Consider the following 53,757-nt stretch of genomic DNA (forward strand, 5'->3'; position numbering starts at 1 on the left):
TCGCTCGTTCGTGTGGGTTCCAGTGTACCGCGTGCATCAGGTTGATGCACCATGTACCGTTGGCGGAAACACGGGACACCCCCCAACCACCCGGGCGGGGCGCGCGATTTGATGAGTGGTCAACGCCGGTATTTCACACCCCCACTCAGGCGAGGAATTACGATTGGGACGCTGCGAACCTCAGCCACAGAACAGTACCCCGGATATCGGAAAGGCTGAATTCCGGCGTTCGGAGGTACCGGAGCCGAACGGCCCCCCGGGCCGGGCGGCGGAACCGTCCACCAACATCGGCCACGCTTCCCTGCTTTTGAACGTCACGGCCGGCACCACCCGAGACTCAGAGCCGCTGCTGCTGTCCCGTGCCCGCACCGGACCACCGTGCCGCACGCGAAGCGAGCTCAGCCACGGAGGCCGGCCTCCCTCGAACCGGTGGTTGTCGGCGGCGACACGCCCGTTGCTGCCAGCTGCTTGTGCCGTGCGGTGCGCGGCGTGGCGGTCGGGGTGCAGGGGTCAGCCGGTGTCTAGTGACACATAAGAGCGTTCCGCGCCGAAACCGCCGCTGACCTGCGGTGATGCGAAACCGTTTGTTCTAGATCTCCAGAACAAACGGGTCCCGGGTGTTCTGGAGATCTAGAACAAAGTCACCCCGAACCTGACGGGTCGTTAGGTCACCGTGAGGCACCGTTTGTTCTGCCCCTCCAGAACAAGCCGGTTTACCTAGTGCTACCGTGCTCCCCGAAACGTTGATCATCTCTGGAGGACTGTGCTGATGGAACAGCTGCCGATCGTCCGCCCCGGCGAGCGCGTGGTCGCGCGGTCGGACGGCAAGGGCGGCTTGATCCTGGGCGTGGAGAAGATCAAGGGCCGGGAGTTCGCCGCGAGCGCGGAGTGCAGCGGCTACGTGCTGGACGCCCGGCTGCTGATGGACGTACTCGGCAGCCTGAAGATGCCCGGCTCCTGGTTCCAGGTCTGGTGCAAGCTCGTGGCGCTGCAGAACGCCAACCGCGCCGATGACCAGACCCGTGCCGCCGCCCGCGGCTTCGTGAAGACCAACCAGCGCGACCTCCAGGCCCGGTGCAACCTGTCGGCGGCCTCGGTGAACGAGGCGTCGCAGTTCTTCGCGCACATCGGCTGGATGCGCACCGCCAAGCGCGGGGTCCTCCAGCTGAACCCGTGGCTGACGGTGGCCGGCACCTCCGGCGAGCAGGAGAAGTGGCAGAAGCTCTGGAACGACGCCAAGGGCCCGGCCTGCATCATCCCGCACGCCGACTACCCCACCGAGTGGCGCCAGGCGCGGGAGGCGGAGAAGAAGGCCGCTGAGGCCGCCCGCCGCAGGGAGAAGGTCGTCACGCTCCGACAGCGGCGGCCCGTGCGCAAGGCGAGCGCATGACCTCGCGCGGCATATCCTCGTTACAGCGTCGACCTGATCGAAAGTGGTGAGGCTCCGTGAGCAGCTCTTACGTCCCCAGCCCTCCCACAGAGGCACCCCTCACGATCTCCCGTGACGTCCTGCGCCTCCTGGCCCTGGTCGACATCACCACCGCCGGCCGCCGCGTCCTGGACCAGCTGCTCTACCTCAGCGACCCGGAGACCGGCACCGCCGCGATCAGCCAGAACGAGATGTGCTCCGAGCTGGGCGCCAGCAAGCCGACCGTGAACCGCGGCTTCAAGGAGCTCCGCGAGTGCGGACTCGCCTGGAGCCTGGAAGACGGCCTCTACCAGCTCCACCCGCTGCTCACCGGCGGCGCAGTCTCCTCCCCCGTCATGCCGGTCCCGGAGATCCGAGCCGCCGAACCCGAACGCTTCACCGAGCAGCGACGGGCCCGGTTCGCCGCCCAGACAGCCAACCTGGCCGCCACCGGCTAAACACCCCACCGAGGGCCCTCACAGGTCCTCCAGCGGCCTCCTGGCCCCGCGAAGACGCCAAGGCGCTGCACCCCGGTGCAGCGCCTTCTTCATGCCCGCTCGCGATCAAGCCGGTAGCACTGGCTAAACCGGGTTGTTCTGGAGCAGCAGAACAAACAGCGGGCGAGCCATGCAGCAGCTGCCGTCGAACCGAGCAGCCGGTAGCACCAGGTGAACCGGCTTGTTCTGCTGCTCCAGAACAAGCCGCGGCCCGGTGCAGCGGATAGCAGCAGCGCCCGCTGCTACCTCGAGGCTGGCCTTGCTGCACGAGCAGCACCCGTGTCCCGCCTGGAAAGTGCGAGACAACGCTGCACGCCGGGCCCGCCTTGCAGCAGCCGAGCAGCACGACCAGGAGCACGAGCAGCACCAGGAGCACCAGGAGCAGCGGGAGCAGCGGGAGCAGCGGGCCGGTGCTGCAATTCGCTGGTCAGACCTCGATGTACGCGACGACGACCACGGTGCGAAGTGCTGTGACCCAGTACAGGAGGCGTACGCGCTCGACTTCGTCGGTGTACTGCCGCAGCTGTGGGCCAGCGGAGTCGCCGGGCAGGGCCTCGCCGATGTCGGGGTCGACGGAGACGACGACCAGGGCGCGGTCCAGGGCGTGAATCTCCGCCTCGCTGGTGATGTTCTCCAGCTGCTTGGCCGCGGAGTCGGAGAAGGCGATCCGGGCGCGGCGCGGGCCGTGCTGCGGGGCCATCAGGCGACGGCCGGGCGCTGCGAGGCGAGCCGGGCGAGGTGAGCCTCGCGCAGCTCCTCCCACGGCGTGCAGTCCTCCACCGACGGCAGGCCGTTGGTGGCGATGTCCTCCAGGACGGCGGCGAGCTGGTCGGCGTTCTCGCGGGTCTTGGCCGCGTACGCGCGCAACCCGTCGGCGGCCGCGGGCTCCAGCTGCTGCCGGGCGTGGTCGGCGGGGGCCGGCTGTTCGCTCATCGAGGGCTCCAGGGGACAGAACTGGCGTCTGCTCCAACGGTATCGGCCGCTCCAGGCCCTGGGGACCACTCCGGACGAACCGGCTCGTACGAGGGCGCGGACCCAGGACCCAGAGACCCCGGTCCCGGGGCGCCGCAGAGTGCCGGCACCGGCCCGCTGCCCGATGACACAGACCAACTGAACAGTGACACAGCGAGCGTGTCCACCTGGGAAAACAGGGGGTCGATGACACAGATGACACAGATCGGCCGGACTGTTCAGGCGGGCGAGGGAACCCAACCCGGATGCGGACCGTAGCCGCTCCGGGAAGGGCGTCACGCTGATCGACGCGTGGCCCGAATCCGGGGGTCGGGCCCGTGATTCCGGGCCGAACCGCCAACGTGACACCCCAACGTGACAACCGGATCGGGGCGCGTGACACGGGTGAGCGTGACAGCGTGACAGTCACCCTCGGTGATCACGGGCGAGATCGGAGAGCGCCGGAGCGGGCCGTGCGAATGCTGCGCTACGACCGGACGCGAGCGAGGAACACGGCGAGGTCACCAACAGCTTCGGGTTCGGCGGTGGCAAGCCGGCCCGCGAACGCCAGCTGGTCGACGTCGGAGCCGGGGACCAGGCGGGCGAGTTCGGCGAGCAGCGCGGCGTGCGCGAGGACCGGCGCGGTGAGAAGGCCGGCGGCTTCCTCGCGGGCGGCCGGATCGCGGTAGTGCCCGAGATGCGCGGCCAGGGCGTGCGCGAGCCAGGCGTCGACGTCGGCCTGGACGTACCCGCCCGCGCGCCGGGTGAGTTCGTCGCGGACGGCTTCGTCCCCGTCGCGGGGCTCGGTCTGCTCCAGCGTGCCGAGCTCGCGCAGCGCCTGGAGCTCATCGGCGCGGGCCGCGACCCGGGCGGCCTCGCGGTGCTCGGCTTCCCGGGCGGCGGCGGCCGCAGCGTCGGCGGCGAGCTCGGCCCGGACGACATCGTCGGCGTCCGGGTCGTAGACGGTGCCCGGCGCCGCAGCGGCGAGCAGCTGCGCGATGCGCTCCCACTCCGCGAGCTCCGCCGGGCCGCGGACGTCGTCGGCCAGGTCCTCGTGCCGCGCGTCCTGCCGGGCGTCGAACCGGGCGTCCTCGAGGGCCGCCGCGACGGCGCCGGCGTCCATCCCCTTCGCCCGTCGCCGTACGACGCGGCGGCCGATGCGGGCGGGGTCGACCGGCTCACGCGGCGCAGCGATGCGCGGGGCGAGCGGACGGCGCGCAGTGCGCCGGGGCGGCCAGGGCGTGGTCATCATCGGCCTCGTATTCGTGGTGCGGATTCGGAGCTGGCCGCCGCCAGAGCGCTTCTGCGACGGCCCGCCGAACATGGTTTATAGCAGGCCCTGAATTTGTCCGTGTCAGAACTGGAAACTTATGGACTGGACGTGCGTGAAATCTGCGCGCAGGCCATCGGCTCGGGTGCCCCATTCCGTGAAATACGACTCGGTGATGGCCTCCGCGACGATCGGATGCAGATCCTCCTCCGTCGCTCCGGCCTCCTGGAGCTCCAGGATCTGCTTCACGTAGGTGGGTGAGATCGGGGTGGTGATGGTGCGGATGCGGCCGTCGTCCGAGCTGCCCGAGCACGTGAATCCGAAGTATGCCGTCACCTCCACCATCATCCCGCTGGAGGTGGAAGCCTGCTCCCGTGCACGTGCCCTGACCTGCGGTTGCCACTGGGATTCCGTCTCCTCTACCAGGGCGGCCTGGAGGCGCTTTTGCGGGGTCGTCAGCTTCCCGGCGCGGTAGCGCTGCACGGTGCGGGTCGAGACGCCCAGGCGTTCGGCGAGGGCCTTCGTGGACCGCTTGGCCTGCGTGTAGAGGAATTCCATCTGAGCCTTTGCGGATTTCGGCGCGGGCCGGGTGAAGACCTTCCGCTCCGCCCGTGCGAGGGCCTCCAGGACCTTGCCGCGGCGCGCGGCCGGCTGCTGCTGCTCGTGCTCGTTCATACCTCCTAGGGATCACGGATCACCTGTGGACAGATTCCGCGGCCGTGCGCCCCACTGTTGCCGGAGGGGTTGACGGCGCAGGTCAGCGGGTCTTGGGTGGAGGGCCACGTCCAGAGCAAGGGGGCTGGCCATGGCGTTGCTGGAGTTCTCCGACCGGCTGCCGAAGTGTTCACGCTGCCGGGGCAACCTGATCATGAGCGGGGTTGCGCCGCAGGACGACGAACACGGGCGGCCGATCCACCTGGAGCTGTGCCCGGTGTGCGACACCGGCGACGTGGACCGCCCGGCGGCCGGCCTTCTTGTCCAGTGGTTCGCCGACGGCGGCGGTCATGACGAGAGTCGTATAAAGGAGGGATCGCACCTGCTGATGGAGTGGACGAAAGAGTGCATGGCCGTCCACGGCTGGTACTTGCAGGACGCACCGCCCGACCAGCCCTGAGCAGGGCGCATAGTGCCGCCGCGTCGTACGGGCCGGACGGCCGCCGGGTCGAACTACTGTTGGGGCCGTGGCGACAACGTACGACTTCCCCTGCGACCTCATCGCAGCACAGCAGGAACTCAACCAGGTGCGGGCCGACCTCACCGCCCTGTACGAGCAGCTGCCGTACTCCGTCGAACCGATGGAGGCCTGGCAGCGTCCCAGGCTGGTCGGAGCAGGAGCAGCAGGAGGTCGCCGTGCTGCGGGAGAAGGAACGCGACCTCACCGGGGCGATCCTCACACACGCCTTCTGGAGCGAGGTCGACGGGCCCGAACGGCCTGATGCCCGCTCCCAGCTCAAGCACGCCCGCGCACGCACAGCCGGCGAGGGCCAGGAAGCGGCGTAGCCGTGGCGGACACGCCCGAGCCGAAGCCGCCGCCGATCACGGTGGTCCTCCCCGACGACCAGGAAATCGCCGGCCTCCTCCTCTGCCGTCAACAAACTCCGGAGGGATGGCTGTACCAGGTCTCGGTCCCGGCCTGGACGAACACCGACGGCCGGGTGGAACCCGCCTGGTACACGGTGTGGGTGCAGGCTCCCGCCCATGTGAGGCCGATCGACGGCGTCTCGTACGACGACGTTCCCACCGAGCGCCTGGAAAAGCCGTCGACGGTGCGCGAAGTCCTGGGACCGCGCCGGCCTTCCGGATGGGTCTTGCAGAAACTGGACGGCGGCCGCGGTTCCGGCCGGGGCGTTATCCATGCCGTCGACTGCGAGGAAGCGCCCGCCGGAGCGCCGGTGCTCAGCTTGGAAAGGGCACTGGACGCTGCGGAGCATCCCGGTACCCGGCTGTGTTCTTTGTGCGGTGCCGCAGCAGAGCTGGATCCCGTACTCAAAGGGTTCGACCACGCCGACGACGACTAATCCCGCTCCTCTGCCAAGAACCCAAGGCGACACAAAGACCGGAGTCTCTCCGCACGACTCGGAGAATCAAAGGCAGGGCCCGCAGCGAAGTCGAACAGCTCCGCTGTCTTCGTAGAAGAGACGGAGAGACCTTCTGACGAGACGTCGGATGCTCCGCTCATGCTGACACCATCAGCTCCGGCGAAGAGATCCACCGACTCCGTAAAGAGATCGACGATGTTTCGCCTCCCAACCTTGCCACGGACGGGTGTTTCAGTGGTTCAACACCTCCGTTCCGGCGCCTCAAAGAGGGCTCTGCAACGCGCTCTTGAGCGTTCCCAAGGCTTGTCGGCTCCGCTTCCGCGTTAGGCGGGCATCAGCTTTCCCAATCGGCTGCCATACCTCTCGGACGGCATCGCCGCAGGTGGGAGACCTGAAAACCTTCGGTGACTTGACAAGCGGGAGCGCCTAGCACATGTGCGGCGACTTCGCTGAGGTGGCTTCCCCGAGCGGAGTTGGCCTTCGGTGCTGTGCAGAGGCAGGGGGAAGGTCAGGCCGTGATGTGCGTAGGCTTCTGAGCCGACGGCAGCGGCAGTGCCTCCTGGGTTCTGCAGCCGCTCCAACGGTGCAGTCGTCAACGCGTAGTTCGACCGCTTCAACCGGAAGGAGACAAAGCAGTGGCCCCCTGCTCCAACAAGGGGCCACTCGCGTAGTCCGACAGCTCCACCCCGTACCAGAACGCATTCCAAGATGGGAGAAGAACCATCAGGTCCGAGCCCGAGCCTACGGGGCGCCGCGTGCTGCCGTCGAGTCAAGGCAGTCCCGGCACGCCCGCAGGCATAGCCGCACAACCCCGTCACCACACCTCCCGTACGAACAGGGAGAGGCGGGCTTCGTGAACAACGACCAGATCAGCGTGCGCATGGTGGTGCTATTGCTGGTGGGCGCGTTAACCGTCGCCGTCGCTCTCTACCATCCGGCGCTCGGAGCAGCGATCGGTGTCGGCGTTGTTGTTGTCGCCCTGCTCAACGAGCTGATGAGTAGATAGCCGACAGCCATCCCACCCCGCGCATACGCGAGCGAGCCCCAGACCAGGTCAGGTCCGGGGCTCGCGGGCTGTTCGGGGGTGCGGCCTGCTACAGCTCGAACTCGAGGTCCAGCACGTCGTTGATCTGCACCTCCTGGAGAGAGCCGGCGCGGCGGCCGCCGTCCTGGAAGTACACCTCCTTGAGCGCTTCGGCGGTGAGCTCGCGCAGCCGGTCGTCGCTGGCTCCCTGCTGCTGGGCGTCGAAGAGCCGCGCGGCGTACTGCGGGGGCAGGGCGACGGTCAGGTGTCGGATGCGGTCCTCATCCGTCGTCTCGATCGGTGCCCCGGCGTACCCGAGACGGGCGTGGACGTCGATGACGATGCCGCCGGTCGTCGCCGCCTTCTCGCGGGCCTTGGCCCGGATCTGCGGCTGCCAGCGCTTCTTCACCTCGCGCTCCAGGCGCGCGGCAAGGTCGGCGCGCGGCTTCTTGGCCTTGCCCGCCACGTACCGCTCCACCTGCCGCTGGGACATGCCGAGCAGGTCGGCGACCGCCTTCGTGCCCTTGAGCTGCTTGACCAGGTACCGCATCTGCGGGCCCGCGGCCTTGGGCGCCGGGCGGGTGAACGCCTTCTGCACCGCCTGGTCCAGGCCGTCCCCGAACTCCTTGGCCATTGCCTGCCTACTCCCCTACTCGCCGTTGTCGGCGTCGGTGACGGTGCCGTCCTTGATGTACCGGGCGAGGTTGAGCTCCGGGGCGTTGAACCGCTCGCGGACCTCTTCGCCCCACAGGACGTCCTGGGTGCCCTCGTGCTTGACCAGGCCGGGGTTGACCCCCAGCTTGAAGCCGCCGGGCAGCGGCTTGCCCTCCCGGTAGGGCAGGAAGTCCAGCGGCGAGGGCCCGTTGGCGGCGTAGACGACGCAGTCGGACAGGATCGCGATGGGGTACTGGCCGGTGAACGCCGCGTGCTTGACGATCTTGCGGTGCAGGTTGATCCGGGTGCGGGAGATGACCGCCGCGCGGATGTCCGGCCGCCAGGTCGGGCGGGACAGGGCGCGCCACGGCTCGCCGGGCCGCCAGCCCTCCCCGCGCGGGCGCTCGCGGAGCTTGCCCAGGCCGCCCTTCACCGTGGCCTTGATCGCGGAGACGACGATGGCCAGCTCCGGGTCGCGGCTCTTGTAGCCGTCCATCGCGGCGAGGAAGTCCTCGGGGGAGAGGTCGGCGTCGACGCCGAGGTCGGCCATCGTGGCGAGGTAGGCGTCGCGCAGCCGGTTGTACCAGCCGTCCAGGTAGCGGCCGTTCTCCCGGCGCACCCACGCCTCCAGCGGGCGCACCTCGTAGCCGAGCTCCACCGCGTACGCCACGGTGGGCGTCGCGTACCAGGCCGGCCCTTCGGGGCGCTCGCCCTTCGGCGTGAACGGGGAGGGCAGCAGCGAGCCGTCCAGCTCCACCCACTCCTTGCCGACCTTCACCTTCGACAGGTCGACGTGGCTCAGGTCCACCAGCCAGCTGCCGGGCAGCTTCGGGTCGAACACCGGGTTCGTGACGTGCGTCGGCGCTCCGAGGCCGACGTTCAGGCCGTTCGCTCCGGCGGCGAAGGCCATGTTGACGTCGATGCCGACCAGGTGGCGCAGGGTGCACTCGGCATCGGTCATCGGCCGCGCCCAGTCGTACGCCTCCTCAAACAGCTTCTCCGCCGGGCCGCGCACGTGGAACCGCGGCAGGTCCTTGAGCAGCGGGTGCCCGTCCGGAGCCTCACACGGGGCGCAGTCCACCGGGTCCTTGCCCAGGGAGCCGGGGTTGTGCTCGGAGTGCCGCTTACCCGTCGCGTCCGGCTCGGAGGCCCGGGTCGCCGGGTGCAGCGCGGTCATCAGCTCCAGGCCGGTCACGGCGGTCGATCCGCGCGGCGTCATCACCCTCGAGGCGTACACGCCCAGGAGCCGCGCGAGTTCGGCCGGCGCCAGCTGCCCGGCCGCGCCCCAGTGCCGGGTGTCCAGCGCGTTCCACGACGGGATGCACAGCTGCACGCAGGCCCGCTCCGAGCCCTGCGCGGGCCGGTAGATCCGCGCCCACGGGCCGAACCCGCGCTTGGTCAGCTGCCACTGCGCGCGGGTCAGCTGCTTGATGACCTTGTGGCCCTCCGGGATGCGCCCGGCGATCCGCTCCTCCTCCGTGAGTGTGGCCGGGAGGCCGTAGCGCTCCAGCGCGGCCTCGGTGAGCACGAGCAGCGGGTCGGCGTCCTTGCCGGGGCCGGACAGCTTCGGCGCCCCCAGCTTCGCCTCCTTGAGCGTCCAGTCCACCAGGGACGGCAGGGACTTGGCGGGCACGTCCAGGACCAGGCCACCGGTGCAGTACGCCAGCACCTTGCCGTCGTCGTCGACGTCGATGACCGCCAGCGGGCCGTTCTCGAACCGCAGGTCGGTGCCGCCCGCCGGGGTACCGGCCGGGGCCGCCTTCCGTGCGCCGGGACGGCGCGACGTCGACGTGGTCCTGGTCGTGGTCGCCGGGCGGGGCGCGGTGTTAGCGGGGTAGAGGGACGCGACCACTTCGTCGATCGCAGCGTCCGGAACCTCCGGCATTTCGCTTGTCGGGGCGGGGGTCTGGGTGTTCTCGGTTGCAGTCATGGCCGCAGCGTCGGGGGCCGGGCCTGTGGACAGAGTCTGGGCTTCCGCCGGGGCGGGCGCGCCGGTGAACGTGGCGGGCACCGGGGCGGGGTAGAGCTCTGCGAGCTGCTTGAGCAGTCGCGCGTACGCCTCGCGCTCGGGGCCGCGCGGCTCGGTCGGCTTCTTCGTCGACTCCCAGGCGGACACCGTGGCCCGGCGCACCTTCAGCGCGCCGGCGACTTCGTCCAGCGTCAGGCCGTGCGCGGTGCGCAGCCGCTTGCGCTCCTCCGCCGGCGGGAGCGGAGAGCGGGACGCGACCAGCGCGTCGACCGCGTCGAACATCTCGGACATGGAACACCTCCTGACCTACACTCTACCCCATGAACCGTAAGGTTCGCGTACATCTACCGTACAAACAGCGTATGGACCCACTTTTGAGTGAGGCGACGTTTCATGCTGACGTCCTCAGTTGAGCCCGCTGAGGTGTCACCGCCGCCACGGTCCCGGCCTCCCTCGCCGCCCGCTCCGCGCGGGCCCGGCGCACGGCCGCGGCGTGGGAGGCGTCGGCCTGGCGGCGGCGCTCGGAGCGGGCCTGCTCGATCGGGGCCGGCGCATCGACCGGGACGGCGTCGGGCTCGGGGAACGCACGGCGCGACAGCTCCCGCATCGCGGCGGTCTGCCGCTCCACCGCCTCCGCGATGTGAGGGTCCACCCGCGACGGCGGCGCCGCCTCCTGGTGCGCGGCGAGCGCGCGGCGGTAGCCGTCCGAGGCGGTCTCCCGGGTGCGGGGCGGCCCGGCGGGCGCGGCCGCGGGCTCCGGATCGGCGTCGGCCGGCTCGGGCAGCGGCACCGTGCCGGGCGCCAGGATCCGCAGGGTGCGGACGACCGTGCGGCCCGCCGACTGGTTGGCGGCCGCGATGATGCGGGTCTGCTCCAGCCGGGCCTTCGTCGCCCAGGCCGCCGATTCCGGGCACACCGTGAGCTGCCCGGAGTCGGGGTCGTACGACACGGCGGCGACGTGCCCGGCGAGCTCGGGGGCGATGGCCGCCCACCGCTCGCGCAGCGTCGCGCCGGCGGCCGGGAGCTCCCACGCGCGCTCGGTGACCAGCGCGCCGATCGCGGCCCCGAGTCCCATCGGCTCGCGCCCGTCGCGGCGCACCGTACGGACGATCCGCGGCTTCGCCCTCGCCTTCTGGCCGCCGCCGTTGGCGCGCGCCGCCTCCATCGCGGCCCGCAGCGCGACCCGGGCCAGGTCGACTCCGGACACCTCGCTGCCGCTCATGCCTGCCCCCACGGGGTGTAGCCGAGGTCCAGGTGACCGAGGCCCGAAAGGCGCTGCACGGTCGCGACGAACGACCTGGTGAACAGGCGCTGCGCGGAGTGCTCGCCATACCGGCCGATGTGGTCGTGGACGATCTGGTGGTCGTGCGCGGCACGGGTGCGCCAGTCGAGCACCTGCTCGCGGGTCAGGTCCTCGAGGACCAGCTCCTGGTCGTCGTCGACGTCCGCGACCTCCGGAGCCGGAGCGACGGCGGCCGGACGGGGCGCGGGCAGCACGACCGGGGCCACCGGCGAGGCCGGGACCTGGTCCTCGGTCTGCGCGGCCGCGGCTTCGGCACGGGCCTGAGCTGCGGCGGCCTGCCGGGCGCGGACCTGGTCCCACTCATGCACCTGTGCCCACGCCCTGGCCGTCACGTCCTGGTGCAACTGCTTGGCGGTGGCCGCCCGGCGCTCCGCCTCCGAGGCGCCGGGCATCGCGGCGTCGACGGCGGCCGCGACCGCACGGCGCTGGTCCCGGCGGTCAGCCTGCTTCTCCGCGCAACGGGGGCAGTCCTGCCCGGAGTCGAGCAGCACCCGGTCGTCGCACCGTACGTCCCCGCACTGCTGACGCTGCGGCAGACCGACGCCGATCAGCCAGCCCACCGGGTCCTTGATCGGCCCGCCCAGCCGCATCTGATCGGCCAGCCGCCGGGCGAGCCGGTCGGCGAGGACCTGCGGCGCGTCCGCACGGCCGACGAACCCGACCACCCTGCCCAGCTCACTGCGGGCGGCGGCCTCCACCAGGCGGCGGGCGGCCGGACACTCCAGCCGGGCCCACACCAGATCGACCGGGGCCAGGACGGCCCGCAGATCCTCCGGCGGCAGCGGCACCCTCCCCCGCTGCTGCCTGCCCTGACCCTCGCCGTCCAGGACCCGCACCGGAGCACCGGCCACCGGCCCGCGGCCGCCGTTCTCGCCTTCGCCGACCGGGGACTTCTCCCGCTGTTCCCCGCGAAGCGGGCCGTCCTCGCGCACGCACGCGCGGTCCGGCAGATCACCGGACCCACCACGGCCTTCGCCGGAAAAGCCACCAGAGAGAGAGGGGGAAGAGACGGGAGTAACCAGGTGAGGGTGGTCAGTGTGAAGGGCTGCCGCAACGTCGGGCTCTGCAACTCCCGTCACATCCGTCACCGGCAGGCCGTTGACCTGGGGTTCCGTCTCCGTCTCCGGCGCCCCACCACGCCCTGCCGCAACGTCGGGGTCTGAAAACTCGGGCTCCAGGGCCTCCGCACGGTCCTCCTGGGCGTCGTCGGCGACCGTACGGCCGTGCGCGGCGGCGACCGCCGGCACCATCAGCCGCGACCGGTTCGCCAAGCCCGAGCCCGTCTTCAGACGCACCCGCAGCACCAGCTCCCGGTCCTCCAGGCGCTCCAGCACCCGCTCCCCCGCCGACGCCGTGCATCCCAGCAGCCGGGCCACCGTCGCCGCGGCCCGGCCGCGCTTGGTGTCCACGGTCCCGCCGCACTGCCGCACCCGCCCGGTCTCCCGCGCCTCCAGCACCAGCAGCAGCAGCGCCAGCCGGTCCGTCGCAGCCCCCCGACCGGTACGCGTACCGATCAGCCCGGGCGGGGTCACCCGGCCGTCCCGGTGCTTCCAGCCCGGCGCCATCACGGCCTCCAGCAGCCGCTGCAGCGTCGCGTACTCCTTCTTAGCGAGGTTCAGCGGGTGCCCGACGACGTCCTGCGCCGCCCACAGCGGCAGCACCTTGCACTTGAGGCCGTCGTCCTGGCCGTAGTCGCCCTCCGCCGTCTCCACGGAGACCACGCCCGAGCGGCGCAGCCCCGGCACCACGTTGGAGGCCGTGTACGACGCGGACATCCCAATCCACCGGCCCAGCTCGGAGGTGCGGATCTCCACCACACCGCTCTCCGAGGGCGTCCGCGACGCCAGCACCAGCACCGCCAAGCGCACCGCGTCCGGCGCACCGTCCAGGCCGTCCAGGTCCAGCAACGTGCGCACCGCGCCACCCAGACGGGCGCGAGCGTCCCGCCCGAGTGACAGCGGATGACCCGCCGCTCGGTCCGGGACCGGCCCGGCTGCTGCCGGGACCGACCGCAGCCGACGCCGCGAGCGTCCGACCGGGGCCTCGCCGACGGAGTTGTCGAAGAAGTCCTTGAACGGGTGGTCCAGGGCGGCGGCCGACGCCGCGGCCGCGCTCATCGGGCCACCCCGAAAGCGCAACTCTTGTAGCTTCCTACCGGAAATTCAACTTCCGGTACAAAGCGGAGGTACCGGTACGAAGGAGACGCCGATCCCGTCACACGGGAAGCGGGGATGGATCGAACCACACCGAATCGGACATGGTCGAGCTGACAGGAGACACATGTCTCGTGCACTATGGCGGGACACCAACCTTCATATGGACGCCCCGACCGCGACCAGGCCCCCGCCAAGGGACCCGACCGCGACCGAGCGCTCGTACGGACGGAGCCCCGAGCACCGAACGGCCTGCCAAAGCCGCCGGAACCCGGGGTGACGCTGGTGGCTCAACAGAGGCCCCCTGCCAAAGGGGCTCCTGGAGAGCCGAGGTGGCCCGCTGCCAAGCGGACCGGGTGTTGCTGGACCCGCTTGCCAAAGCGGGGTTTTGCGAGAGATGAACCAGCTCGATGAGCTGGAGCCCAGAACCGGCGCCAACCGGGATCTGAGCGCCGACCTGGACGCTATGTCTGGTCGGAAGACGGGCCGCGCGAGGCCAGTGGATGACAGTCCACCTATCGGCGCGCGCGGCCGGTGGCGCTTACGTCGTCACCCCGACCCCCTTGATTCCGAGGCTGGCGTCGGCATGCCTGAATTCGGGTCGGTGGCCTCCGGGAAGCGTTCGGCCAGCCGCTTGAGCAGGTGCACGTAGGTGGCCCGGTGTGGCCGCCGGGGACTGGCCTCCCCGAGCTCCCAGCGGGCTACGGCGAGACGCTTCACGCCCACGGCGTCGGCGACCTCCTGCTGAGTGAGCCCCGCGGCGAGTCGCAGCTGCTGCCGTACGCGCGGCGGCGGCAGAACGTCGTCCAGCAGAGCGTCGACCCGCTGCAGGGGATCCGCGTCGGACATGACCCAACCTCTCGTGATCAACCAATCCCTGAAAGATACACCAAAGGATTGATCTTGGCTGTCGCGTACCCATACGCCGATAGGGTCGTGTGCATGCTGGCCCTCTTCGACCTGGACGGCACGCTGGTCGACCGGCAGACGGCGCTCATCGACACGGTGACCGCCCTCTGTCGTGCGCACGCCTTCGGCCAGGGTGTCGAACGGTGGCTGCTCGCCGAGCTGGCCGACCGGGCGTACCCGAGCAACTTCACCCGGCTGCACACCACCTTCGACCTGGACGAGGACCCCAAACGGCTCTGGCAGGAGTACGTCGCCCGTATGGCGGCCGCGGTCGCCATACGGCCCGAGGTCCTCGAGGAGCTGGCCCGACTCCGCGCGGCCGCGTGGACGATCGGCATCGTCACCAACGGCGCTTCCGACATTCAGCGCGCCAAACTCACCGCCACCGGCCTCATCGACCTCGTCGACGGCGTAGCAGTCTCCGGTGACCTGGAGATCCGCAAACCCGACCCGCGACTGTTCGAGCTCGCGGCGGTCCGCTGTGGGTCCACCCTGGCCCAGGGTGGCTGGATGATCGGAGACAACCCCGCCGGGGACATCGGCGGCGGCCACCAGGCCGGCCTGCACACCATCTGGCTGCGAGGCCGCCCCTGGCCTGACGGCCTCGCCCCAGCACACCACACCGTCGACGACGTCACCGAAGCCATCGCCATCCTGCTCAACGAGACTCCGGAGTAGCACCGTGGACCAGCCCACCGTCGGCATCCTCCACCCCGGCAGCATGGGCGCCGCCGTCGCCGCCTGCGCCGCGACGAATGCGGCCACGGTGCTGTGGTGCGCGGAAGGACGCAGCCCGGCCTCTACTGCGCGAGCTGAGAAGTCTGGCCTGGCATCGGTGGCCACGCTGCCGGAACTGCTGGACCTCAGTGACATCGTCATCAGCCTCTGCCCGCCGGCCGCCGCCGAAGACCTCGGCCGCGACGTCGCCCGGGCAGGGTTCGCGGGCGTGTACGTGGAGGCCAACGCCATCAACCCCGAGCGCGCGGGCCGGATCGCCGGGCTGCTCGCACCCGAGGCCACCGTCGTCGACGCCGGCGTCGTCGGCTCCCCGCCCGTACACGGCAAGACACCGACGCTGTACCTGTCCGGCCCGCCAGCCGCGACCGCCCAGCTCGAAGACCTCTTCGCAGGCACCGCCGTCCGGACCAAGGTCCTGGGCGCCGAGGTCGGGCAGGCCTCCGCGCTCAAACTCGCGTACGCGGCGTACCAGAAGGCCAGCCGCGTCCTGGTGGCGCTCGCGACCGGATTGGCCCGCGAGCACGGCGTCGACCAGGAACTCATCGGCATCGCCTCGCGGCGCACCACCTCGTACCTCGCCGAGCCCGAGTACATCGCCAAAACCGCGGCACGCGCCTGGCGCTGGGGTCCGGAACTGGAGGAAGCCGCCGACATGCTCGCAGCCGCCGGCCTCCCACCGGAGATGCTGCGCGCGGCCGCGACCACGCTGGCACGGTGGGACGACGCCAAGGACGCCAGCGAGCTCACGCTCACCGACGCCCTGGACCGACTCGCCCAGCCGTGACCCGCGCTCATGCCGAAGCCGCCTCCGCCCGCTGCACCAGCAACTGGTCAATGCGCCGGGCCGACTCCTGAGGCGACGCCGTCATCGTGTCCACCGTGAGGTCCCAGGTCATGGCCGCGTGCACGTCCATGTCCTCACGAGTCGCATCCCACGCGGCCAGGCGCGCCGCAGTGTCCGCGTCACCCCGGCCCTCGGACCGCCGTGCGGTTTCCTCCCGAGAGCACCACAGCAAGACCACAGCCCAGTCGGCCGGGTAGCCGTCGACCAGAGCCTGAATGCCATCGACCTGCCCGAGGTGCACCACCGGCACCCCGGCCTCGAACGCGGCGTCCAGGCCCGGCCGGTCGATGACGTACGTGTTGCCGTACCGGGCGTTGGCGTAGACGACGTCGCCTGCGGCCTCCAACGCGTGCAGCTGCTCGTCAGTGCCCATCCGGTAGCCGGAGCGCTTGCCCGAGCCGACCTTGAGCCGCGCGAACTGGGCATACCGCGAGTCCAGTTCGGTCAGCGCTCTGGTGACGGTGTCCTTGCCTGCCGCCGGCGGGCCGTACAGCACCACTCCGTGCTTGCCGCTCACGAATACATCGCCCCCATCGCCTGCCGGGCTTGGTCCGCGAGCGAGACCGCGGCCCCGAGACGGTTGTCGACGACCAAGTGCGGCACCGCCGGCCGCAGGTCCAGGTCGATCGTCGCCATGTACTCATCCCACCGCTGCAGCTTCCAGGCGTCCCGTGCCGCGCCCCGGAAGCCGATGTACTCGCGCATCGACTCCTCGTCACAGCGGACCCAGACCGGATAGACGTCGACGCCCATGGACGCCGCACGGTTGGCCAGGCGCTGCATCCACGCCTGGTCTGTCATCTCCGCGATGAACGGCGCTGTGAGCACCGTGCTGATCCCGCACTTGATGTTGGCCAGCGCGGACTGCATCAGGCAGTCGTATTCCACCGGCCGGACCTGTGACTGGTAGAGGTCGGTGTGCCGGTCGTTCGCGTCGCCGCCCAGCGCGACCAGGAGGCGTTCCACGAGTGGGCGGGTGAGCGGGTCCTTGTCGAGCAGCGGCCAGCCGGTGAGCTGAACGAAAAAGCGGGCAAGCTCGGTTTTCCCGCTGCCAGCGAACCCGCCGACGAGGATCAAGACGGGACGGTGTGGGTCCCCACCGGTGTGCCTCCGCTTCCACGCGTCGATGATGCGCTGCTGCAGCGCGAAGTGGTCGGCATCGTCACTGCCGGGCGCGATGCGGTGGATCGCCCGCTCGACAGCGAGGACATGCGCGCCGTTGAGGCGGTCATCCATCGGCGTCAGCGTGAAGGAGGTCTCCTCCCCCGGCAACGCGGCCCGGAAGCCGAGATCGGGTTCGGTCGCGCGGTAGAGAAGACAGTAGGCGCGCCGGTAGTGCGGGCCCGGGTAGACCTCCCCCTGCTCGTGCTGCCACAAGGTCTGGGGATTCGCGGCCGGGATGCCCTTGAGCTTGGCCTGCTCGGCAACCTCACGGAGGCGCTCGCCAGCCTTCTCGAGAGTCAGCCCGTGAGCCTCACGCTGCTCACGCAGCCGGTCCGGCCGCCACCCTGCCCGGTGCTTCCCCACCCTTTTCCCCTCCGTCGTCGTCATGGCCGCGAGCCTAGAGCGCAGCCCCAAAAACCCATGTGTACGCGGATGTTGAAAACCCGTGAACGCCGGTGTGCACGTGCTTCGACAACCCTTTGTGATGTTGCACGGCAGATGCAGGCGGTGTGATAGCCCCCACACAGCGAAGGACTTGGGGCAGATCAGTGGCTATTCACCGAAGCTCAGGAGCGGCCTCCGTGCCACACGCCGGGGCGGAGAATGTCCTCCCATACCTCCAGCGGGCCTTCGTCGTCGGAGTAGAGGGTTCGCACAACGAGAACCGGGACAGGAACGTTCGGTGGCACGTCGATGCCGAACTCGTTGAGTTCGTTGTTGGATGCCAGCCGCGCCGTGCTTTGCTCTGGTCCGGCGATGATCGTCTTGCCGGTGCGGTCGGTGTACAGGTCGTGCCGGAACTTGGGCATCGGTCCTTCGTCAAGCAGTTCCGGCAGGGGCTCCAGAGCCCGCATGTGGATCATGTTCAGAGCCAAGGCCGTCGGCTTGCCGTCCTGCAAGAACGTTCGACTCCTCAGCACGATCTCGTCGTACAGGTCGATCCCGAGGAGGTTCGCAATCTCGGGATCTGCGCACGAGCGAACTACGGAGCGAGAGTTCACATAGGTCTCCCGGGGGGCCAGTGGCCTGCCGGTGCGGCGAAGGCGCTCCAAACGTGCGGCGCCCGTGAGGATCGATGGAGGGACATCGCTGCGGCTCAGCACAGTGGTGCCGCTTCCCTGTGTCGTGCGAATCAGCCCTTCAGCCTCCAGGGCTTGGTAGGCGCGATGGACCGTCGCTGTGGCTCCCTTGCCCTCAGTGACGAGGGCCTGGACCGACGGGAGTCGATCACCAGGGCCGTAGTCGCCGTTCTCGATTTTTTTCGCGATCTCATCCGCGATCTGTCGCCACTTTGGCGGCTTCGGGGCCGGGGCTGGCATGGCGACTCCTCTCGGCTCGACTTGTGGCAAACAGTCAAGCACATTCTAGAAGACCTTGACATCTCTTCTAGAAGACTTCATCGTGGTGTCTGCGAACGGCGCTAAGTGCCTTCCGCACCAGTACGACTGCACAACAGCAGGGGCCACCGCTTCTTCGGAAGTGGGGCAATGGGGTTGAGCCCGCGCTCCCCCGGTCGAGGCGCCTGTACCGCATATCGAGCACCACAGACCCACCTTGAACAGCGTGTATTGCTGCGCTGTCTGTCCGTCAGGACCAACCGGCCACAACGCCGGCCTGGCGTGGCAGAGAGAGCAGCACTCGCCCCATCTGCCAGAAGGAGATCGAGATGGCGAACCGGAAGCGTCCCGGCCGGACCCGCACCAAGCGCAACAACCGCCGCGAGCCGCTGCTGCTCAGCAGTATGTCCCCTGAGGATTTCAACGTCCGACCCGGCGAGACCAAGTCGATCGCCTGCCCGGACTGCCTGGCCTGGCGCCGGATCATGGGGAAGACAGACCTCAAAATCCGTGAGCACTGTGTTTCCGACAAGGTCCCCGAGGGCGCAAAGCACGCTATCTGTCCCGGAAGCAACCAGGTTGTGGTCATCGACATCGACGTCCGGCGGTGGCAGGCCCGGCAGGACCGCCTGCTGCGGGATGCGATGCCGCAGGACAATCGGCGCGCAGCCCGCCAGTTCTACAAGCCGATCCCGGCCCCGGCCGCCCCGGTCTCCCGGATCGAAGCGGAGCTCACGCTGGAGACGGCCCGCCAGTCCTATCTCGCCCACCGCAAGGGGTGCACGAGGTGTGTGGGCGGACAGCACTGCACGGACGGCGGCATCTTGGCCCGCCGCTTCGTCCGCGCGCTTCAAGAAGAGCCCGCCCGCCGCGCTTCCCAACAGCACTACGAGCGCGAAGAACAGCGCCGGGCACGCAACGAGGCCGCCCGCTGGCCGACCGTCCGCAGCGCCCAGTGGGCCAAGCACGGCGGCGCAGAGGTGGAGACCGCGAACAACCAGTGCCGCGAGCGCACGGCTGGATCGGTCTCCGAGTACCGCGGCCCCAGCGTTCCGCTGGAGCCGCTCCGGGTCAGCGCCTGACCCACCATGCACGAACGACCACGGCCCCGGGGGGGGGGGGGGGGGCGGGCCGGGGGGGGGGGGGGGGGGGGGGGGGGGGGGGGGGGGGGGCGGCCCCGGCGGGGGGGGGGGGGGGGGGGGGGGGGGGGGGGGGGGGGGCGGGGGGCGCGCGCCCCCCCCCCCCCCCCCCCCCCCCCCCCCCCCCCCCCCCCCCCCCCCCACCCCCCCCCCCGGGGCCCCCCCCGGGGCCGTGGCTGCTCGTACGGCAGCCGACTCCCCAACTGGGGAGTGATCGCGACAGCCCCAGGGATTGAGCCCCTGGGGCTGTCCAGGACCTGGTTGGAGGACCTGATGCCCACCAGCATGACATCCGAGCAGGCCCGGCGGTCTCGCCGGGAAACGCTCCAGGCCATGGTCGACACCGTCGCCGTGTGCACCGGCATCGACCCCGACGTCTTCTTCCGCTCTGACGGTGAGCAGCAGACCACCTGGCAGGCCCGCCGTGCGAACGCGATCCGCGTGTGTACGGTATGCCCGGCACGGGCGGCGTGCGAGGAGCTCGCCCTCCGGGACGGGGACGGCCGGGCCGACGCCGACGACATGGTCCGCGGCGGACTGACCGGTCCCGACCTCGCCGTCGCCCGCGCCCGCCAGGCCGACCGCCTGGCAGCGGTGATCGAGGCCGATCGCGACATCGAGGGCAAGCGCCTGGACACCCTGACCGCCTTACTGAGGCGGACCGCCCTCAAGAACCCCGACAAGGCCGGCGGCCACCGCACCTCGGTCTGCGCGCAGGCCGCGCAGACCGAGGAGATACGACTTCTGGCGGCCCAGGTACGCGAGATCCGTACCGCCCGCCGGGCCCGTGCCGGATGGGGGGCCGCAGCGTGATCCGCAACCGCGCCCTGCCCCGCACCGTCGACGAGGAGATCGGCCCCCGTCAGCCCGGCGCGATCTACCAGAACGCGTCCGGTGCCTTCGAGGTGATCGCCCTCGTCCGCGACCCCGAGAAGGCCCGTGAACTGCTAAAGCGCGGCTGTGCGCAGTGGGCGCTGATCGTGAAGGACGTGCTCCGCCCGGGAGCGGAGCCGTTCGTCATCGGCTCGGTGTGGACGACGTCCGACTACCTGGTCCGCGAGGGCAGGACGACGTACACCCCGGCCGCCTGACGCTCCGCCACGGTCCCTCTCCCGCTTTGCCGGCGCCCGGCGGGTGGGAGGCGGGCCGTGGCTGGCCGTCCGGCCAGTCATAAGGCGACAGCCCCGGAAGGTGAGAGCTCCGGGGCTGTCCGGTCAAACGGATTCGGAGATCCCTATGACCACAACGATCATGACACGAGCCGTGGCCCGTACGACAGTGGCCGCGTCCAACCCGGAGTACTGGTGCGGCCCGTGCGGCGGCTTCCACGCCGGGCCCTGCCCGGCCGTCGCGCACCGCCGGCTCGGTGACCTCCTGGCGCGCATGGTGCGCGAGTCCGACGCCCGCATTCCCGCAGAACGCCGGGCCCGCCGCACACTTCAGGAGATGCTGCCCGGCTACGACCGGCAGCCGGTCCTGGTCCTGCACCGGCCGGTCATGGCCGACGACGCCTGCCCGCTGTGCGGCCGCTGGAACTGTGACCCCAGCACCTGCCCGCCCGCGTCCGCGGCCCCCGCGCCCGCCACGGCGAGCACCGGGATGCAGTGCGACGTGTGCGGTGGAGTGTTTGGCGCCGCACCGCCGCCTGCCGGCATGCAGACCGCTGCCCCGGCACCCACCGCCTGGACGTGCAGTGCCTGCCAGAACAACGGCTACTGAATGCCGTACCTGATACAGGCGGCCCGGGCAGCACAGCACCGTGCAGCCCGGGCCGCAGCAACGCTCGGCACCACGCACCCTCGTACCCGCCTGCTGCTCGCAGCGGCCGCAGCGGCTGCCGTCGCAGCGTGGGAGATGGGACACCGGGTCGCCGAACTGCACACGCCCCGCCCCCGGCAGCACAAGCGCCGGCTCTGAACAGATGCCGCTCCGCTCCGGCCAATCGGCCGTCACAGACACACAACAGCCCCAGGGCCGCCGCCCCGGGGCTGTCTCCTGCACTCGACTTTCTGAGAGGCCCGAATGAAGCGAGTATCCATCCCCCTGGTACGCACCCACGCCTACGCGCCCGTCTCCACCGACGCGCCCGAGCGGCTCCGCCCGGCCTGCGCCGACGAGGACCCCGAGCTGTTCTTCCCCATCGGCAACACCGGTCCCGCGCTGCTCCAGATCGAGGAGGCCAAGGCCGTCTGCCGCCGCGGCTGCCCGCTGCTGGAGAGCTGCCTCGAGGGCGCGCTGGAGCGCAACGAGCTGGGCGTGTGGGGCGGCACCGACGAGGACGACCGCCGCCGCATGAAGCGCCGCGCCGCCCGTAAGCGCGCCGGCGCCTGACCGCTGGACGGGATCGGCGGGCAACTTCTGGCCCGCCCCGCAGCACTGGCACCGACCGGCCGCCCGCACGACGGACGGCCGGTCTTCGCACGTCTCCAGCCCGGGAAAGCCTCGGGCTCCCTTTCTCCACGGGAGAGCTCATGGACCGCACCACCCCGACCGTCACCGGCACCCGGCGGCTGCCGGACTCGCTGTGCACCCACACGCCAACCTGTCCGGCAGCCGACAGCCCGGACCGCGAGGCCGCGCACACGATCGCGAGTCACCCGGAGCAGGGCTGGAGCCTGCTGTGCAACGGCGTCTTGCTCTTCGAGGACACCGGCGAGCTGCTCCCCGACGGCAAGGTCATCACCCCGCATCGACCCCTCGTGGCCGCGGCCTGACTGACGGCTGCCTGATCCGCCCACACCGACCGTCCACCACCGTGGCGGCCGGGACGGGCGGTGAAGGGGAGCCGGACAGCCCGGACCACAGCCCAGGGAGGCCCCATGGCCACGACGATGACCCCGCTCCAGCCCGGCACGGAAGCCGCCGCCCAGGCCGCCGCTTTCGCGATCTTCGGCAGCGACATCCCGCCGATCGGGCCGGAGGACTACAGCGGCAGCTGGCGCACCACCCTCCACGTCATCGCGGAGGAGTGGGTGGGCGAGGGCCGCTTCGAGCAGCACGCCGCCCGCACCGCGACCGCGCTCAACGAGCTGTTCGCCACGCAGGAGCGGTACGGCGTCGGCTCGCCCGAGGCGCTCGCCGGCGGCAGCGCGCTCCAGCCGCTGATCGACCGGTGCCGCCACTTCGGCATCACCACCGCCGACCTCATCCGGCACGGCGCTCAGTTCCCCGAGAGCTGACTTCGCGCCCGCCTGCGGGAGCCGCACCCAGTTTCGAGCCCGCCCTGTGACGCTTCGCGAGACCGGCCGCCCGCCACCCGGGCCGCCGGCCTTTTCGGGCGCGCGGAGCGGGTAGAGCCGGTGCCAGTTTCGTGATCAACCAACCGCACCGACCGCCGCTTCGGGAACGCGCCGCCGCGTTTCGGGAGCAGCCCCCGCCGTTTCGCGCACGCCCTGAACGCCCCCTCGGAGGCCCCACATGACGCTCACCGACTGGCCGCGCACCGCGGCTGAACCCGACCCCGACACGGCTTCACCGGCCGCCGTTTCGGGAACACCTCAGCCGGTTTCGCGGACGCCCGGCACCGTTTCGGACGCGCCGGAGTTCGTTTCGGAGACGGAAAGCGGAACCGGAACGGACCGCTCCCCGGCGAAGCTGACCGGCACCCAGAAGTGGACGGCCGGAGCGATCGTCATCGCCGCGCTCGCCCTCGCGGGCATCGGCCTGTACCTGTCCTTCGAGCACGTCGCGGAGTTCGCGTTCAAGGAGCTCCGCTTCGGCTCGCTGGGCAAGGGCCAGCTGTTCGCGGTCGGCGTCGACGTCGGCATCATGGTGATGATCGCGGTCGACCTGCTGATGGCCTGGCTCAAGCGCCCCATCAGCTGGATCCGTTACCCGGTCTGGCTGCTGACGGCCGCGACCGTCGTCCTCAACGCCGCGTCCGGCGCCCCGGAGGGCGCCTGGAAGCTGCTGGACTACGTGGCCGCCGGCGCCCACGGCGTCGTGCCGGTCCTGTTCATCACGGTCGTCGAACTCGGGCGCACCGCGATCGACCGGGTTGTCCGGCCTGAGCAGGAGGAACGGGACTCGATCCCGTGGCTGCGTTGGATCCTCGCCCCCGTCGCGACGGCCCGGATCTTCCGCCGGATGCGGCTGTGGGGCGTCACCTCCTACCCGGAGATGATCCGCCGCGACCAGCAGCTCATCGCGTACGAGCAGTGGCTCAAGCGCAAGTACAAGGGCGACATCTCCAAGGCGTCCGAGGATGAGCTGCTGCCGATGAAGATGGCGCCGTACGGCTACACCGTCGACCAGGCCCTGGCGATGCCCGATGAGCAGGAACAGGCAGCTCAGGAGCGTGCGGAGGAAGCCGAGCGTCGCCGCCTGGACGCGGAGACGCGCAGCGAGGTCGCCAAGGCGGAGTCCGAAGCCGAGCGGCTGCGCGCCAAGGGCAAGGTGGAGCTGGTCCAGGCGGAGGTCGACGGCCAGACCGGTCAGGCCCGCGCCCACGCCCGAGCCCAGGTCAGCGCCGCAGAGCGGGCCGCTGAGCTGGAGCAGGAGGCGCTGGACAACGCGGTGGTCGCCGAAGCCCGAGCCCGTGAGGCGGAGGCGGAGCGCAAGGCGGCCGACGAGCACGAGGCCAAGGCCGCCGCAGACCTCCGGGCGGCGGAGCTGGAGCGGCAGGCAGCCGAGAAGCGGAAGGAAGCTGCGGAGGCCGACCGGGTCGCCGCAGCGGAGGCACAGGCGATCGAGACCCGGACCATCGCCGAAGCCCGCAAGGCCGCTGCCGAAGCGGACCGGCGTGCTGCCGAAACGGAGAGGGCCGCTGCCGAAACGCGGCGGGCCGCTGCCGAAGCCGACCGCAAGAAGGCTGAGGAGCACCGCCTCCAGGAGGTTGCTCTCGCCGACGCCGCGCGCGCCAAGCAGGAAGCCGCCGAAGCCGAGAGGGCCGCTGCCGAAACGCGGCGGGCCGCTGCCGAAATCGAGCAGCGCGCGGTCGAAGCCGAGGACGTCGCGAAGCTCAAGCCGCGCGAGCGGGCGGTCCGCCGGGTCGCCCGGATGATCCTCGTGGTCGGCGGCGACGCCGACCGGCTGCCGCTGGCCGACATCCAGCACGAGCTGGCGGTCACCTCGCCCGGCACGGCTTCGGAGTACCGCCAGGAGGCAGCCGAGCTGCTCGCCAGCGGCTACCGCCCCTGATCCACCGTCCGGCACACACCAGTGAGGGCCAGCCCATCGCAACTGGGCTGGCCCTCGCTGCGACTGCCGGAAGCAGTCACAGCCCCCACAAGTACACCAGGAGGGAATCCCCGCCGTGAACAGTGAAAACGACCCGAACTACTCCCCTCTGCGCGACGTCGCGCAGAGCCCGGAGGCAACTGCCCGGTACCTGGCCGACGTTCAGCGGGTCCTGCTGGACATCGGCAAGAACCTGGAGACCCTCGCGCACGAGACCCGCGTGCACCTGCGCGACACGCACGTGGAGGGCGACCGCTGGTACCACGCCCGGCTGCGCGCGATGCCCGTCGAAAAGGCCCTCGGACAGGTTCTCAAGAACCTGAACAACCTCACCGAGGGCCTGGAAAAGAGCGCCTATAAGCGCCGCGCCCACGACGAGGCTGTGGTGAATACGGCCAAGGGAAGGAAGGAAAAGGAGCTGGAAAGGCAGCGGAAGAAGAACCCGTTGAGCCTCCAGGCCGCACCCAATCCGCCCCAGCAGGGTGCGCAGGGCCAGAATTCCGGGTATGGTGGTCCCACGTCGATTTACGACCTCGGTAAGAGGGAGTCGGCGTGACGCGCCCCCTCAGCAGCATCGAACGCTCCATTCAAGGGCGGAACAGCTGGCTGCAGGACGAAGAGCGCAAGGCGATCGAAAGTCGCGGGGAAGTCGGCCGGATGGAATTCTGGCTCCGCGTTACTCGGTCCGAAATCAGCAGGGAAATCAAGGCCGGACGCGGCGATGTCGTCGCCGCTTTCACGCTGGTCTGCCGCCTCTTCAAGCTCGTCTTGGAGAAGCGGCAGGCGGGCGACCCGCGGCTGTTCGACCACCTCATGCAGTACGCGGACACCGTCCTGAAGCAGCACGGCCCGCGTAACTGAGCGTCACCCACGAAGGCCCCGCCGGGCTCCGGCGGGGCCTCGCGCGCGTAAAGCGTGCACACGTGCACGTGCACACGCGTGCACACGAGACCCCACTGTCTGTCAAGTCCCCCTGGAGGGAGGTGCACCGTGTCCGACGAGTCCGACGATGCTGGCGGTGGAACCCTGGTCCACGGCCCGTGGAGCGGTGATTCCACCTACACGCTGCCGCCGATCCCGGATTTCATCGACACCATTCCGCCGCCGGAAGACATTCCGGCGGCTCCCCCGGAGAGCCCGGAGGAGACCACGATGGAACTGCCGCCGATTCCGGCTGCTCCGGACCCGGCGGCAGCGCTGCGCTCCGACGGAATTACGGCACCGGAAACCGGAGAAGATGACGGCGAATACGAGGAAGGTGAATACGCCCAGCCTCGTTCGCTCGCTGACCGTCTCGGTGACTGGCTCGAATTCCGGTTGGAAAGGGCGCGGGTCAATCATGAAAGTGAAGCGCCTTTCCGTGAGGCTGAAATAGCGCGGAAGGCTGCGCTGCTGGAGGGTCGCACCGCTCAGGAAGTCGCGATGATGGAGCAGAACGGAAAGCTCCATGCGGCGATGATGAAAGCGAAGGGCGACAAAGCGGCGGCGCGGTCAAAGGCCGACGCCGACCGCATGAAGTCGCCGGGCTCCGGCCTGGGGACGGACAAGGGCCGCTCGAAGGCTGGCGGTGGCGGCGGGTCCTCGCGTGGCGGGGGTGGTCCGTCCCGCAACAGCTCGGGTCCCGGCTCCAAGGGGCCCGGGTCGCGTGGCTCCAACTCCGGCGGCAGCGCCGGGCGTTCGGGGTCCGGATCAGCCGGTGGCAGCGCAGGCGGCAAGGGCGGCACGAGGGGCTCGCAGGCGGGCTCTGGCGGCCGTACAGGCGGTTCCGGGCGTAACGGGCCGTCCGGGGGCTCGAAAGGCTCCCAGACGGGCGCTGGCGGCTCCGGCCGTGGCGGCTCGAAGGGCGACGGCAGCGGCCAAGGCCCGGCGTCCAACGCCCGCGCGGAGCGGGCCCGCGGCCGCCAGGAGCGCGCCGGGGCCCGGCAGGCCGCGCGGCAGGAGCGGCGCAGCGCCGGGCACGCCGCCGGCATTGCCGACCGGTCCAAGGACCGCGACCAGGCCCGCGCCAACCGGCAGCAGAACTGGGAGGCCCGCCGCGCGAAGCGGCAGGAGCGGGGCGAGGCACGGAAGGCGAAGCGGGAAGCCGCGGCGTCGGCCGACTCGGGCCGCACCACCTTGGGCCAGGCCGTCGCGGAGGAAGCCCATCGCCGCTTCGACAAACGCCGTGCCGACGCGAAGGCCGCCGCGGACGCAAAGGACGCCAAGGACGGCAAGGCCGGCGCGGAGAAGGTGAGCCTGACCAAGGACAAGGACTCCAAGGCCAAGGGCACCGACGGCAAGGGCGAGAAGGACGCCAAGGACGGCCCTGGCGGGGCCTCCAGCGGCACAAAGGACGCCCCGGCGTCCGATGAGCCGGGCAAGGACTCCAAGGCCGGTGACGGACCGTCTGACGACTCGAAGAAGCGGCGCCGGTTCCGGCGTCGGCGCACCGGCAGCGGAACCGGCAGGGCCGGTCGGCGGGGCCGCACCAGGCGTGCAGGTCGTGCCGGGCGGCGCCGCGGCTGGGCATGGGACGGGGTGAAGGATCCCGACCCGACGGTGGAGTGGGCCGACGGCCGCCCGAAACGTCCCGACCCGCAGCCGGAGAGCAGCGAGGACATCCCGGACGCGGTGATCGTCGACGACGAAGCCGACCCGTTCGGCTGGTATGCCGCCCGCCGTCCCGGCCTGCCCCGCGCGCCCAGGCAACCGCGCGTCAGGCGGGGGGTCATCAAGCGCCCCGGCACCAGCCGGCCGGACCCGGCCGACGCACCCGGCGAGAGCGATCAGCCCGTGGTCGGCCGACCGGCAACCAGCAGCTGGCCCACCAGCACCGAAGGGAGCAGCGTGAGCAGCGCGGAGGTCAGCAGGCCGTCCGGGCAGGGCGGTCTGGCAGCCCAGCACCGCACGGACATCACGTTCGACGAGTTTTTGATGGAGATGGCGAACATCGCCATCCAGGCCGCCTCCGACCAGGAGAAGGCCGAAGCCCTCGCGGACGCGCTCGACAAGGTCGCCGACGCCCTGCGGGACATGTCCGCCGACCTGATCGGCGACCACAACATCGTCACCGAGGTCACCGAACTGATCTCGGACCTGGCCGACGCAGCCGCCCGGATGAGGCAGCAGGCCGAACGGTGCGCGTCCGAGTGCGGTCTCGCCATGGAGGCCGCCAAGCTCGCGGCCGCGATGGTCGCCCGCATCTACGGCCAGGACATGGCCGCCAAGGAAGACGCGGGCCTGAAGTACGCGTCGGCCGCCGCCCACCACGACTAGGAAGAGGGAGGAAATCCGCTGATGAGCAGCGATCTCGCACCCAGCGGCGCCAGCCCGGTGCCCGTCCCGGCCGACGACGACAACCGGTACAAGGCCGTCCAGGCCAAGCTCAAGACGCTCGCCGGCGCGCTGGACGACGCCGGCCTCGAGCTGGAGGCGCTGGTGCGCAGCGTCAAGGCCAACGCCCAGCGCGCCCAGGACGTGGCCCGCGACATCGGCACCGCGGGACTCGACGCGAAGTTCGTGGAGCTGACCGGCAACGTCTCGGTCGCCCTCGGGGGCGCGGCCGTGCAGGTCAAGAAGCTGAGCGACACCGCCCAGGAGACCGCCGACCTCACCCACCAGACCCGGCGTACCCACTCCAAGCTCTACGGGGCGCTGGACGACATCCGCTCCAACCGGCGCGAGAAGACCCCCAAGCCGGGCTTCTTCAACCGCTGACCCCACTCCCCCACCCCACCCCGCCACGGGCGGCTCCGCGACACACCGCGGGGCCGCCCGTCCCGTTTCCCGAAGGAGCTTCGGTGACCACGCCGCGCAGTGTCACGCTCGAACGCCTCGCCTACACCCTCGCCGCGCCCGTGCTGGCCGTGGCTCCCAACGTCTACCCCGACAGCCCCGTCAACCAGGTCGTGCAGCTCGCCGGCGCGGCCGGGATCGGCGCATGGTTCCTCGCCTACAAGAGCGATGAGCCCGGCGCCGGACGCAAGATCCTGCGCTGGTCCCCGCTGGTCCTGGCCGCCGCCGTCGACGTCGCCGCCGGGCACACAGGCGGCTTCGGCCCGTACTGGCTGGACGGGCTGCTCGCCGCAGGATGGGCGGCGGCCGGCTACGTGGTGATGCCGTTTTCCCGGCACACCCGCCGCCGTCACCGTCCCGCCGTCGCGGCCCCGGCCCCGCAGCTGGCGCCGGCGGAAGCGCCCGAGCCGTCCCCGGTCGTCCCGGACGACGGAGCCGACCTGCTCACCCGCGACGCCCGGGTGCTGTGGGAGCAGGCCGGGATGCCTGGCCGCACGCACATCGTCAAGGCCACCCGGCACACCGGCATGCAGCACGACATGACGATCCTGCTGCGCGCAACGGAGACCGGACGGCCGATCACCGGCCTCACGGAGGCCGCGGTCGCCGCGCCGTTCGGTGTGCACTCCAGCGACGTGGTCCTGGCGGAGGTCGCCGTCCAGCCCGGCCGCCAGGGCGGCCCCGGCTGGATGGAGGCCCGCATCACCCCCGACGCCAACCAGCGCCGCCGCAAGGCCCCCACCGACCAGGAGCGCTGGATGGACAAGGTCGGCTCGCCCAAGGGCGGCGCCCCCGGCTCCGAGCTGGTCCACAAGACCCGCGACGACGAACGCGGGGTCACGTTCTACCGGGCCAAGATGTCCGACTCCACCGAGACCCCGCGCATCGACCTGCCCAAGGTCTGCCGCGGACTGAAGATTCCCGAGGACGACTCCTGCGTGTTCGTCCTCGTTGACGGCAGCGAGTTCCTGATCAGCGTGTTCGATGAGCCGCCGCTGTCGCAGATCTTCCGGGCGACCCGCGAGCTGCTCACCCCGGACGACAAGGGCATGTACGTGTGCGGGTACACCATCACCGGCCAGCCGGTGAAGACGATGGTGTATCAGCACGACAAGAACGCCCCGGCCCACGGCCTGACCCTCGGGGTATCCCGGTCGGGCAAGACGCAGTTCTTCGCGATCCACATGGCCGCCCAGTCCCTGGACGGGGAGGTCGTGTGGCTGGGCACCGTCCGCAAGGACGAGAAGACCAGCGTGCTCGGTCGGTACATCGACCGGCAGGGCTCGAACGCGCTGTGGATGGCCCGCTCGCTGCGGGCGGCGAAGGCGCTGTGCGAGATCAGGGCGGAGATGCCGTGGCCGCACGACGGCCAGCCGCACGACTACAAGCCGGGCGACCCGCGCTGCCCGTACAGGCAGCTCAACGTCTATGGCGATGAGTTCATGACCGCGGCGCAGGACGCGGACTTCGGCGAGTTCATCCAGAAGGACGGCGAGGACCTCACGGTCACCGGTCTGAAGTACGGGATCGGCTTCAACCCGGCCGGGCAGTCGCCGTTCGCGCACAACGGGTTCTCCACCGAGATGAAGGACAACCTGCGGCAGAACTCGAGGCCGGTCATCTTCAACATGGGTTCGCCCGGCGCCACCCGCAAGGCGGCGGAGGGCACCATGGAGAACGCCTACGACGTGCCGACCATCCCGGCCCGCTATTCCCGCACCGAGGGTTCCGCGATCGAGCGGGCCATGCGCGGCGAGGCCGACCCGGAGAACGGCGTCAGCACGGGCGGCGTCGCGGTCATCGTCCTCGACAATGGCCGCGCCGTCCTGATGCGGTCGCTGTACGCGGACTTCGACACCGACCTGTCCGAGCTGTTCCCCGACGAGGTCAACCGGCTCACCGACCACGAGATCAGCGAGCTGGAGAAGCGCGGCCTGTGGTTCGACTGGAACGAGCCCGTGCGGCCCGGCGAGTTCTGGCCCGAGCCCGACGAGGACGACGACGGCGACGGCCGCTCCCGTCGCCGCGGCGGCGGGGGAGGCGGCAAGGGCGGCGGCGGCAAGCGCAGTTCCACCAGCCGCTCCGAGCAGGTCACCTCACCCCGCCAGGCGCTGGAGGCCATCAAGAGCCTCAACAACGCCTGACTGCTCCCCACCCCATCCATCCCGGGGCCGGCCTGCCCGAGCGCGGCCGGCCCCACCTCGACCCTCGCGAAGGAGGAGCCCCCGCCGTGGCCCTTTCCGTCTCCGCCGCCGTGCTGCTGGCCATCATCGTGTTCGTCCTGCTCAAGGGCGGCTACGTCCGCGTCGGCTCCATGTTGGCCTGCACGCTGTTCGGCTTCACCCTCGCCGCGACCGGCCTGGCCCCGGTCATCAACAGCGGCCTGGTCTCGCTCGCCGGGCTGATCTCCAGCTTCTGACTACGCCTCGGTCCACGGCGGGTCGGGCGTGTAGTTGAGACCGTCGCAGAAGCGGCAGTCCCACTCCGAGGGGATCTCCCACTTGTCGACCCAGAAGCCGACCTGCTTGCCGACGAAGTAGTTGTCCCCGCCGCACCATCCGCACTCGAAGACGAACTCCACCCGATTCCCTCCACCGCGCCTGTCGGATCGAGGATGCCCGGGGCGCCGGTGCGGTGACTACCCACCCGTCAGCCTCAACTCACCTGCTGCACAACGCCGAATGGCGCCGCCGGACACGACTCCGGCGACGCCCTTCGCCGTTGCGCGCGGCCACTCCCCCACGCGCCCTCCCAGCCGTCACGGCCAGGAGGGCGCGCCCCTTCCCGCGTGATCGGAGAACCCCGATGGACCCCCTGAACACCACCCAGTCCGGCATGCCCGAGTCCGAGGCCGCGGCCGAAGCCCGCCGTCTGCTCGATGAGTGGGCGGGCAAGCCCGTACGCCACCACCCCACCATGTTCCGCGACGACACCGAGACGCCGGCCTTCGGCACCACCCCGCCCGTGCAGCAGGAGGACAGGCGGATCGTCCCGGCCTGGGCGGCCGGGATCGCGGTGGCCTCCATCGGCGTCGGCGCCGGGATCACCGGCATCGGCTGCGGTGCCTGGCTCGTGCTCCAGGGCCTGTCCTCGGTCACGTTGAACGGCGTCCTCATGGTCACCCTGCCGTTCGCTGGCCTGGCCATGGCCGCCACCGCCATCGGCGGCGCGATCAGCAAGGCCCGCGCGGCCGTCACCAAGAACGTCTTCGAGGGTCCGGTCACCCACCACACCGAGATCCACAACAACAGCACCACGCGCGGGGCGTTCTTCGCCCGCACCCGCAACGAGATCCGCTGACCCGCCCACCACCGCCCTCCGGCAGAAGGAGCAGCCACGCCATGCCCCACAACGACAAGCCGATCAACGGCCAGGACAGCCCGTCCTTCCTCGACCTGCTCAACGAGTTGCCGCCCGTGCCGCCGGCCCCCGAACTGGAGGGCAAGCCCGGCACCAGGCGGCTCGCGCGGCTGCGCGCCGCGTGGAAGAAGTCGTGGGAGGAGGGCGGCTTCCTCTACCAGCGGTGGGAAGAGGTCTTCCAGGCCCGGCACGCCAGCTGGCACGAGGTCGCCAACTGGATCAAGGCCGCCGCGCTGTTCGGCGGGCTCAGCCTCATCGTGCTGATGCTGGACGCCGCCGGCGACATCGCCTCCGCCACGCTCAAGGGCCTGTCCGCCGTCCCGGCCAGCAGCGGCGGCGACGGTGGCGGCCTGTGGGGCACGGTCGACCACCCCGTCCGGGTCTTCCTCGCCGACCAGGCCGCGCACCTGTCCGTCGCCCCGGCCGCCCTGTACGCGTTCTGGCAGCTGACCGGACTGGTCGGCCTGGTCGGCGGGTTCTTCGGCAACGCCGGCGCCCGCATCGCCTGGCTGCTGTTCGGGATCGGAAGCCTGGCCATGATCTGGTCCGCCGCCCCGGCCGGGGGCCGCGCCGCCGCCACCGGGCTCGCCGCCCTCATGTGGGCCCTGGCCAGCATGTTCGCCCTGCGCGGCCTCACGCTTCGGCCCGTCGTCCACAACCACCCGCCGCATTACCAGTTCAACCCCGCACTGCACCTGCACGCCACGATCCCCGCCCCGACCCCGGCGGGCGACGACCTCGGTCCCGACAACGTCCACCCGCTCCAGCGCTGACCAGCACCGCCCCCGTCCCGCACCACACCGAGCACCGAAGGGAACCTGATGAAGCCGCAGCTGGAGGAGACCGAGTTCTGGGTCGGCACCTTCCACGGGAGCCACGACGGCACCAAGGCCAAGGTCACCGCGACCCGCGACGACACCCGCCCCGAGCCGTACGCCTGGACGTGCACGTGCGGCGCGTCCCGCTCCTTCCCCACCGAGCACGGCGTGTGGCCCACCGCCTGGCGGCACACCCACCCGACCCGCTTCGACCGGCTGCGGTCGTGGGCCGCCCGCCGCTTCCGCACCGCCCGCTGACCTGACGCCCTGCCTGGCCCTCGCCCGCCCCGCACCCGGGGCCGGGCGAGGACCGGACAGGCCGCCCGGCCGCACGCACCACCCCGCCTACGAGAGAAGGAGACCCAGTCTTGGCGAAAGCCCCGACCGTCATAGGAGTGCTCACCGAGCCCCCGGCTCCGACCTGGTGGAAGGTCAACCGCCACAAGGTCTTCGGCGTCACTGGACTGCTGATCGGCTACCTGGTCGGCACCCACTTGCACGGTGCCCCTCAGCAGCAGCCGGACCAGCAACCCCGGCCGGGCCACACCACGCCCGCGCCGACTGCGCCCGGTGAGCACCCCACGCACACGGCCCACGGCCTCGCCGCATAACCCAGCCGCACCACCCGCTGCGCCCCGCCGACCCCAGCACGACGTCGGCGGGGCGCAGCCTGTCCACCGACGACTGGAGGAACTGCTCGTGCTCATCCCCCGCCCGCGCCGCCGGATCGGCTGGCCCCGCCCGCAGCGTCCCGGCCCCCGCTACCCGCACCGCCCCGACCGGCTGCCCGGCGCCTGGAGCAGGTGATGCCGCGCCCGAGGAAGAAGCGCCGCCGCGAGGTGACCCGGGTGCCGCGCAGCGACGCGGCGCTGCCCGAGTACGACCGCAGCACAGTGCCCGAAGGCTTGGTCACCCGCAGGCAGTTACGGGAGATGGGGCTGAGCCCCGGCGGCAACGAGGGCCCGGTCGCGATCCTGCGGTGCAGGCTGTGCGCGACCCGCCCGCAGTGGTCCTGCCGTCACCCCACCCGCGGCTACCTGCTCCGCGTCGACCTGGCCAAGCCCAAACGGACGCCGACGCTCGCTCAGGAGTGGGCCCTCGATCAGGCGATGGCAGCTCGGCAGACCTGTGGCCAGTGCGGGAGGCGGTTCTACATCTGCCTCTCGAAGAAACTCGGCTGCTGCCTGGAGTGCTTCGACGGCACGCCCGTCGACCCCAGCAGCCTCATGACCCTCCCGGCCCCGGCCGTTCACCGGCTGGCCGCGTGAGCCAGCCCCGTCCCGACCGTCCAGGCCGGGACGGGGCCCGCACAACCGGGCGGCCGCAGCACCGGCAAAGGCCGGCCGCCCGCTCCTTCACCCCTTCGAGCTCAGGAGAGATCCAGCATGCAGCATCGTCCCGCCGTCTTCGCCGCCCTTCTCGGACTGACCCGCGCCGGGAGCGCGATCGGCGATTTTTGGGTGCAGTCGGATTTCTGCGCCCGCGTGAAGGGCGCCTCCGACGACCACCCGGTCACCTACGTCGACCCGGCCACCGAGGAGAAGACCACCCACGGCACGGCCGACGGCCGTAAGGCGTGCTTGACGCACTGCCTGACCTACACGGCCACGCAGGCCATCGTCGCCGGGGCCGGCGCCCGCGCGCTCGGCATCCGGGTCCACCCGGCCGCCGCCGCGGCCGCGCTCGCCATCTCCTTCGGCACCCACTACGCCGCGGACCGACGCGTCCCGGGCAAGGGCCTGCTGGAGAAGATCGCGACCAACACCGGCAAGGGCGGCTTCTACAAGCTCGCCGACTTCGGCATGAACGGCGCCTTCCACCTCGACTCCGCCTGGCACCACGGCTGGGAGACCGTCGCGGCCGTGGTCGCCACCACCAAGGCGACCACCCGATGACCAGCCGCACGCGCCTGGACCGGGTGCGCGCCTCCGTGGGCATCGCCCAGCTCGCCCTCCAGCAGATCGAGGACGACCTGAACGCCGACGACGTCGACGCCCGCGAGCTCGCCGCGATCCTGCGCGAGCTCCAGGAGGACGTCGACGTCCCCGGCGGCCTCTTCCCGATGCTCGCGCAGCTGGTCACCGCCGCCGCGCGCCGGGCGGAACAGATCGAGCCCGACCGCGACGGCGACGCCTCCTGCCCCCTGCACGAGGCCGCCGCCCTGCTCACCGACAACGCCGGGCAGCGCCTGAACTGGGCTGCCCGCTCCCTCGACCCGCAAGGAGATGCCGCATGACTTCGGTGGTGTACCCGGACCTGCCCGAGAACGGGCTGATCGTGCTGATCGGTGCCTCCGGCGCGGGCAAGTCGACGCTGGCCCGCACCTGGCCGGCCTCACAGGTCCTCTCACTCGATGGTCTGCGGGGCGTGGTCAGTGACGACCCGGGTCGGCAGGACGCCACGGCCGATGCCGCCGACGTCCTCAAGCTGATCCTGCAGCGCCGGATGGCCCGGAAGCTCAACACGGTGATCGACGCGACCAACGTCGAACAGTCCGTGCGGGTGGAGCTGGTGATGGCTGCCAAGCGGCACGGCATGCCGACCGTCGCGGTCGTCGTCGCCACGCCGCTGCCGGTCTGCCTGGAGCGGCAGGGCCCGCGGCCGGACAACCGGCGCGTGCCCGAGGACGTCGTCCGCTCCCAGCACCAGGCCATGGTGCACTCGCATCAGCGGCTGGCCGCCGAAGGCTTCAACACGATCGTGTTCGCCGACGCCCTGTACCGCCTGGAGCCGTTCCTGAAGCGGCTCTCCCAAGCCCGGGAGGCCGACCTCGGGCGCGACGGCAGCGACGGCCTGGGCGATCTGCTGCTGGTCCGCCGCTTCTTCGGCCCGGAGATCCTGCCGCTGTGGCGGTGGAGGCCGGGCTCGGACCTGGTGACCGGCCGCGACCGCGTCGCAGAGATCCGCCTCGGGCAGCAGTACCTCACCCTGGCGTTCCGCGACGACGTCGACGGAGAGGGCGACTTCGGCTTCGACGTCCTGCTGCCCTGCCCCTTCGACGCGGACTGCACCGGCCAGGCGTGGGCGCCGGTCTACTCGGTCACCGACCTGTACAAGGCGCTGACCGGCGCCATGGACAGCGACCCGGACATCGTCTGCACCGTCCACGGCGACGGCGTCGACGACCAGGACGACGACCCCGAGGGCCGCGCGGACCTCGAGGCGCAGTACGCGGACGCGGTCGCGTGAGCCGCGCCGCCGACGGCCCGCACCCGCACCCGCTCACCCCGGCCCAACTCCCGGCCGGGGATGAGTGGTGGCACGGCTGCCGGGACTGCCACCTGCCGATCCAGGGCGGGGCCGCCGGCCTCGCCGCGCACCGCCGCACCGTCCACACCCAAGCCGGTGATCCCCGGCGGCCCATCACGATTCAGCTCGACTACTGACCAGGAGGCACCCGTGAGCACCCAGACCAAGGCCGACACCTTCGCCGCGCTCCGCGACTGCTTCGCCGCCGACCTCGCCGCCCTCATCGGCGACCAGTCGCCGCGCGGCAACACCCCGAACGCCTTCATCGACCTGGTCGAAGAAGTCCGCGACGTCCTCGGAGCGTCCAGCCTCGGCAACTGGCAGGACGCCAGCGAGGACCTGGACTCCGCCGTCACCTACCTCACCGACGCCCTGACCAGCCCCGGCGGTGACCAGCCCTCGCTTCTGGCCTGGGCGCGCACCCACCTGCGCGACGCCATCGCGACGGCCGGCTGAACCGCGAGTTGAGCGCACTCTGTGCCGCCCCGGCCCCGCACCTCGAGGCCGGGGCGGTCGCAGTGGCCCCTCAACCCCGGACAGTCAGGAAGGAGATGGACGTCATGCGCCTGCGGATCTACGAGGTCGACGTCCCGATACACGACACCACCGACCCGGCCCGGCGCGGCGTGCACGTCTTCACCGGCGTCGCCGACTCCCCCGCCGCGGCCCTGCGCCGCGCGCACGAGGTGTACGACGCCGCGCTCGCCGCGCACACGGCCGGACTCGAGATCCCCGGCAAACAGCCGGACAGCTGGGGAGCGCGCGGGCTTCGGCCCGGCTGGCAGATGGAGTGGCCCGCCGCGACGGCCGGCCTCTGGAACAACCCCGTCAGCTGGACCAGCCGCAGCGACTTCGCGCTGTAGCTCCGCCCCGGGACAGCCGCTCTGCTTGGCGGCTTCGTCGGCTGCCCCGGGCCCATCCATCCCGTACGAGACGAGACGGAGAACCCAAGTATGTCGCCCCTCCTGCGCGTTCAGGGCCGGTTCGGCCAGCGCACCCTCTTACTGACGACCGCCGCCGTGCCGTTGACCGGCTGGGCGGTCCACGCGACGGTGCTGCTCAAGCAGCTCGCCCGCAAGGACAAGGACCCGCTGACCGGCCTGCTGCGCCGCGACGCCTACACCGTCCGCGCCCGCCGGCTCCTGTCCCGCCGCGACGACCTGGCCGTGGTCATGGTCGACGCCGACCACTTCAAGGCCGTGAACGACACGATGGGGCACCCGGCCGGGGACGCCGTCCTCGCAGCGTTCGGCGCCCGGCTCACCGCGTGGGCGGGGCCGCGCGCGTCCGTCGGCCGCCTCGGAGGCGATGAGTTCGCCGCCATCGTCCAGGTGCCCGCCGCGCGCCTGGAGCAGCGCCTCGCGCAGCTGGTCCGGATGCTGCACACCCCCGTCGTCCTCGAGGACGGCCGCACCGTCGACGTCGCCGCCTCGGTCGGCGCCGCGAGCACCGGTGCCCTCGGCACCCGCGACCTGACTGTGTTGCAGCGGGCTGCCGACGCCGCCCTGTACGACGGCAAGCACTCGGGCCGCGCCGCCGTCGCCTCGCTCGCGCACACCACGGTGCCGTCCATCAACGGCCGCCGCGCCGGGCGCCCCGGCACCGCGGTATGGGGGCGAGCCGCATGAGCGTGATCACTCTCCCCGAAGGCGACTGGATCCGCGGCATCACCATTCGCCAGCCGTGGGCCACGTGCATCCTCGCGGGCAAGAACCCGGAGAACAGGCCGGTGCACTGGCCGTGGGAGGGCTGGGTCCTCATCCACGCCGGGAAGACGAAGCCGGAGCCCGCCGTGCTGCGCGACCCGCTGGTCGCCACCGCGATCCGCGGCCGCGAACTGCACCTGGGTGCGGTCATCGGCGTCGCCCGCCTCACCGGCTGCCACCCAGACCAGGGGCCGGAGCGGTGCACGAGTCCCTGGGCGGAGCGCGGCGCGCACCACCTGGTCCTCGACGACGTCCAGGAGCTCGCCCTGCCCGTGCCCGCCACGGGCGCGCTCCCGGCCTGGAAGCCGAAGCCGGACCTGGTGGCGCAGGTGTTCCAGCAGCTGCCCGACTTCCGGCCGTGACCCGCACGGGACGCAAGAAGGAGAAGGCGCCGTTCGAGCCGGGCCTGATCCCGGCTCCCGGCGAGCTTCTCGTCTGGCGCGACGGCCAGCACTTCGACCACTGGCAGAACCTTCCCTGCACGCTGTGCGGCCAGCCCACGCCCATGCGCTCCCACTCCGGCGAGCCCGTGCACAAGGCATGCGCTGAGGACTGGATCACCGCCAACCCCGTTGAGGCCCGCCTCGGGCGGTTCGCCTCCGACCTCGCGCCGAAGCCCAAGTCCAAGGGCCAAGGCGACCACGCCTGACCTCCACCTGGAGGACCTCCATGAGCAGCACCGAACGCGACGTCGACCACGCCCTCGCCTACCCCGAGCCGCCGGCCTCCCCGCTCTGGCACCGCCACGGCGCAAAGGCCCGCCCGCTCACCCCCGAACAGCAGCGGCGCAACCGCGAGCTGCTGGACATCGCACAGCGCACCACCCGACCCCGCTCCCCTCGCCCCACCGAGACCCTGGCGGAGGCCAGCTGATGGACACCAAGCACTGCGCCGTCGACGGCTGGGTCGACGCGATCCCTGTCCCCGGCCCGCGCGGCACCGTCACCTTCGACCTGGTCGTCCGGCCCGCCGACATCGACGCGCTCGACGACGACGCCCCCGACACGATCGTCACCTGCACCAGCCGCGACCCACGGATCACCCACGAGCTGCTGAACGGCATACAGCCCGGCGACCTGCTCCGCGCGACCGGCACCCTGGTCCAGCCGCCGGCGCCCGGCGAGCCTGCCCGGCTCACCGTCGACGCTCTGGAGGTCCTGGACACCGCGCTGGTCCCGGTCCTGCGGGAGATGGTGCTCGACAGGTACGGCGACTACGTCGTCATCTTCGACGCCGACCGCGACCAGGTCCCCGTCTTCACCGCGTACGGGGCGTGGGTCGGCCTGGCGGACAACCCCGACGCCATCGCCACCCTCATCGACATCCACGAGCGCGTGAACGGCGGCGATGCCTGATGGCCGCCACGACGCAGGCTCGGACCGTCCTGGAGCGGTTCCCCGCCGGAGGTCCCCGCGGCTCCTGGCCGGCCGAAGAGTACGCGGCCGCCCAGCGCGCCCAGGGCACCAACGCTCAGGTCGTGATGGACCTGCCCAGCGACCAGTTCCTCGTGGTCACCGACACCACCACCCAGTAGCCCCGCCCCGGAGCGCCGCGCCTCGCCCCTCCCGGCCGGGCGCGGCGCTCCCTGTGTTCCCGCACTTCATCACCGAGCAGGAGGCTCCCTTGCGCACGATCCGGCTGATCTCGTTCGGCTACCTGCACCTGCCCACCGGCCCGGACGGCTTGCCCGTCCCGCCCGCCGCCGACCGCATCGAAGACGTCCGCGACCGGCTCCGCGACCCGGCCGCCGCCCGCGACATCCTCGACCTCGACGGCCTCAACCCCCGCGTCCAGGACGTCGTCCTCAACACGCCCGGCGCCCGCGAGCTGCTCGCCAACCTCGCCGACTACGCGACCCTGCCCGCCGGCCCCCGCCGCATCGCCATCGGATGCGCAGGCGGGAGGCACAGGGCATCCGGCCTCACCGAACTCCTTGCCCGAGAGGTCCGCGCCCGCGGCCTCCAGGTCGACGTCGAACACCTCCACGTCCATCTGCCGCGCGTCCTCAAGACGACGGTCGACACCGGCACGGGAGCGAGCGCGTGACCACCACCGGCCTGTACGAGATCGAGACCAGCGAGGGCGACGACGGCACCCCGCACCCCGCCGAACAGGTCTGGACGCCCTGCGCCGACGGCACGGCCGACCACGGGTTCATCGCCCACCAGAGCCTGTTCGTCGCCGGGATCGACGGCGGGGCCGACGATGACCTCTACCCGGTCGGCTTCCTGGTCCTCGGACACCAGCAGTGGGCCGACATCATCGAGGCCGCCGCTGCATACATGGCCCGGACCCACGGCTGGCGGAACCTGCATCTGTACCCGGGCGACGACCCCTCGGTCCTCATCCCCCGCATCCCGCGAGCCGTCCACACCCACGGCGTCTTCTTACGACACCCGCACCAGGACCACGGATGCGGATGCGAGTGGGACGACACCTGGCGCATGGTCTGGGCACCCGCCACCGAACCCGGCACCATCCCGATCACCGCACTTCGGCACCCGGCCGCGCCGGTGACCGCCGCCGGCATCCCTGACCCCGACGCAGGCGCGCCCGCGACCTGGGCCACCTGACACTCGCTCCACCTCGAAGCCCCGTTCCCCGGCCGTGCGCCGGGGAGCGGGGCTTTTTGCGTTTCCGGGCCTGGACGCGTCAACTCCGCACCCTCCAGCACCCGATGGATCACGCACCCAGACCTGGACTCCCCAATAGGGGAGTGATGCCCGCAAGCCAGTCCTGGCAAGGGTTCCGGGTGTGCCAAGATGCCACTGCCGCGCACGGTGCGGTCCACACATGAGCAACGAGGAAGGGCACCCCGTGCTGAATCCCAGCGGAGCAACACAGGCGATCGAACCGCCCGAAGGCGCCACCGCCGTCGGCACCGGCAAAGGCGGCGTCGGCAAGTCGACCGTCGCCGCGCACCTCGCCGGCGAATCCGCCGCCGCTGGACACCGCACCCTCCTCATCTGCGTGACGGGCCAGGACGACGACGACCTCGGCATCAAGCGCTACGGCCGCGGAGTGCAACCGCAAGGCGTCACCGCCCTGGACGGCGAGGGCCTGTACCGGGCCATCCACGACCGCGTTCCGCTCCAGCCGATCCGCGAGGTCCGGCCCAACCTGGACGTGCTCCCCGGCGGGCCCCGGGTCGCGGACATCGCGAACGTCCTGATGCTGCGCCTCATGCAGGAAGGGCCGGGCGTCGTGCTGAGCCTCGCCCGCTCCCTCGCCCCGATCGCCCCGCTGTACGACCGGATCATCTTCGACAGCGCACCCGAGCAGGACGCCCTGGAGCAGCTGGTGCTCGCCGCCGCCCGCACGCTGATCGTGCCCACCCGCTCCGACGAGTCCTCCATCAAGGGCATGGAGCGCATCAGCAAGAACTTCAAGGTCGTCAAGCAGCAGGTGAACCCCTACCTCCAGATGGCCGGGGCCTTCCTCTACGGCTCGAACCCCTCCGCCACGCTGATGCACAGCTCGGTGCGCGAGGACATCCGCGCGACCTTGGGTGAGGGCACACCGATCCTGGAGACGATCGTCGGCTACCGGGAGGTCCCGGCCCGCAACGCCCGCAAGAAGGGGCTGCTGTTCGGCGAGTACGCCGAACAGCTTCCGAACACCGCGAGCGCGTACGACGTGAAGGTCGGCCGCGCGAAGGCGGAGGACGTCGTCCCCGACACGATCATCCCGCTCTCCAAAGAGATGCGATCGTTGACCACCGAGATCTTCGAGCACCACAGGAGGGTTGCCTGATGGCTGGCCTGTTCGACGTCGACACCCAAGCCCCGCAGCAGCAGGCGGGAGGTCTCTTCGGTGGCGGCCTGCCCGCCGCCGCCGGAACCAGCGTCGTGGTCCAGCCGCTCCCCGGCACCACCCTTGCCTCCATCCCGGCGCCCTACCAGCCCCACGGCACAGACGAGCTCTCCGACCAGGAGCGCCAGGACCTCGAGGTCTGCAAGGCCGGCGTCGACAACCTGCACCAGGCGTTCTGGATCGCGGGCAAGGCGCTCGAGACGATGAGCACGGCCGAACTGCACCGCGAAGAGAACCCCAACTTCGCGGAGTGGATCTGGGAGAACTGGGAGATCTCCGAGTCCCAGCTCTACCGGCTCATCGACGAATGGCGCGTCGGCGAGGCGCTCGCCAACCTTGGGCACAAGCCGCTGGAGTACCACGTTCGGAAGATGACCGAGCTGCGCCGTCAGACCAGCGACAAGGTGGCGATCACGGTCTACGACACCATCGTCCGGTGCCGGCCGCGCGTCACGGGCGAACTGGTGGAGAAGGTGGTCACCGACCTCGGTTTCCTCCCGAAGGACGTGGATGCCGCCGACGTCGGTCGCCGGGTCCGCGAACTCCTGGCCACGCCGGAGGGGGAGACCGGCACTGAGTCGAAGGGCGATGACGTCCCCGACATCAGCTCGCTCGGAAAGGACTCCCCAACTGGGGAGCCCGGCCGGAAGCCCAGTAATAGCAAGGCCGACCCCCTCGCCGAGAAGGACATCGCGCGCCTGCAGAACACCCTCGCGTCCCTCCAGGAAGCGGCGAAGAAGATCAACAAGGCGGCGGCCCGACGGGCCGTCGAAGCACAGCCCGACGTCGCTGCTCCACTCATCCAGGAGATCGGCTCGCTGCTCCAGCAGATCGACAGGGCTGTAGCCATCAGGCTCCCGAAGGCGGAGTGACCCGAAGCCGACCCGCTTCACCGGACACGCCAGCGGCCCACCACCTCCCCGGTGGTGGGCCGCTGGCGTACGCGTGGTCAGTCCTGGAACTCCCGGCTTCGCACCCCGTAGAACGACGGATTGGCCGGCCGCACGGCGGACTGCTCCAGCGTGTCGGCGAGCTTCACGAAGCCCTCGCTGCGCCGGACCACGGCGAGGAACTTGCCCAGCGCCTCCTTGTCCTCCCAGAGCTCCTGCGCGGTGCTGATGATCAGCGACTTCAGGTGCTCCGACTCGCCCACGATCTCGTCTGCTGCCACGGCGTCCCCTCCTGGTCATCGGAGCGATCAGCCAACCAACCGGCGTCGACTACCCGCAAGACCGCCTCGGTTGGAGTTGGATTTCGGGGCGGGTGATGCTCGGTGGTCGGCGCGCAGCATTCGCACGGCCGGGGTCAGCTGCCGTAGCGGGCGTGCATCAGGTCGGCCCACTGCTGTGCGCGGGTCATGTCGCCGGCGCAGCTGATGCAGTGGGGCACCGTGTCGGTCCGGGTGGGGTACGGCGTGTTCGAGCGGACTTCGACGGTCGTGCGCAGCGTGAGCGGGCGGCGGCACAGCGGGCAGAGGTCTCCGTGGAGCAGTTCCGTATTCATGTGGCGGACTGTGCACAGGGCGACGGCTTACCGTCTCGGGCTGACCGGACGGCCCGCCTGACGGGCATGGCGGTAAAGATCTGGTGATGGCCTCCCGCCCGGCGGGAAGCACCCCGGATCACGCTTCTGTGCAGGTCATGGGCGGTGTTCCATGGCCCGATGCTCAGCGCGAAGAAGATCGGCCCGGGTGGGTGGCGGTACTACTTCCGCAGCGTGATGGTCGGCGACGGCCACCGCCCTGCGGGTAGAGCGCTGCGTGCCGCCCAAGACGAAGCCGGTGTCCCACCAGGTGTCTGGAAGGGGCGGGGACTTGCCGCGGTCGGCCTTGCGGCCGGGGACGTGGTGAGCGAGCGGCAGGCCGAACTGCTCCTGGGGGAAGGCCGGCACCCGGACGCCGACCGGATCGAGCGCGAGCTCCTGGCGCAGGGCATGAGCCCGGCGAAGGCCCGGCGAGCGACCGTGCTGGGCAGGCCTATCGAGCACAACCAGTCACCCAAGACCGAGAACGCCAAGGAACGGTCGCCCTGGCTGGCCATGGACCTGGTGTTCCGGGCGCCGTCGACCGCGCAGATCGCGTGGGCGCTCATGGATGACGAGCACCGCCTGGTGCTGGAGCTGTGCCAGGACATCGCCCGGGACAAGGCGCTGGCGTCGTTGGAGGACTCGGTCGCGGAGATCCGCTGGGGGAGCGGCGGCAAGCACCGCAAGCCGGTGAAGGACGGGCTGATCGTCGCGGTGTTCCGGCACTACGAGTCGAGAGCCGGAAAGCCCCTGCTCCATGACCATGCCCTGGTGTCGATCCGTGCCCGGAGGCCGGACGGGACGTGGGGGAACCTGTCGGCGGACTCGATGCTGGAGAACATCGTCACGGCCGGCACTCTCTACACCCTGTACTTCATGGAGGAGGTGTCCGCCCGGCTGGGGTGGGCGTGGGAGCCGCGCGAGGTAACGCCCGGCAGAAGGCCGGTCATGGAAGTCGCCGGGATCGACCAGCGGCTCATCGGCTGGCAATCCACCCGTCGCCAGCAGATCGCGGACGCGGCGCCCGTTCTGGTGGCCGACTACAAGGCAGAGCACGGACACCCGCCGGGGGAGCGGGCCGCGTACGCGCTGGATGGACAGGCAGCCGACCGGACGCGCCCGCCGAAACCCACGGCGGCCGGGTCGCTGACCGAGCTGCGCGACGGGTGGAGGGAGTCGGCGATCCGGGCGTTCGGCGTCGACGTCGTCTCCCGGCTCGCCGTGCGGGCGCGGGCGGCGGCCGCGGCGGTGTGGGCGCGGGTGCGGCCGGTGGTCGACGTCGTCCTGGCGGCCGTCGACACCGTCGCCGTGGTGTACGTGATGCGCGGAGCATTCAAGCGCCGGCACCTGCTCGCCGAAGCCCGCCGCCACCTCGCCTACGTCCTGCGCGGCCGACCTCACGAGCCGGGCTTGGACGACCAGATCGTGCAGGCGGTCGTCGACGACTACACCCGCCCCGTCGGGCGCGGCCGGATGATGACCGCCGACCTGCGCGCCCTGTACCCCCGCGACACCGAGGACCAAGCCGTGCTGCGCCCGCTGACCCGCAAGCGGTCCGCGCCCCCGTTCGAGCGGGCCCGCCTCGCCGCCGGCGCCCTGGCCGCCCGGGTCCGTGCCGCGCGGCGAGCGGAGCGCCTGGGCTCCCGCCCACGCTCGTACGCCGTCGCGGTGCCCGCCTCGAGGTCGTCGCATCTGCGGCCGTTCCACACCGGCCGGAAGGCCGGCCTGCTCGTGGAGCCGGAGCCCGGCGTCGACGTCGACACGGTGGAGCAGACCCGCCAGACCCTCGAAGCCGCCGCCGCGCAGGTGGCCGCCACGATCCAGGACAGCCGGCGGGCGCGCGAGGCCGCGCACGGCCTGCGTCCGCAGTCCGCCCCGGCGGCGGTCCCACCGCCGCACACCCAGCAGCCCGGCGTCCAGCACCCGCCGGGCCGGAGTCCAGGAGGAGTCGCGTGAGCACCCCGGAAGACCAGCCCAGCCCCGAAGAGGCCCTCGCCCGCGCCCGCGATGCCCGCGCGGAGATGGCCGCTGCGCTCGACGAGGACCAGGAGCCCGAGGCCGATGAGCCCGTGGGGTGGCAGCCGGTCTGGAAGCGGCCCCGGACACCGAAGTCGAAGGCGGCCAAGAAGAGGGAGCTGCACAAGCAGCGCCGGCGGCTCCAGGACGCCGCCAAGCGCCGCCTCGCCGCCGGGAACTCGCGCAGGCCCCGCTCCCGGCAGAGCCGGATCGGCAACGCGGCCGCGCGCCGGGATGCCCGAGCCCTGTCCCGGGTGCGGCACTCCAACGCCTGGCTGTGGTGACGATGCCGGGCATTGGCCACCGAGTGGAGCCCACGATGTTCAGCATCCAATGGCGATGCACGACATCGGGTGGAGTCCACTCAGTGGAGCCCACCCGATGGCCTCCACTGAGTGGACTCCACTCCGGCGCGCCGGATGACGATGGACTCCACCGTGGTGCGCATCGCGATGGTGCGCCACCGCACCCCGGTGCGCCGCGCCCGGCGATGCCCGGCACTCTCGCGCGCGCCCGGTGCGCCGCACCCGATGCTCAGCACCGCACCAGTGCGCCCGCCGACCGACCCCTTGTCCGGGTGCGGCCGGGCGCGCGACCCCCTTGTCCGGCTCCGCTACACCCCCTTGTCCAGCTCTGCTACCGCGACGTTTCCCCTAATCCAGTGCGTAAGCAGTCGGCCAGGAGCCATGCAACGGCCCGGGCGGCTGCTCGCGCAGGACAGCAAATGCCTGGGGTCCCCCCTGGCCGTCAAGGCCTCCTGAAAGAGCGGCATCGCTGTCTGTTGCGGGGTTCGCGGTGATGACGCGGGCGCCGGGCTGATGCCTCCGTTTCCCCGGGCCTTTGAGGCCTCTGTCAAGAGCGGCGCAGCCCGGCGCCTCCGTGGTCACCGCGAAACTCGCGGGGCCTGGTCGGACGTTGATCGTCACGGCGCGAGCCCGCTCCAGGGTCGACCTCTTGTTCATCCGCGAGCCCGTGAGCTCTGCAAAAGATCGAGCCCCTGGGGTGCGCTGGTGTCGCGAACGGCTACTGAGATGGCGGACCAACGAGTCCTTGGATTAGGGCGCCGCGTGACCCGCATGTGCTCGTGACCTGCATAAATGGACGATTTCGGGAGGATAGGTTGACCGTGTTCTGCGGCATCGACTGGGCAGAGCGTCACCACGACGTCGCCCTCGTCGACGAAGCCGGCACTCTGCTCGCCAAAGCCCGTATCGCCGACGACGCGGCCGGCTACCACAAGCTCCTGGACCTCTTGGCCGAGCACGGCGACAGCCCAGACGATCCGATACCGGTGGCCATCGAGACCAGCCACGGCCTCCTGGTCGCGAGCCTGCGCACCGGCAGCCGTCGGGTCTTCGCGATCAACCCGCTCGCCGCCGCCCGCTACCGCGACCGTCACGGCGTCAGCCGAAAGAAGTCCGACCCGGGCGACGCCTTGGTCTTGGCGAACATCCTGCGCACCGACATGCACGCCCACCGGCCCCTGCCGGCCGACTCCGAACTCGCCCAGGCCATCACGGTCCTGGCCCGGGCACAGCAGGACGCCGTCTGGACACGGCAGCAGGTCGCCAACCAGGTCCGCTCGCTGCTGCGCGAGTACTACCCTGCTGCTCTGCTGGCCTTCCAGGGCAAGCAAGGCGGTCTGACCAGGGCTGACGCCCGCGTCATCCTCACTCTGGCACCGACCCCGGCCAAGGCCGCGAAGCTCACCCTCGCCCAGCTGCGGGCTGCCCTCAAACGCAGTGGCCGCCTCCGCGGCTGCGACGCGGAAGCCGAGCGGCTGCGGGACGTCTTCCGCGCCGAGTACGCCCACCAGCTCTCCGGTGTCGAGAACGCCTTCGGCCACCAGCTCCTGGCCCTGCTCAAGCTGCTGGACGCCACCTGCCAGGCCGCAGACGATCTCGCGGAGGCAGCCACAGCCGCCTTTCACCAGCACGCCGACAGTGAGATCTTGCTCAGCTTCCCCGGCCTGGGGCCCATGCTCGGGGCCCGCGTGCTCGCCGAGCTGGGCGATGACCGGGCACGGTTCGCCGACGCCAGGGCGCTGAAGTCGTACGCCGGATCCGCCCCCATCACCCGGGCCTCCGGCAAGAAGCGTTTCGTCGGACGCCGGTTCGTCAAGAACAATCGCCTCATCAACGCTGGCTTCCTCTGGGCCTTCGCCGCCCTCACCGCCTCACCGGGAGCGAACGCGCACTACCGGCGCCGACGCGAGCATGGTGACTGGCATGCCGCCGCGCAAAGGCACTTGCTGAACCGCTTCCTCGGTCAGCTCCACCACTGCCTCAAGACCCGCCAGCATTTTGACGAACAGCACGCCTTCGCACCGCTCCTGTCACCCCCAACCGAGCACGCGGCTTGACTTCATAGCCCCCTGAGATGTCTTGACATCGCCGGTTTCGGCTGGCGATCAGGTCGCGGTCAAGGGGGTGTGTGATAGGGGAGCCCGCCCGGCCGTGGCGCGCCCGCCCGGTGCAGTGCGCCGACGCCGATGGAGCGCACCACGATGGCGCGGTGCGGCGCGGTGATGCGGTGGACCGCACCACGATGGCGCGGTGCGGCGCGGTGATGCGGTGGACCGCACCACGGTGGTGCGGTGATGCGGTGCGGTGGTGCGCCTGCGATGCGCCACCGCACCGCACCACCGCCCTCCCCGGTGCGCCTACGCGATGGGCGGGCGCACCGGGTTCGAGCTGGCGGGTGCGGGGTGCGCATCGAGGGCCTGGCCGAAGCCGACAGCTTCCATCTGGCGCAGGACATCGGCGACGGATTCACCGTGCTCTTCCTCGGTGAGGACCTGCCGGACGAAGGCGATGACCGCGCGGGCGACGCCTTCCACCGCGTCCGGACCGGCCTGCGCCCAGCTGCGCAGGGTGGCCACGAGGACCCGGCCGACGGCCTCCAGGGCGAAGGAGTCGTCGCACGGATCCGGGTCGATGCCGCACAGGGCGGTGACCGGAACGACGATGCGCTCCGCGGCATCCGCGAGCAGTTCGGGCATCCGCGGATCGGAGCTTGCGAACCCGGCAGCTGCTTCGGTGTCGCCGGCCTCCACGGCCCGCAGGTAGCGGAAGGCGCTGAGCACCGCGTCCGGCGTCATCGGGGCGAGCGGCGCGGTGGGGTTCTGGAACATGGACGGCTCCTCACGTACGGGTCGCCCCGCCGATCGCGGCGACCTCGAAGCCACCCTCGAACCGCGGCCCTGTGGACAGAGTCCGGCCCCTGACGAGGGAGAACTCTCCCCCCTCCGGTTTGATCACGATGCGGTCACGGCGGAGGGGTTTCCCAGACCGGCGTCACACGGAGCCCGAATTACACACCTGTACGAGGTGAATGGCGGGATAGGCCCGCCCCACCTCCAGGAGCACCCTGTGGCGAGCACCGCAGACGAGCCCGAGCAGCCCCTTGACTGGACTGGAGAGGCCCCCTCCGTGGACCCCTCCATCACCCCCTCCGCGCCCCGTCGCCAACGACCGGGAGTTTCCGCAGGTCAGGCCTGGCGGACAGGGGGACGTCGCAGGTCCGACAACCCTCATGTACCGAGGAAGCCAAAGCACAGGAGGACTTCGACCGAGCCTCGACGCCGGGAGCTCCTGCAAGCACTGGGGATCTTCCAGAGGGCTACGCCCGATCAGTTGTGGAAGCTGACCCGCCCGGACAACCGGCACGACAAGCTCACGCGGGACAACCTCCTGGATCTGGAGGACCACCAGCTGGTGAGGATCGAGTCGGTGCAGGAGGACCAGCGGCAGGTGTGGGTGCTGACCAAGCGAGGCCACGGCGAGGCGAAGCAGCTGCTGGAGCCGAAGGGCATACGGGTCTCGGTGCTGCGCAAGCAGGAGTACGACCCGGACACCGGGGAGCTGCTCGGCACCGGCTACGACGACCACGCCGCGGCGGTCACTTCGACGGCCGCCGAACTCCACCGCGCCGGGATCGGCCACCGGCTCGGCTTCCAGACCGAGATCGGGCACCGGCTCGGCAACAGCTACGTGCAGCGGGCCGACCTGGTGGTGCGGGCGCCGGAGGCCGGGGTGCCGGTGCTGCTGCTGGAGATCGACCGCCGTACCGAGGACGCACACGACCTGATCGCCAAGCTGCGCCAGTACTGGGAGTGGGGCCGGCTGCTGCCACGGGACGCGGACAAGCACACCGTGGACTTGGTCCGCTCCCGGCCGGACGCGATCGAGCACGTCGACCACGAGAAGCGGCTGTGGCGCCGGGTCTACCCGCCGACTGGCCGGGAGGGCCTGGTGCCGGTGGCATTCGTGTTCGCGGACACCACCGAGGCGAAGGTCGCCAACACGGTCGCCGTGCTGGAGGAGGCCGGTCGCCGCTACTGGGCGCCGCGCCGGTACCAGACCCTCCACCGGGGGATCACGGCGAAGGACTACGGCCAGGCGGTGCCCGTCGTCGTCACCACCCTGGAGCAGCTTCAGGAGCACGGCGCGGACGCAGCGGTGTGGCGGCGGCTGGGACGCAAGGGCGAGCAGACGCTGACGGCCGCGCTGGACAACCCCGACGGCGACGCCCTCTTCCGCGACCAGGAGGCCCGCGCCGACGCGGAGGAGGAACAGCGCCGTGCCGCTGAGCGGGAGGCGCAGCGCCCCGTGTGCAAGCGGTGCGGGCAGAAGTTCACCGACCAGCGATGGGAGGAGACCACCGCGCACCGGACGGCCTGGAACGCCGGGGACGTGTCCGTGTGCGGCCCGTGCCACGCCGACGACGTCGCCCGCGAGGAAGCCACCGCCGAAGCCGCCCGCCTCCAGGCTGCTGCACCGCCGGAGCCGGAGGGCGACCCCGAGCCGGACCGTGGCCGCGGCTGGTTCCGTCGGCGTGCCTGACCGCGTGCCCGCTGTGCGGTTGGCAGCCGCCAGGCCGCACAGCGGGACCGACCCCGAAGTCACCGCATCACCGGGCGGGACGGACGGGCCTATACGACGGTGACAGCCCACCGGAGGCCCTAAACAGGCCGCATGAGACGCAGCCGAGAAGAGACCGCACCGCAGGATCTGCCGGGCGACCTGTGGCACGCCCTGGCCCAGCTCCACCACACCCATCCCGACCCCGTGGGCCGTGTCGGGCCGCTCGCCCGTCCGGCCGGGCTGCTGTCCTTCACCGCGGCCGCGGACACCATCCTCGCGGCCCGGGTTCAGCTGACCGGCGCGGAGACGATGCGCGAGGTGAACGAGACGCTCCGCGCGATGACCGGTGACCTGCCCCACGCTCACTTCACCGGACCCGGCGTTGCACTGGAGCTCACCCTCAGCAGACGCCAGGAGCTCCCGGTCCACGCGGCACACGTCGCCGGACTCACCCGGCTCTTCCGGCATGCCTCCGGCACCATCGGTGCCCGGAGCACCCCGGGTGGCGGCCGCTGTTTCCACTGCGATGGGACCGGACGTGCTCGCCCGCTGTGGGAGCCGGCGGACAGGCACGCGTGAGCAGGAACTCCGGCGCCTGGTCCCCGCCGCCGTTGCGAGGAAGCACCCGGCGGGGCACCGAAGCTGACCCTGGACCAGGCGCCGGACGCCGCAGAGCACCCCGGGACCCGGCTGTGCTCGCTGCGCAGTGCGGCGGCCGAACTCGATCCCATGCTCAAGGGGTTCGAACATGGCTTCGGCGGTCCGGAAAACGGAAGCAGAGAACTTTCGTGATCGTCACACTGGCGGGATGAGCTTGCTCCACGCCGACGCCTACGACCCCGACGACATGATGGTGCACCCTCGCCATCAGGCGATGCAGCCGGTCCTGGCTCAGCTCATTCAGCAGCTCCGCGACTGCGAGACGGTCCAAGCCGGGGTCGAGTTCCAACGGGACCTGCTTGCCCGCCTGCTGGACGTGGAAAAGGATTATGACGCGTTCAAGCGTGCCGCCAAGCGGATACGCAGCGGCAAGGCGCCACACCCGGAGGCACCGGAGCCCCAGTCGGACCGTGACCTCGCCGATGCGGAGACCTGGCGGTTCGAGCAGGAGGTGTGCGCCCGGCTGGCCCGTCAACTGCGCTCTGTGGGTGACGCGCTGGCTTGGCGCGTCTTTGGCTTCCACCGCCCGTTCATCCTCGCCCTGTGCCGCAACCAGTCGCCCGGCATGATGTTCGGCAAAGCGGGACTGCCGGCAGAGCTCGAACGCTTCGAGAGCGCCTGCAAGGAAGACGGTGCGTTCGCGCTCCTGCACGACCTGACCAACTGCCTGCGCATCGGCGACCTCACGGTGTGGGACAGCGTGAATCCGCCCCGCACGGAAGAGATCAAGACCAACCCGAAGAACAGCAGGAGCGTGCAGCTACGGCGGATCAACCAGGCCCGCGCGGCGGTACTGGAGGGCGGCCCACTGCCCGGGGACAACGCCTCGGAACTCCTGTACGACCTGGACCTGCCGCTGCGTACCCACCTGGATGTGCTGCGCGACGCACTGGAACGGGCCGCGATCGAGGGCATCTACGCGACGCCGGTGCCCGGCAGCCGGGCCCTGTTCGTCTTCGACCAGTACGCATGCGCCCAGCAAGGCCTGTCGTCCGAGCAGTTCAACGAACGTCATCAGCATGCCGTCGACGGCGCTCTGCAACGGGCAGGGATCGCGGTCAGCCGGGAGGACCACAACATCTATGTCACCAGCCTGGACAGCACGGCCCGCGACCCGCTGCGGGTGCCGTGGGCGAACTACCCGCTGCATCCGGTGGCCTGCGCCCGCCTGATCGGCGACTACGCCGTGGTGACCGTGGAGACTTCCGGTCCCGTGCTGACCCGCCTGCTCCAGGCCACCGGTCTGGACGCACGCTGGGTCCGCCCGCCGGGCAAAGCGGACCTCCAGCAGGGCGAAGTCATCATGGAGATCCACCAGCAGGAACGCCTGCGGTCCGTGACACTGCCGGGCGGTCTGACGATGACACCGGGATGGACCCTGCAGATGCGCCGCTCCGAGCTGGACCGCTACCTGATGGAGCTCCTGCAACCAGGCACATGGGCCGCGGGCATCAAACACGTCCTCGCCGCCCGGCAGGCCGGACAGCCGTGGCCGCACTACCGCAACGAGCACGAGATCTGGGTCTAGGCCGCGCGCTCGAGGAAGAGCAACGCCGCGCCCTGGCCGCCTTTCTGGACGGCCGGGACGCGGCGGGCGGGGAGCACCCTCGTGGTGCTGTTCCGGCGCGGGGGCGCTCAGGCGGGTGCCGGTGCCGGACGCAGCGATGCCAGCGGAGAGCGCCGGCCTTTCTCCACCGCGCGCAGCTGCTCCCAGTCGACCTCGGGGTGGGCGGGGACGACCGCGTCGACGGACGCCGTGGTGTAGAGCGCGACGTCGACGGCCCCGGCCCGGCTCGTGCCGAAGCGGACCTCGATCGACTGCGGGGAGCGGACCCATCCGAGCCGCACCATGTGGTCGAACTCGACCCTGCGCACCCCAAGCCTGGCGGCGGCCTGCTCGGGTCCGAGCGGGGTGTCGGCGGCGACCAGGTCCGCCAAGTCCTCGCGGCGGCAGACCTCTGCGACCTGGCCGGGGTGGTGCAGCGTCCCCTCCGGGTTCGCGCTCAGGTCGACCAGCAGGCTGCGGTCGACGAACCGCCGCACCACGAAGGCCGTGACGTTCGCCTTCTCGCTGATCACGTTCGGGGTGCCGAGCGCTTCCGCGATCCGGTCCGCTGCCGCGCCGCCGCCGATCGGCGGGGACGACATCGCGGCCCGGATGGCGTCGGCGTCCAAAGCCTCCACAGTGGCCCGGGCCCACTGGAAGGACGACGCCTCCGGGTCGGGGATGAGGCCGGTGTGCCGGGCCCACCGGAAGGCGGCTGCGGGCACCTTCAGTCGCTTGGCGGCCTGGCTCGCGTCGTACTCGGTTCGTCGCATGAGATCACCTCTCGCTCGTTCGCCGGAAGCGGCGGACAGAACATGACGGAACACATGAAAAGCTGTCAATACCCCCTGGAAATGGGCAAGTTGGACGCACGCAGCTAGGACTGCGCCCGCGTACGCGAAGGGAAATCACCCGGCCGGGTGCCGCTCCAGACCGGGCCGGACCACCGTGGTGGGGCCGACCACAGGCCCGACCAGGAGGCCGACCACGCTGGTCGCGACCCCCGACCATGAGGCCGACCGCGCCCGGCGCGGACCCGACCACAGCACCGGACAGGGCGTGTCCGAAGTGACACGCAATTCGAACAAGCGATCTAATGCCGCTATGGACGTGACCGCCTTCCCCGACGACCTGGTGCAGACGCAAGCCGCCTGGAACGCCACCTACCAAGCACTCGCCGCACCCCGCCCCCGCGACACCACCGCCCTGCGCCGCCGCCTGCTGCACCTGTCCGTACGGCTGTGGTGGCACCCGTACTGGGAGACCGTCCCCTCGGCGCCGGCGGCACGGTCCGAGTTGCGCCACCTCGCCCGCGCTCACGGAGCCGTCCGGGCTGCGTGACCGGCCGTCCCGGTCGACCAGGAGCACGGGGGTTGCGCCAGGTGTTGCGCCTGTCTGTTGCGCTGGGTGTTGCGGCAAGGGTTGCGGTAGGTGTTGCGCAGCCCGCAGGACCGTCCCCGTGTACATGCAGGTCACCGCGCGGTTTTGCCGTGGTCGGCCTGCTGACATCCCCGTTGCGGCTGCTCTGCCCATGTCTCTTGGCTGGTGTGAAGGAGGAAGGGACGGGCGGGATGGGCGTCCCCGGTCGCGGCCGGGGATCGGGGCGGGCTCAGCCGGTTGCGCGTCGGCCGGGCCGCCGCGCCGCACCCGACGTCGACCCGGCGGCCGGGCCGGGACGGAAGTCGCCGGCACCCTGGCGCTGTCCTCCGGGCGCTGAGCCCCACCAAGGGGTGAGGCGGGAAACTCCCGCCGGAAGAGGCACTGCTGTGATGGTTCGACTCGTGGGCGGCCCGCTCGCCGGGCGCGAGCTGGAGACCCCCGACGCCCCGTGGTCCGGCGACTGGCTCAT

The 53,757-nt window shown here is 71.2% G+C and carries 66 protein-coding genes and 1 pseudogene; 50 read left to right on the plus strand and 17 right to left on the minus strand.

All coding sequences use genetic code 11. From position 1 onward, the window contains the following. Positions 1–769 precede the first annotated feature (769 nt). Complete coding sequence (locus ACH4ZX_RS35825; protein WP_007505096.1) at positions 770–1,390, plus strand: hypothetical protein; 621 nt, start codon at positions 770–772, stop codon at positions 1,388–1,390. A gap of 56 nt (positions 1,391–1,446) precedes the next feature. Then, on the plus strand, positions 1,447–1,866 hold the full coding sequence (locus ACH4ZX_RS35830) for a helix-turn-helix domain-containing protein (RefSeq protein ID WP_007505099.1): 420 nt from the start codon (positions 1,447–1,449) through the stop codon (positions 1,864–1,866). Positions 1,867–2,332: 466 nt separating this feature from the next. Here the strand turns inward: ACH4ZX_RS35830 and ACH4ZX_RS35835 are convergent, their stop codons facing one another. From ACH4ZX_RS35835 to tpg (ACH4ZX_RS35850), 4 genes are all read right to left on the minus strand, one after another. Next, on the minus strand, positions 2,333–2,605 hold the full coding sequence (locus ACH4ZX_RS35835; protein WP_383685973.1) for a hypothetical protein: 273 nt from the start codon (positions 2,603–2,605) through the stop codon (positions 2,333–2,335). After that, positions 2,605–2,838: a hypothetical protein gene (locus ACH4ZX_RS35840; protein ID WP_366017426.1), complete on the minus strand. Its 234-nt coding sequence runs from the start codon at positions 2,836–2,838 to the stop codon at positions 2,605–2,607. The genes ACH4ZX_RS35835 and ACH4ZX_RS35840 overlap by 1 nt, the downstream gene beginning before the upstream one ends. Before the next feature lie 505 nt (positions 2,839–3,343). After that, positions 3,344–4,105, minus strand: a complete 762-nt coding sequence (locus tag ACH4ZX_RS35845; RefSeq protein ID WP_398282359.1) for a hypothetical protein — start codon at positions 4,103–4,105, stop codon at positions 3,344–3,346. Between the two features lie 105 nt (positions 4,106–4,210). Continuing rightward, on the minus strand, positions 4,211–4,801 hold the full coding sequence (gene tpg, locus ACH4ZX_RS35850; protein ID WP_398282361.1) for a telomere-protecting terminal protein Tpg: 591 nt from the start codon (positions 4,799–4,801) through the stop codon (positions 4,211–4,213). A 130-nt stretch (positions 4,802–4,931) separates the two neighbouring features. On the opposite strand from tpg (ACH4ZX_RS35850), the gene ACH4ZX_RS35855 reads away from it, so the two are divergent. From ACH4ZX_RS35855 to ACH4ZX_RS35870, 4 genes and pseudogenes are all read left to right on the plus strand, one after another. Next, a complete protein-coding gene (locus tag ACH4ZX_RS35855; protein ID WP_398282363.1) occupies positions 4,932–5,240 on the plus strand; it encodes a DUF6300 family protein in 309 nt (102 codons plus the stop codon). 67 nt (positions 5,241–5,307) lie between these two features. Then, positions 5,308–5,626 (plus strand): annotated as a pseudogene (locus ACH4ZX_RS35860) (nucleic acid-binding protein). A gap of 2 nt (positions 5,627–5,628) precedes the next feature. Then, a complete protein-coding gene (locus ACH4ZX_RS35865; RefSeq protein ID WP_398282365.1) occupies positions 5,629–6,144 on the plus strand; it encodes a DUF6233 domain-containing protein in 516 nt (171 codons plus the stop codon). Positions 6,145–7,018: 874 nt separating this feature from the next. Then, a complete protein-coding gene (locus tag ACH4ZX_RS35870) occupies positions 7,019–7,171 on the plus strand; it encodes a hypothetical protein (protein WP_398282367.1) in 153 nt (50 codons plus the stop codon). An 88-nt stretch (positions 7,172–7,259) separates the two neighbouring features. Here the strand turns inward: ACH4ZX_RS35870 and tpg (ACH4ZX_RS35875) are convergent, their stop codons facing one another. From tpg (ACH4ZX_RS35875) to ACH4ZX_RS35895, 5 genes are all read right to left on the minus strand, one after another. Next, positions 7,260–7,823 carry a telomere-protecting terminal protein Tpg gene (tpg, locus tag ACH4ZX_RS35875; RefSeq protein ID WP_398282369.1) on the minus strand — a complete coding sequence of 188 codons (564 nt, stop codon included), beginning with the start codon at positions 7,821–7,823 and terminating at the stop codon, positions 7,260–7,262. A gap of 15 nt (positions 7,824–7,838) precedes the next feature. After that, the gene (gene tap / locus ACH4ZX_RS35880) at positions 7,839–10,103 is read right to left on the minus strand and encodes a telomere-associated protein Tap (RefSeq protein ID WP_398282371.1); all 2,265 of its coding nucleotides are present in this window, start codon (positions 10,101–10,103) and stop codon (positions 7,839–7,841) included. Positions 10,104–10,203: 100 nt separating this feature from the next. Further along, positions 10,204–11,034 (minus strand): DciA family protein, encoded by an 831-nt coding sequence (locus ACH4ZX_RS35885; RefSeq protein ID WP_398282373.1) that lies wholly within the window; start codon positions 11,032–11,034, stop codon positions 10,204–10,206. Continuing rightward, entirely contained in the window at positions 11,031–13,232 is a 2,202-nt protein-coding gene (locus ACH4ZX_RS35890) for a hypothetical protein (RefSeq protein WP_398282375.1), read from the minus strand. The genes ACH4ZX_RS35885 and ACH4ZX_RS35890 overlap by 4 nt, the downstream gene beginning before the upstream one ends. Positions 13,233–13,817: 585 nt before the next feature. Next, a complete protein-coding gene (locus ACH4ZX_RS35895) occupies positions 13,818–14,117 on the minus strand; it encodes a helix-turn-helix transcriptional regulator (RefSeq protein WP_398282377.1) in 300 nt (99 codons plus the stop codon). A 93-nt stretch (positions 14,118–14,210) separates the two neighbouring features. Between ACH4ZX_RS35895 and ACH4ZX_RS35900 the strand changes: the two genes are divergently transcribed. Further along, positions 14,211–14,855: an HAD family hydrolase gene (locus ACH4ZX_RS35900; RefSeq protein ID WP_398282379.1), complete on the plus strand. Its 645-nt coding sequence runs from the start codon at positions 14,211–14,213 to the stop codon at positions 14,853–14,855. 4 nt (positions 14,856–14,859) lie between these two features. Beyond that, complete coding sequence (locus tag ACH4ZX_RS35905; protein ID WP_398282381.1) at positions 14,860–15,699, plus strand: DUF1932 domain-containing protein; 840 nt, start codon at positions 14,860–14,862, stop codon at positions 15,697–15,699. A gap of 7 nt (positions 15,700–15,706) precedes the next feature. Here ACH4ZX_RS35905 and ACH4ZX_RS35910 read toward each other — a convergent pair whose 3' ends face one another. The 3 genes from ACH4ZX_RS35910 to ACH4ZX_RS35920 all read right to left on the minus strand — a co-directional run bounded on the left by ACH4ZX_RS35910 (position 15,707) and on the right by ACH4ZX_RS35920 (position 18,242). Next, a complete protein-coding gene (locus ACH4ZX_RS35910; RefSeq protein WP_398282383.1) occupies positions 15,707–16,276 on the minus strand; it encodes a guanylate kinase in 570 nt (189 codons plus the stop codon). Beyond that, entirely contained in the window at positions 16,273–17,310 is a 1,038-nt protein-coding gene (locus ACH4ZX_RS35915; protein WP_398282385.1) for an AAA family ATPase, read from the minus strand. The genes ACH4ZX_RS35910 and ACH4ZX_RS35915 overlap by 4 nt, the downstream gene beginning before the upstream one ends. Before the next feature lie 179 nt (positions 17,311–17,489). Next, complete coding sequence (locus tag ACH4ZX_RS35920) at positions 17,490–18,242, minus strand: GntR family transcriptional regulator (RefSeq protein WP_398282387.1); 753 nt, start codon at positions 18,240–18,242, stop codon at positions 17,490–17,492. 347 nt (positions 18,243–18,589) lie between these two features. Between ACH4ZX_RS35920 and ACH4ZX_RS35925 the strand changes: the two genes are divergently transcribed. From ACH4ZX_RS35925 to ACH4ZX_RS35990, 14 genes are all read left to right on the plus strand, one after another. After that, a complete protein-coding gene (locus tag ACH4ZX_RS35925) occupies positions 18,590–19,342 on the plus strand; it encodes a hypothetical protein (RefSeq protein WP_398282389.1) in 753 nt (250 codons plus the stop codon). Between the two features lie 330 nt (positions 19,343–19,672). Beyond that, a complete protein-coding gene (locus ACH4ZX_RS35930) occupies positions 19,673–20,212 on the plus strand; it encodes a WhiB family transcriptional regulator (protein ID WP_398282391.1) in 540 nt (179 codons plus the stop codon). Next, positions 20,209–20,490 (plus strand): hypothetical protein, encoded by a 282-nt coding sequence (locus ACH4ZX_RS35935; RefSeq protein WP_398282393.1) that lies wholly within the window; start codon positions 20,209–20,211, stop codon positions 20,488–20,490. The genes ACH4ZX_RS35930 and ACH4ZX_RS35935 overlap by 4 nt, the downstream gene beginning before the upstream one ends. Positions 20,491–20,635: 145 nt before the next feature. Further along, positions 20,636–21,118, plus strand: a complete 483-nt coding sequence (locus ACH4ZX_RS35940) for a hypothetical protein (protein ID WP_398282395.1) — start codon at positions 20,636–20,638, stop codon at positions 21,116–21,118. Between the two features lie 303 nt (positions 21,119–21,421). After that, entirely contained in the window at positions 21,422–21,730 is a 309-nt protein-coding gene (locus tag ACH4ZX_RS35945) for a WhiB family transcriptional regulator (RefSeq protein WP_398282397.1), read from the plus strand. Positions 21,731–21,870: 140 nt separating this feature from the next. Then, a complete protein-coding gene (locus tag ACH4ZX_RS35950; protein WP_398282399.1) occupies positions 21,871–22,113 on the plus strand; it encodes a DUF5999 family protein in 243 nt (80 codons plus the stop codon). Between the two features lie 105 nt (positions 22,114–22,218). Then, positions 22,219–22,578, plus strand: coding sequence for a hypothetical protein (locus ACH4ZX_RS35955; RefSeq protein ID WP_398282401.1), 360 nt, complete (start codon positions 22,219–22,221; stop codon positions 22,576–22,578). A 238-nt stretch (positions 22,579–22,816) separates the two neighbouring features. Then, positions 22,817–24,538, plus strand: a complete 1,722-nt coding sequence (locus tag ACH4ZX_RS35960) for a DUF2637 domain-containing protein (protein WP_398282403.1) — start codon at positions 22,817–22,819, stop codon at positions 24,536–24,538. A gap of 115 nt (positions 24,539–24,653) precedes the next feature. Then, positions 24,654–25,133, plus strand: a complete 480-nt coding sequence (locus tag ACH4ZX_RS35965; RefSeq protein WP_398282405.1) for a hypothetical protein — start codon at positions 24,654–24,656, stop codon at positions 25,131–25,133. Continuing rightward, complete coding sequence (locus tag ACH4ZX_RS35970) at positions 25,130–25,438, plus strand: hypothetical protein (protein WP_398282407.1); 309 nt, start codon at positions 25,130–25,132, stop codon at positions 25,436–25,438. Before ACH4ZX_RS35965 ends, ACH4ZX_RS35970 begins: the two co-directional genes overlap by 4 nt. A 129-nt stretch (positions 25,439–25,567) precedes the next feature. Next, positions 25,568–27,832, plus strand: a complete 2,265-nt coding sequence (locus ACH4ZX_RS35975) for an ATP/GTP-binding protein (protein WP_398282409.1) — start codon at positions 25,568–25,570, stop codon at positions 27,830–27,832. A 21-nt stretch (positions 27,833–27,853) separates the two neighbouring features. Continuing rightward, complete coding sequence (locus ACH4ZX_RS35980) at positions 27,854–28,273, plus strand: conjugal transfer protein TraB (RefSeq protein WP_398282411.1); 420 nt, start codon at positions 27,854–27,856, stop codon at positions 28,271–28,273. Positions 28,274–28,356: 83 nt separating this feature from the next. After that, entirely contained in the window at positions 28,357–30,495 is a 2,139-nt protein-coding gene (locus tag ACH4ZX_RS35985; protein ID WP_398282413.1) for a chromosome segregation protein ParM, read from the plus strand. Between the two features lie 86 nt (positions 30,496–30,581). Further along, positions 30,582–30,770: a hypothetical protein gene (locus ACH4ZX_RS35990; protein WP_398282415.1), complete on the plus strand. Its 189-nt coding sequence runs from the start codon at positions 30,582–30,584 to the stop codon at positions 30,768–30,770. Here ACH4ZX_RS35990 and ACH4ZX_RS35995 read toward each other — a convergent pair whose 3' ends face one another. Beyond that, complete coding sequence (locus ACH4ZX_RS35995) at positions 30,771–30,932, minus strand: hypothetical protein (protein WP_171053419.1); 162 nt, start codon at positions 30,930–30,932, stop codon at positions 30,771–30,773. 224 nt (positions 30,933–31,156) lie between these two features. Here ACH4ZX_RS35995 and ACH4ZX_RS36000 point away from each other — a divergent pair, with 224 nt between their 5' ends. The 21 genes from ACH4ZX_RS36000 (at position 31,157) to ACH4ZX_RS36100 (ending at position 42,169) form a co-directional block, all read left to right on the plus strand. Beyond that, positions 31,157–31,651, plus strand: a complete 495-nt coding sequence (locus ACH4ZX_RS36000; RefSeq protein ID WP_398282417.1) for a hypothetical protein — start codon at positions 31,157–31,159, stop codon at positions 31,649–31,651. 41 nt (positions 31,652–31,692) lie between these two features. Then, entirely contained in the window at positions 31,693–32,484 is a 792-nt protein-coding gene (locus ACH4ZX_RS36005; RefSeq protein ID WP_398282419.1) for a hypothetical protein, read from the plus strand. A 48-nt stretch (positions 32,485–32,532) separates the two neighbouring features. Then, positions 32,533–32,787: a hypothetical protein gene (locus tag ACH4ZX_RS36010; protein WP_398282421.1), complete on the plus strand. Its 255-nt coding sequence runs from the start codon at positions 32,533–32,535 to the stop codon at positions 32,785–32,787. A 110-nt stretch (positions 32,788–32,897) separates the two neighbouring features. Then, positions 32,898–33,140 (plus strand): hypothetical protein, encoded by a 243-nt coding sequence (locus ACH4ZX_RS36015; RefSeq protein WP_376650580.1) that lies wholly within the window; start codon positions 32,898–32,900, stop codon positions 33,138–33,140. 195 nt (positions 33,141–33,335) lie between these two features. Beyond that, complete coding sequence (locus ACH4ZX_RS36020) at positions 33,336–33,797, plus strand: RRQRL motif-containing zinc-binding protein (protein WP_398282423.1); 462 nt, start codon at positions 33,336–33,338, stop codon at positions 33,795–33,797. 117 nt (positions 33,798–33,914) lie between these two features. Next, entirely contained in the window at positions 33,915–34,424 is a 510-nt protein-coding gene (locus ACH4ZX_RS36025) for a hypothetical protein (protein ID WP_398282425.1), read from the plus strand. Then, entirely contained in the window at positions 34,421–34,765 is a 345-nt protein-coding gene (locus ACH4ZX_RS36030) for a hypothetical protein (RefSeq protein ID WP_398282427.1), read from the plus strand. The genes ACH4ZX_RS36025 and ACH4ZX_RS36030 overlap by 4 nt, the downstream gene beginning before the upstream one ends. Continuing rightward, a complete protein-coding gene (locus tag ACH4ZX_RS36035; RefSeq protein WP_398282429.1) occupies positions 34,762–35,718 on the plus strand; it encodes an AAA family ATPase in 957 nt (318 codons plus the stop codon). Before ACH4ZX_RS36030 ends, ACH4ZX_RS36035 begins: the two co-directional genes overlap by 4 nt. After that, positions 35,715–35,915, plus strand: a complete 201-nt coding sequence (locus tag ACH4ZX_RS36040) for a hypothetical protein (RefSeq protein WP_398282431.1) — start codon at positions 35,715–35,717, stop codon at positions 35,913–35,915. Before ACH4ZX_RS36035 ends, ACH4ZX_RS36040 begins: the two co-directional genes overlap by 4 nt. Positions 35,916–35,928: 13 nt before the next feature. Continuing rightward, positions 35,929–36,234 carry a hypothetical protein gene (locus ACH4ZX_RS36045; RefSeq protein WP_039655150.1) on the plus strand — a complete coding sequence of 102 codons (306 nt, stop codon included), beginning with the start codon at positions 35,929–35,931 and terminating at the stop codon, positions 36,232–36,234. A gap of 104 nt (positions 36,235–36,338) precedes the next feature. Continuing rightward, a complete protein-coding gene (locus ACH4ZX_RS36050) occupies positions 36,339–36,641 on the plus strand; it encodes a hypothetical protein (protein WP_376650586.1) in 303 nt (100 codons plus the stop codon). A gap of 90 nt (positions 36,642–36,731) precedes the next feature. Continuing rightward, positions 36,732–37,406 (plus strand): GGDEF domain-containing protein, encoded by a 675-nt coding sequence (locus ACH4ZX_RS36055; RefSeq protein WP_398282434.1) that lies wholly within the window; start codon positions 36,732–36,734, stop codon positions 37,404–37,406. Then, a complete protein-coding gene (locus ACH4ZX_RS36060; protein ID WP_398282436.1) occupies positions 37,403–37,846 on the plus strand; it encodes a hypothetical protein in 444 nt (147 codons plus the stop codon). The genes ACH4ZX_RS36055 and ACH4ZX_RS36060 overlap by 4 nt, the downstream gene beginning before the upstream one ends. Next, complete coding sequence (locus tag ACH4ZX_RS36065; protein WP_398282438.1) at positions 37,843–38,133, plus strand: hypothetical protein; 291 nt, start codon at positions 37,843–37,845, stop codon at positions 38,131–38,133. Before ACH4ZX_RS36060 ends, ACH4ZX_RS36065 begins: the two co-directional genes overlap by 4 nt. A 20-nt stretch (positions 38,134–38,153) precedes the next feature. Beyond that, positions 38,154–38,357, plus strand: a complete 204-nt coding sequence (locus ACH4ZX_RS36070; RefSeq protein WP_037726374.1) for a hypothetical protein — start codon at positions 38,154–38,156, stop codon at positions 38,355–38,357. Next, positions 38,357–38,839 carry a hypothetical protein gene (locus ACH4ZX_RS36075; RefSeq protein ID WP_398282441.1) on the plus strand — a complete coding sequence of 161 codons (483 nt, stop codon included), beginning with the start codon at positions 38,357–38,359 and terminating at the stop codon, positions 38,837–38,839. Before ACH4ZX_RS36070 ends, ACH4ZX_RS36075 begins: the two co-directional genes overlap by 1 nt. Continuing rightward, entirely contained in the window at positions 38,839–39,018 is a 180-nt protein-coding gene (locus tag ACH4ZX_RS36080) for a hypothetical protein (RefSeq protein WP_391612711.1), read from the plus strand. The genes ACH4ZX_RS36075 and ACH4ZX_RS36080 overlap by 1 nt, the downstream gene beginning before the upstream one ends. A gap of 89 nt (positions 39,019–39,107) precedes the next feature. Beyond that, positions 39,108–39,530, plus strand: a complete 423-nt coding sequence (locus tag ACH4ZX_RS36085; protein ID WP_391612712.1) for a hypothetical protein — start codon at positions 39,108–39,110, stop codon at positions 39,528–39,530. Beyond that, positions 39,527–40,057, plus strand: a complete 531-nt coding sequence (locus tag ACH4ZX_RS36090; RefSeq protein WP_398282443.1) for a hypothetical protein — start codon at positions 39,527–39,529, stop codon at positions 40,055–40,057. The genes ACH4ZX_RS36085 and ACH4ZX_RS36090 overlap by 4 nt, the downstream gene beginning before the upstream one ends. 220 nt (positions 40,058–40,277) lie before the next feature. Beyond that, positions 40,278–41,237: a ParA family protein gene (locus tag ACH4ZX_RS36095; protein WP_398282445.1), complete on the plus strand. Its 960-nt coding sequence runs from the start codon at positions 40,278–40,280 to the stop codon at positions 41,235–41,237. Next, positions 41,237–42,169 (plus strand): hypothetical protein, encoded by a 933-nt coding sequence (locus ACH4ZX_RS36100; RefSeq protein WP_398282447.1) that lies wholly within the window; start codon positions 41,237–41,239, stop codon positions 42,167–42,169. Before ACH4ZX_RS36095 ends, ACH4ZX_RS36100 begins: the two co-directional genes overlap by 1 nt. A gap of 77 nt (positions 42,170–42,246) precedes the next feature. On the opposite strand, the gene ACH4ZX_RS36105 is transcribed toward ACH4ZX_RS36100, so the two are convergent. After that, positions 42,247–42,468: a hypothetical protein gene (locus ACH4ZX_RS36105; protein WP_398282449.1), complete on the minus strand. Its 222-nt coding sequence runs from the start codon at positions 42,466–42,468 to the stop codon at positions 42,247–42,249. Between the two features lie 134 nt (positions 42,469–42,602). Next, on the minus strand, positions 42,603–42,800 hold the full coding sequence (locus ACH4ZX_RS36110; protein WP_398282451.1) for a hypothetical protein: 198 nt from the start codon (positions 42,798–42,800) through the stop codon (positions 42,603–42,605). Positions 42,801–43,016: 216 nt separating this feature from the next. On the opposite strand from ACH4ZX_RS36110, the gene mobF reads away from it, so the two are divergent. The 3 genes from mobF (at position 43,017) to ACH4ZX_RS36125 (ending at position 47,199) form a co-directional block, all read left to right on the plus strand. Further along, positions 43,017–44,777 (plus strand): MobF family relaxase, encoded by a 1,761-nt coding sequence (gene mobF / locus ACH4ZX_RS36115; RefSeq protein ID WP_398282475.1) that lies wholly within the window; start codon positions 43,017–43,019, stop codon positions 44,775–44,777. After that, positions 44,774–45,121, plus strand: a complete 348-nt coding sequence (locus tag ACH4ZX_RS36120) for a hypothetical protein (RefSeq protein ID WP_398282453.1) — start codon at positions 44,774–44,776, stop codon at positions 45,119–45,121. Before mobF ends, ACH4ZX_RS36120 begins: the two co-directional genes overlap by 4 nt. A gap of 794 nt (positions 45,122–45,915) precedes the next feature. Next, positions 45,916–47,199, plus strand: coding sequence for an IS110 family transposase (locus ACH4ZX_RS36125; RefSeq protein ID WP_398282455.1), 1,284 nt, complete (start codon positions 45,916–45,918; stop codon positions 47,197–47,199). A gap of 300 nt (positions 47,200–47,499) precedes the next feature. On the opposite strand, the gene ACH4ZX_RS36130 is transcribed toward ACH4ZX_RS36125, so the two are convergent. Continuing rightward, a complete protein-coding gene (locus ACH4ZX_RS36130; protein ID WP_398282457.1) occupies positions 47,500–47,970 on the minus strand; it encodes a hypothetical protein in 471 nt (156 codons plus the stop codon). A gap of 502 nt (positions 47,971–48,472) precedes the next feature. Between ACH4ZX_RS36130 and ACH4ZX_RS36135 the strand changes: the two genes are divergently transcribed. The 3 genes from ACH4ZX_RS36135 (at position 48,473) to ACH4ZX_RS36145 (ending at position 51,890) form a co-directional block, all read left to right on the plus strand. Further along, positions 48,473–49,681 carry a hypothetical protein gene (locus ACH4ZX_RS36135; RefSeq protein WP_398282459.1) on the plus strand — a complete coding sequence of 403 codons (1,209 nt, stop codon included), beginning with the start codon at positions 48,473–48,475 and terminating at the stop codon, positions 49,679–49,681. A 132-nt stretch (positions 49,682–49,813) separates the two neighbouring features. Then, complete coding sequence (locus ACH4ZX_RS36140) at positions 49,814–50,281, plus strand: hypothetical protein (RefSeq protein WP_071365723.1); 468 nt, start codon at positions 49,814–49,816, stop codon at positions 50,279–50,281. Between the two features lie 229 nt (positions 50,282–50,510). Then, positions 50,511–51,890 (plus strand): hypothetical protein, encoded by a 1,380-nt coding sequence (locus ACH4ZX_RS36145; RefSeq protein ID WP_351897790.1) that lies wholly within the window; start codon positions 50,511–50,513, stop codon positions 51,888–51,890. Between the two features lie 107 nt (positions 51,891–51,997). On the opposite strand, the gene ACH4ZX_RS36150 is transcribed toward ACH4ZX_RS36145, so the two are convergent. Further along, a complete protein-coding gene (locus tag ACH4ZX_RS36150; protein ID WP_351897788.1) occupies positions 51,998–52,681 on the minus strand; it encodes a hypothetical protein in 684 nt (227 codons plus the stop codon). 331 nt (positions 52,682–53,012) lie between these two features. Between ACH4ZX_RS36150 and ACH4ZX_RS36155 the strand changes: the two genes are divergently transcribed. Continuing rightward, positions 53,013–53,249 (plus strand): hypothetical protein, encoded by a 237-nt coding sequence (locus ACH4ZX_RS36155; protein ID WP_351897785.1) that lies wholly within the window; start codon positions 53,013–53,015, stop codon positions 53,247–53,249. Positions 53,250–53,757: the final 508 nt, after the last annotated feature.

The organism is Streptomyces sp. NPDC020490 (assembly GCF_044335305.1).
Classification (GTDB): domain Bacteria; phylum Actinomycetota; class Actinomycetes; order Streptomycetales; family Streptomycetaceae; genus Streptomyces.

Excerpts from the sequence above, each read along its gene's own strand:
- ACH4ZX_RS35825 (WP_007505096.1), top strand. The coding sequence starts at position 770 with ATGGAACAGCTGCCGATCGTCCGCCCCGGCGAGCGCGTGGTCGCGCGG.
- ACH4ZX_RS35835 (WP_383685973.1), bottom strand. The coding sequence starts at position 2,605 with ATGGCCCCGCAGCACGGCCCGCGCCGCGCCCGGATCGCCTTCTCCGAC.
- ACH4ZX_RS35840 (WP_366017426.1), bottom strand. The coding sequence starts at position 2,838 with ATGAGCGAACAGCCGGCCCCCGCCGACCACGCCCGGCAGCAGCTGGAG.
- ACH4ZX_RS35845 (WP_398282359.1), bottom strand. The coding sequence starts at position 4,105 with ATGACCACGCCCTGGCCGCCCCGGCGCACTGCGCGCCGTCCGCTCGCC.
- tpg (WP_398282361.1), bottom strand. The coding sequence starts at position 4,801 with ATGAACGAGCACGAGCAGCAGCAGCCGGCCGCGCGCCGCGGCAAGGTC.
- ACH4ZX_RS35855 (WP_398282363.1), top strand. The coding sequence starts at position 4,932 with ATGGCGTTGCTGGAGTTCTCCGACCGGCTGCCGAAGTGTTCACGCTGC.
- tpg (WP_398282369.1), bottom strand. The coding sequence starts at position 7,823 with ATGGCCAAGGAGTTCGGGGACGGCCTGGACCAGGCGGTGCAGAAGGCG.
- tap (WP_398282371.1), bottom strand. The coding sequence starts at position 10,103 with ATGTCCGAGATGTTCGACGCGGTCGACGCGCTGGTCGCGTCCCGCTCT.
- ACH4ZX_RS35885 (WP_398282373.1), bottom strand. The coding sequence starts at position 11,034 with ATGAGCGGCAGCGAGGTGTCCGGAGTCGACCTGGCCCGGGTCGCGCTG.
- ACH4ZX_RS35890 (WP_398282375.1), bottom strand. The coding sequence starts at position 13,232 with ATGAGCGCGGCCGCGGCGTCGGCCGCCGCCCTGGACCACCCGTTCAAG.
- ACH4ZX_RS35895 (WP_398282377.1), bottom strand. The coding sequence starts at position 14,117 with ATGTCCGACGCGGATCCCCTGCAGCGGGTCGACGCTCTGCTGGACGAC.
- ACH4ZX_RS35900 (WP_398282379.1), top strand. The coding sequence starts at position 14,211 with ATGCTGGCCCTCTTCGACCTGGACGGCACGCTGGTCGACCGGCAGACG.
- ACH4ZX_RS35915 (WP_398282385.1), bottom strand. The coding sequence starts at position 17,310 with ATGACGACGACGGAGGGGAAAAGGGTGGGGAAGCACCGGGCAGGGTGG.
- ACH4ZX_RS35920 (WP_398282387.1), bottom strand. The coding sequence starts at position 18,242 with ATGCCAGCCCCGGCCCCGAAGCCGCCAAAGTGGCGACAGATCGCGGAT.
- ACH4ZX_RS35925 (WP_398282389.1), top strand. The coding sequence starts at position 18,590 with ATGGCGAACCGGAAGCGTCCCGGCCGGACCCGCACCAAGCGCAACAAC.
- ACH4ZX_RS35930 (WP_398282391.1), top strand. The coding sequence starts at position 19,673 with ATGCCCACCAGCATGACATCCGAGCAGGCCCGGCGGTCTCGCCGGGAA.
- ACH4ZX_RS35940 (WP_398282395.1), top strand. The coding sequence starts at position 20,636 with ATGACCACAACGATCATGACACGAGCCGTGGCCCGTACGACAGTGGCC.
- ACH4ZX_RS35945 (WP_398282397.1), top strand. The coding sequence starts at position 21,422 with ATGAAGCGAGTATCCATCCCCCTGGTACGCACCCACGCCTACGCGCCC.
- ACH4ZX_RS35950 (WP_398282399.1), top strand. The coding sequence starts at position 21,871 with ATGGACCGCACCACCCCGACCGTCACCGGCACCCGGCGGCTGCCGGAC.
- ACH4ZX_RS35955 (WP_398282401.1), top strand. The coding sequence starts at position 22,219 with ATGGCCACGACGATGACCCCGCTCCAGCCCGGCACGGAAGCCGCCGCC.
- ACH4ZX_RS35960 (WP_398282403.1), top strand. The coding sequence starts at position 22,817 with ATGACGCTCACCGACTGGCCGCGCACCGCGGCTGAACCCGACCCCGAC.
- ACH4ZX_RS35980 (WP_398282411.1), top strand. The coding sequence starts at position 27,854 with ATGAGCAGCGATCTCGCACCCAGCGGCGCCAGCCCGGTGCCCGTCCCG.
- ACH4ZX_RS36000 (WP_398282417.1), top strand. The coding sequence starts at position 31,157 with ATGGACCCCCTGAACACCACCCAGTCCGGCATGCCCGAGTCCGAGGCC.
- ACH4ZX_RS36005 (WP_398282419.1), top strand. The coding sequence starts at position 31,693 with ATGCCCCACAACGACAAGCCGATCAACGGCCAGGACAGCCCGTCCTTC.
- ACH4ZX_RS36010 (WP_398282421.1), top strand. The coding sequence starts at position 32,533 with ATGAAGCCGCAGCTGGAGGAGACCGAGTTCTGGGTCGGCACCTTCCAC.
- ACH4ZX_RS36020 (WP_398282423.1), top strand. The coding sequence starts at position 33,336 with ATGCCGCGCCCGAGGAAGAAGCGCCGCCGCGAGGTGACCCGGGTGCCG.
- ACH4ZX_RS36025 (WP_398282425.1), top strand. The coding sequence starts at position 33,915 with ATGCAGCATCGTCCCGCCGTCTTCGCCGCCCTTCTCGGACTGACCCGC.
- ACH4ZX_RS36030 (WP_398282427.1), top strand. The coding sequence starts at position 34,421 with ATGACCAGCCGCACGCGCCTGGACCGGGTGCGCGCCTCCGTGGGCATC.
- ACH4ZX_RS36035 (WP_398282429.1), top strand. The coding sequence starts at position 34,762 with ATGACTTCGGTGGTGTACCCGGACCTGCCCGAGAACGGGCTGATCGTG.
- ACH4ZX_RS36050 (WP_376650586.1), top strand. The coding sequence starts at position 36,339 with ATGCGCCTGCGGATCTACGAGGTCGACGTCCCGATACACGACACCACC.
- ACH4ZX_RS36055 (WP_398282434.1), top strand. The coding sequence starts at position 36,732 with ATGTCGCCCCTCCTGCGCGTTCAGGGCCGGTTCGGCCAGCGCACCCTC.
- ACH4ZX_RS36060 (WP_398282436.1), top strand. The coding sequence starts at position 37,403 with ATGAGCGTGATCACTCTCCCCGAAGGCGACTGGATCCGCGGCATCACC.
- ACH4ZX_RS36070 (WP_037726374.1), top strand. The coding sequence starts at position 38,154 with ATGAGCAGCACCGAACGCGACGTCGACCACGCCCTCGCCTACCCCGAG.
- ACH4ZX_RS36075 (WP_398282441.1), top strand. The coding sequence starts at position 38,357 with ATGGACACCAAGCACTGCGCCGTCGACGGCTGGGTCGACGCGATCCCT.
- ACH4ZX_RS36080 (WP_391612711.1), top strand. The coding sequence starts at position 38,839 with ATGGCCGCCACGACGCAGGCTCGGACCGTCCTGGAGCGGTTCCCCGCC.
- ACH4ZX_RS36095 (WP_398282445.1), top strand. The coding sequence starts at position 40,278 with ATGAGCAACGAGGAAGGGCACCCCGTGCTGAATCCCAGCGGAGCAACA.
- ACH4ZX_RS36100 (WP_398282447.1), top strand. The coding sequence starts at position 41,237 with ATGGCTGGCCTGTTCGACGTCGACACCCAAGCCCCGCAGCAGCAGGCG.
- ACH4ZX_RS36110 (WP_398282451.1), bottom strand. The coding sequence starts at position 42,800 with ATGAATACGGAACTGCTCCACGGAGACCTCTGCCCGCTGTGCCGCCGC.
- mobF (WP_398282475.1), top strand. The coding sequence starts at position 43,017 with ATGGTCGGCGACGGCCACCGCCCTGCGGGTAGAGCGCTGCGTGCCGCC.
- ACH4ZX_RS36130 (WP_398282457.1), bottom strand. The coding sequence starts at position 47,970 with ATGTTCCAGAACCCCACCGCGCCGCTCGCCCCGATGACGCCGGACGCG.
- ACH4ZX_RS36140 (WP_071365723.1), top strand. The coding sequence starts at position 49,814 with ATGAGACGCAGCCGAGAAGAGACCGCACCGCAGGATCTGCCGGGCGAC.
- ACH4ZX_RS36145 (WP_351897790.1), top strand. The coding sequence starts at position 50,511 with ATGAGCTTGCTCCACGCCGACGCCTACGACCCCGACGACATGATGGTG.
- ACH4ZX_RS36150 (WP_351897788.1), bottom strand. The coding sequence starts at position 52,681 with ATGCGACGAACCGAGTACGACGCGAGCCAGGCCGCCAAGCGACTGAAG.
- ACH4ZX_RS36155 (WP_351897785.1), top strand. The coding sequence starts at position 53,013 with ATGGACGTGACCGCCTTCCCCGACGACCTGGTGCAGACGCAAGCCGCC.